Source organism: uncultured Eubacterium sp., from assembly GCF_937958975.1.
In the GTDB taxonomy this organism is placed as follows: Bacteria; Bacillota; Clostridia; order Lachnospirales; family Lachnospiraceae; genus Eubacterium_G.
The window spans coordinates 1-57,671 of sequence record NZ_CALGRE010000055.1 but is presented as its reverse complement, the minus strand read 5'-3'; the positions used below and the strand labels follow the sequence as shown (position 1 = coordinate 57,671).

The 57,671-nt window shown below is 36.4% G+C and carries 46 protein-coding genes (1 of these 46 running past the window's edge); 10 read left to right on the top strand and 36 right to left on the bottom strand.

Translation table 11 applies throughout. From position 1 onward, the window contains the following. The 12 genes from Q5O86_RS10415 to Q5O86_RS10360 form a co-directional block, all read right to left on the bottom strand. Positions 1-1,516, bottom strand: partial view of an ATP-dependent Clp protease ATP-binding subunit gene (locus Q5O86_RS10415; protein ID WP_302627083.1) — the 5' portion only. The gene continues 959 nt to the left of window position 1, outside the view; only the first 1,516 of its 2,475 coding nucleotides appear in the window; the start codon lies at positions 1,514-1,516; its stop codon lies off the left edge, out of view. 130 nt (positions 1,517-1,646) lie between these two features. Further along, complete coding sequence (locus Q5O86_RS10410; RefSeq protein WP_302627082.1) at positions 1,647-3,203, bottom strand: hypothetical protein; 1,557 nt, start codon at positions 3,201-3,203, stop codon at positions 1,647-1,649. Positions 3,204-3,282: 79 nt separating this feature from the next. Then, positions 3,283-4,554 (bottom strand): phosphoribosylamine--glycine ligase, encoded by a 1,272-nt coding sequence (purD, locus tag Q5O86_RS10405; RefSeq protein ID WP_302627081.1) that lies wholly within the window; start codon positions 4,552-4,554, stop codon positions 3,283-3,285. A 28-nt stretch (positions 4,555-4,582) separates the two neighbouring features. After that, the gene (gene purN, locus Q5O86_RS10400) at positions 4,583-5,176 is read right to left on the bottom strand and encodes a phosphoribosylglycinamide formyltransferase (RefSeq protein ID WP_302627080.1); all 594 of its coding nucleotides are present in this window, start codon (positions 5,174-5,176) and stop codon (positions 4,583-4,585) included. Positions 5,177-5,194: 18 nt separating this feature from the next. Then, the gene (gene purM, locus Q5O86_RS10395; protein WP_302627079.1) at positions 5,195-6,220 is read right to left on the bottom strand and encodes a phosphoribosylformylglycinamidine cyclo-ligase; all 1,026 of its coding nucleotides are present in this window, start codon (positions 6,218-6,220) and stop codon (positions 5,195-5,197) included. A 50-nt stretch (positions 6,221-6,270) separates the two neighbouring features. Next, positions 6,271-6,771, bottom strand: coding sequence for a 5-(carboxyamino)imidazole ribonucleotide mutase (gene purE / locus Q5O86_RS10390; protein WP_302627078.1), 501 nt, complete (start codon positions 6,769-6,771; stop codon positions 6,271-6,273). Positions 6,772-6,937: 166 nt separating this feature from the next. Further along, on the bottom strand, positions 6,938-8,941 hold the full coding sequence (locus tag Q5O86_RS10385) for an aminopeptidase (protein WP_302627077.1): 2,004 nt from the start codon (positions 8,939-8,941) through the stop codon (positions 6,938-6,940). 14 nt (positions 8,942-8,955) lie between these two features. After that, entirely contained in the window at positions 8,956-9,303 is a 348-nt protein-coding gene (locus Q5O86_RS10380; RefSeq protein WP_302627076.1) for a hypothetical protein, read from the bottom strand. Positions 9,304-9,339: 36 nt separating this feature from the next. After that, entirely contained in the window at positions 9,340-9,795 is a 456-nt protein-coding gene (locus Q5O86_RS10375) for a VanZ family protein (RefSeq protein WP_302627075.1), read from the bottom strand. A gap of 14 nt (positions 9,796-9,809) precedes the next feature. After that, the gene (gene pyrE, locus Q5O86_RS10370) at positions 9,810-10,487 is read right to left on the bottom strand and encodes an orotate phosphoribosyltransferase (RefSeq protein WP_302627074.1); all 678 of its coding nucleotides are present in this window, start codon (positions 10,485-10,487) and stop codon (positions 9,810-9,812) included. Positions 10,488-10,629: 142 nt separating this feature from the next. Then, positions 10,630-14,295 (bottom strand): discoidin domain-containing protein, encoded by a 3,666-nt coding sequence (locus Q5O86_RS10365; protein ID WP_302627073.1) that lies wholly within the window; start codon positions 14,293-14,295, stop codon positions 10,630-10,632. Positions 14,296-14,544: 249 nt separating this feature from the next. Continuing rightward, positions 14,545-14,832 (bottom strand): hypothetical protein, encoded by a 288-nt coding sequence (locus tag Q5O86_RS10360; RefSeq protein WP_302627072.1) that lies wholly within the window; start codon positions 14,830-14,832, stop codon positions 14,545-14,547. 244 nt (positions 14,833-15,076) lie between these two features. On the opposite strand from Q5O86_RS10360, the gene Q5O86_RS10355 reads away from it, so the two are divergent. Next, entirely contained in the window at positions 15,077-15,283 is a 207-nt protein-coding gene (locus Q5O86_RS10355; protein ID WP_368074773.1) for a helix-turn-helix domain-containing protein, read from the top strand. Between the two features lie 69 nt (positions 15,284-15,352). Next, entirely contained in the window at positions 15,353-15,553 is a 201-nt protein-coding gene (locus tag Q5O86_RS10350; RefSeq protein ID WP_368074772.1) for a helix-turn-helix domain-containing protein, read from the top strand. 157 nt (positions 15,554-15,710) lie between these two features. On the opposite strand, the gene Q5O86_RS10345 is transcribed toward Q5O86_RS10350, so the two are convergent. The 6 genes from Q5O86_RS10345 to Q5O86_RS10320 all read right to left on the bottom strand — a co-directional run bounded on the left by Q5O86_RS10345 (position 15,711) and on the right by Q5O86_RS10320 (position 22,575). Continuing rightward, entirely contained in the window at positions 15,711-16,661 is a 951-nt protein-coding gene (locus tag Q5O86_RS10345; RefSeq protein WP_302627071.1) for a glycosyltransferase family 2 protein, read from the bottom strand. A gap of 23 nt (positions 16,662-16,684) precedes the next feature. Beyond that, positions 16,685-17,587 (bottom strand): dihydroorotate dehydrogenase, encoded by a 903-nt coding sequence (locus tag Q5O86_RS10340; RefSeq protein ID WP_302627070.1) that lies wholly within the window; start codon positions 17,585-17,587, stop codon positions 16,685-16,687. After that, positions 17,587-18,354: a dihydroorotate dehydrogenase electron transfer subunit gene (locus Q5O86_RS10335; RefSeq protein WP_302627069.1), complete on the bottom strand. Its 768-nt coding sequence runs from the start codon at positions 18,352-18,354 to the stop codon at positions 17,587-17,589. The genes Q5O86_RS10340 and Q5O86_RS10335 overlap by 1 nt, the downstream gene beginning before the upstream one ends. 53 nt (positions 18,355-18,407) lie before the next feature. Continuing rightward, the gene (gene pyrF / locus Q5O86_RS10330; protein WP_302627068.1) at positions 18,408-19,325 is read right to left on the bottom strand and encodes an orotidine-5'-phosphate decarboxylase; all 918 of its coding nucleotides are present in this window, start codon (positions 19,323-19,325) and stop codon (positions 18,408-18,410) included. A 32-nt stretch (positions 19,326-19,357) separates the two neighbouring features. After that, positions 19,358-20,632, bottom strand: a complete 1,275-nt coding sequence (locus Q5O86_RS10325) for a dihydroorotase (protein ID WP_302627067.1) — start codon at positions 20,630-20,632, stop codon at positions 19,358-19,360. Between the two features lie 113 nt (positions 20,633-20,745). Next, positions 20,746-22,575 (bottom strand): DUF2079 domain-containing protein, encoded by a 1,830-nt coding sequence (locus Q5O86_RS10320; RefSeq protein ID WP_302627066.1) that lies wholly within the window; start codon positions 22,573-22,575, stop codon positions 20,746-20,748. A gap of 211 nt (positions 22,576-22,786) precedes the next feature. Between Q5O86_RS10320 and Q5O86_RS10315 the strand changes: the two genes are divergently transcribed. Beyond that, positions 22,787-23,665 carry a DegV family protein gene (locus Q5O86_RS10315; RefSeq protein ID WP_302627065.1) on the top strand — a complete coding sequence of 293 codons (879 nt, stop codon included), beginning with the start codon at positions 22,787-22,789 and terminating at the stop codon, positions 23,663-23,665. Between the two features lie 202 nt (positions 23,666-23,867). Here the strand turns inward: Q5O86_RS10315 and Q5O86_RS10310 are convergent, their stop codons facing one another. The 4 genes from Q5O86_RS10310 to Q5O86_RS10295 form a co-directional block, all read right to left on the bottom strand. After that, entirely contained in the window at positions 23,868-24,473 is a 606-nt protein-coding gene (locus Q5O86_RS10310) for an HdeD family acid-resistance protein (protein WP_302627064.1), read from the bottom strand. A gap of 57 nt (positions 24,474-24,530) precedes the next feature. After that, positions 24,531-28,286 (bottom strand): phosphoribosylformylglycinamidine synthase, encoded by a 3,756-nt coding sequence (locus tag Q5O86_RS10305; RefSeq protein WP_302627063.1) that lies wholly within the window; start codon positions 28,284-28,286, stop codon positions 24,531-24,533. A 127-nt stretch (positions 28,287-28,413) separates the two neighbouring features. Next, on the bottom strand, positions 28,414-29,175 hold the full coding sequence (locus tag Q5O86_RS10300) for a TIGR03915 family putative DNA repair protein (protein WP_302627062.1): 762 nt from the start codon (positions 29,173-29,175) through the stop codon (positions 28,414-28,416). Continuing rightward, positions 29,168-30,499, bottom strand: coding sequence for a putative DNA modification/repair radical SAM protein (locus tag Q5O86_RS10295; RefSeq protein ID WP_302627061.1), 1,332 nt, complete (start codon positions 30,497-30,499; stop codon positions 29,168-29,170). Before Q5O86_RS10295 ends, Q5O86_RS10300 begins: the two co-directional genes overlap by 8 nt. 254 nt (positions 30,500-30,753) lie before the next feature. Between Q5O86_RS10295 and Q5O86_RS10290 the strand changes: the two genes are divergently transcribed. Continuing rightward, a complete protein-coding gene (locus Q5O86_RS10290; protein ID WP_302627060.1) occupies positions 30,754-31,560 on the top strand; it encodes a zinc dependent phospholipase C family protein in 807 nt (268 codons plus the stop codon). 87 nt (positions 31,561-31,647) lie between these two features. Here the strand turns inward: Q5O86_RS10290 and Q5O86_RS10285 are convergent, their stop codons facing one another. The 14 genes from Q5O86_RS10285 to gatC all read right to left on the bottom strand — a co-directional run bounded on the left by Q5O86_RS10285 (position 31,648) and on the right by gatC (position 48,946). Further along, positions 31,648-32,769, bottom strand: coding sequence for a glycoside hydrolase family 25 protein (locus tag Q5O86_RS10285; protein ID WP_302627059.1), 1,122 nt, complete (start codon positions 32,767-32,769; stop codon positions 31,648-31,650). Positions 32,770-32,858: 89 nt separating this feature from the next. Next, positions 32,859-34,049 (bottom strand): bifunctional phosphopantothenoylcysteine decarboxylase/phosphopantothenate--cysteine ligase CoaBC, encoded by a 1,191-nt coding sequence (coaBC, locus tag Q5O86_RS10280; protein ID WP_302627086.1) that lies wholly within the window; start codon positions 34,047-34,049, stop codon positions 32,859-32,861. Between the two features lie 66 nt (positions 34,050-34,115). Then, positions 34,116-34,523: an aspartate 1-decarboxylase gene (gene panD / locus Q5O86_RS10275; RefSeq protein ID WP_302627058.1), complete on the bottom strand. Its 408-nt coding sequence runs from the start codon at positions 34,521-34,523 to the stop codon at positions 34,116-34,118. A 355-nt stretch (positions 34,524-34,878) separates the two neighbouring features. Then, a complete protein-coding gene (gene panC / locus Q5O86_RS10270) occupies positions 34,879-35,721 on the bottom strand; it encodes a pantoate--beta-alanine ligase (protein ID WP_302627057.1) in 843 nt (280 codons plus the stop codon). 12 nt (positions 35,722-35,733) lie between these two features. Then, positions 35,734-36,561, bottom strand: coding sequence for a 3-methyl-2-oxobutanoate hydroxymethyltransferase (panB, locus tag Q5O86_RS10265; protein WP_302627056.1), 828 nt, complete (start codon positions 36,559-36,561; stop codon positions 35,734-35,736). Next, a complete protein-coding gene (locus tag Q5O86_RS10260; protein WP_302627055.1) occupies positions 36,558-37,397 on the bottom strand; it encodes a Rossmann-like and DUF2520 domain-containing protein in 840 nt (279 codons plus the stop codon). The genes panB and Q5O86_RS10260 overlap by 4 nt, the downstream gene beginning before the upstream one ends. 504 nt (positions 37,398-37,901) lie before the next feature. Continuing rightward, positions 37,902-39,071, bottom strand: a complete 1,170-nt coding sequence (locus Q5O86_RS10255; RefSeq protein ID WP_302627054.1) for an FKBP-type peptidyl-prolyl cis-trans isomerase — start codon at positions 39,069-39,071, stop codon at positions 37,902-37,904. Positions 39,072-39,269: 198 nt separating this feature from the next. Then, a complete protein-coding gene (locus tag Q5O86_RS10250) occupies positions 39,270-40,154 on the bottom strand; it encodes a phosphoribosylaminoimidazolesuccinocarboxamide synthase (protein WP_302627085.1) in 885 nt (294 codons plus the stop codon). 279 nt (positions 40,155-40,433) lie between these two features. Next, positions 40,434-41,864 (bottom strand): adenylosuccinate lyase, encoded by a 1,431-nt coding sequence (purB, locus tag Q5O86_RS10245; RefSeq protein WP_302627053.1) that lies wholly within the window; start codon positions 41,862-41,864, stop codon positions 40,434-40,436. A gap of 51 nt (positions 41,865-41,915) precedes the next feature. Continuing rightward, on the bottom strand, positions 41,916-43,358 hold the full coding sequence (gene purF / locus Q5O86_RS10240) for an amidophosphoribosyltransferase (protein WP_302627052.1): 1,443 nt from the start codon (positions 43,356-43,358) through the stop codon (positions 41,916-41,918). Positions 43,359-43,572: 214 nt separating this feature from the next. Then, on the bottom strand, positions 43,573-45,534 hold the full coding sequence (locus Q5O86_RS10235; protein WP_302627051.1) for a leucine-rich repeat domain-containing protein: 1,962 nt from the start codon (positions 45,532-45,534) through the stop codon (positions 43,573-43,575). Between the two features lie 136 nt (positions 45,535-45,670). After that, complete coding sequence (gene gatB, locus Q5O86_RS10230; protein ID WP_302627050.1) at positions 45,671-47,101, bottom strand: Asp-tRNA(Asn)/Glu-tRNA(Gln) amidotransferase subunit GatB; 1,431 nt, start codon at positions 47,099-47,101, stop codon at positions 45,671-45,673. Between the two features lie 11 nt (positions 47,102-47,112). Further along, a complete protein-coding gene (gatA, locus tag Q5O86_RS10225) occupies positions 47,113-48,585 on the bottom strand; it encodes an Asp-tRNA(Asn)/Glu-tRNA(Gln) amidotransferase subunit GatA (protein WP_302627049.1) in 1,473 nt (490 codons plus the stop codon). A gap of 67 nt (positions 48,586-48,652) precedes the next feature. Beyond that, a complete protein-coding gene (gene gatC / locus Q5O86_RS10220) occupies positions 48,653-48,946 on the bottom strand; it encodes an Asp-tRNA(Asn)/Glu-tRNA(Gln) amidotransferase subunit GatC (RefSeq protein ID WP_302627048.1) in 294 nt (97 codons plus the stop codon). Positions 48,947-49,216: 270 nt separating this feature from the next. Between gatC and Q5O86_RS10215 the strand changes: the two genes are divergently transcribed. The 6 genes from Q5O86_RS10215 to Q5O86_RS10190 all read left to right on the top strand — a co-directional run. After that, positions 49,217-50,407 (top strand): nucleotide sugar dehydrogenase, encoded by a 1,191-nt coding sequence (locus Q5O86_RS10215; RefSeq protein WP_368074774.1) that lies wholly within the window; start codon positions 49,217-49,219, stop codon positions 50,405-50,407. A gap of 17 nt (positions 50,408-50,424) precedes the next feature. Beyond that, positions 50,425-52,338: a hypothetical protein gene (locus Q5O86_RS10210; protein WP_302627046.1), complete on the top strand. Its 1,914-nt coding sequence runs from the start codon at positions 50,425-50,427 to the stop codon at positions 52,336-52,338. Between the two features lie 10 nt (positions 52,339-52,348). After that, entirely contained in the window at positions 52,349-53,314 is a 966-nt protein-coding gene (locus tag Q5O86_RS10205; RefSeq protein WP_302627045.1) for a glycosyltransferase family 2 protein, read from the top strand. Then, a complete protein-coding gene (locus Q5O86_RS10200; RefSeq protein WP_302627044.1) occupies positions 53,315-55,633 on the top strand; it encodes a polysaccharide pyruvyl transferase family protein in 2,319 nt (772 codons plus the stop codon). Between the two features lie 11 nt (positions 55,634-55,644). Beyond that, positions 55,645-56,592 carry a lysylphosphatidylglycerol synthase domain-containing protein gene (locus Q5O86_RS10195; protein WP_302627043.1) on the top strand — a complete coding sequence of 316 codons (948 nt, stop codon included), beginning with the start codon at positions 55,645-55,647 and terminating at the stop codon, positions 56,590-56,592. A gap of 136 nt (positions 56,593-56,728) precedes the next feature. Further along, on the top strand, positions 56,729-57,671 hold a 943-nt coding region (locus tag Q5O86_RS10190; RefSeq protein WP_302627042.1), incomplete at its 3' end, for a sugar MFS transporter.

Here is a 57,671-nt window from a genome sequence, read left to right as displayed (position 1 = left end):
TTTCTAATTTTGTCACTGGGATTCCGGTCCACATTGCCACAACATCCTCGATAGAACTCTCGGTAATCGAAGGCCGATATGAACCCTCTGTTCCTTCCCACTTTGCTACTGCTCTATTTAATTTTGCCTGTGCCTTATCCAGCTCCTTTTTTATATTTGCAGCCATTTTAAAATCAGAATGCCTGATACACATCTCCAATTCTAAATTCAATTCAGCTACATCAATTTCCTTATCTTTCACTGACTTTGGTTTTGGAATATCTCTAATCCTGATTTTAGAACATGCCTCATCAATCAAATCAATCGCCTTGTCCGGCAAATTTCTGTCATTAATATATCTGGTAGATAATTTCACAGCGGCTTCTATCGCTTCATCTGTAATTTGAACCTGATGAAATTCTTCGTATGCTCCCCGCAGCCCCTTTAAAATTTCAATCGTCTGTTCCTGTGTGGGTTCTTCGACTGTTACCGGTTGAAACCTTCTCTCCAAGGCAGCATCTTTTTCAAAATATTTTCTATATTCAGAAATTGTCGTAGCGCCGATTACCTGCAGTCTTCCTTTTGTCAGAGACGGTTTTAAAATGTTAGATGCATCCATAGAGCCTTCTGCGCCGCCTGCACCGACAATAGTATGAATCTCATCGATAAACAGAATAACATTTCCGGAATTTTCTACCTCTTCAATAATCTTTTTCAGCCTTTCCTCAAATTCTCCTCTATATTTAGAGCCTGCTACGGCTCCTGATAAATCCAAACTTATAACTCTCTTTCCTGCCATTGTCTTTGGAACTCTGCCCTCTACAATACGCTGTGCAATTGCCTCCACTACGGCAGTCTTTCCCACACCCGGCTCTCCGATAAGACACGGATTGTTTTTAGTTCTTCTGCTTAATATCTGAACAATTCTCTGTATTTCATTTTCTCTACCGACTACAGTATCTAATTTTCCGGACTTTGCTTCTTTTGTTAAGTCTCTTCCATATCTCTCTAATGTTGGCGTCCCACCAGATGGATTACTCCTGCCTTTTTTTTCCTGTTTTAAATATTTTTTGACCTCACTGACATCTCTATTCGTAAGTCGCAATATATCTGCACACACTTTTTTCATGCTAATACCAAAGCTTGATAAAATACAATATGCCTCGCAATCCGAATCCGCAATGATTGCCAGCAAAATATGCTCTGTCCCGATTTGTGGCAGCCCCTGCTCCGCAGCTTCTGATGCTGCGCGGCCAAGAAGTATATGTGCCCTGGATGACGGTAAAATATTTTGTTTTCCTCTGCCCTTTGTTGATGTTCTCGCTTTTATGCCCATATCTTCCTCAATGGCAGAAACAATATCTGCATAAACCAGATTATAATTATATAAAATATTAGCAGCAACTCCATCTGTAACTTTGGAAAGTCCCGCTAATATGTGTTCTGTACCAATATAATTCATTCCCAAATCAATTGCCAAATCTTTCGCATATCCAATTGCTGCAATTGTCTGTTTCGTAAATTTATTGCTCTCCATTCCAATTCCTCCATTTTGCCTGCTAGGTATAAAGTATAACCATTAATTGTGTCTATTATTTAAACTGTTTTTTAAGAAAGGAGTAATTCTAAAGAAGGGTTATCCCCTAGAATTACTCCTTTGTTATTAATTATGAATCAATATCAATAAACTCAAAATCATCATCCTCATCATTTTCATCAGAAAGCATGGATTTCAATGTTTCTTTTATATCTTCTTCCATTTCTTTGTGAGCCTCAATTGTATCATTTTCTATCTGCTCTTTCTTAGAAATTTCAGGTTCGTCATCTGATATATCGATAAAAATTTCATCTTCGTCAGCATTCTCACCACCATAGAAACCTTCGTCAGACTGTAAGTCTGAGCCCAATGTAGGTTCATCTCCGTAAGTCCTGTCTATCTTATTTCGACCAAAAAATCTTGGTTTGCCAACTGTTTTCTCCTCGTCTAAGGCAATTTCTTCTAAATTATCTGTCTCAAGATTCACTTCTGTTGGTTCTTCATCTTCTTCTGCAATATCTTCATCTACAGTTTCCTCAATCTCATCATCATCGGAAATATATTTATCTTTTTTATCAGAACTTTCTTTCTTAATCCTTTTTTCTTTCTTGTTCAACCCTATATTGATACATACAAAAATCAGGATAATAATGACTATAACCAGGCCACATAATATTTTTAAAAGAAAATTATATTTATCTACTAATTTATTGTAATCCTTTTCAAGATTATCATACGCTTTTGCCGCTGCTTCTGACTGTTTATTTGCATCGTTTGATACTAAATATCTCTGAAAGCATTTCTCGTTATCATCATAGCAGTAAAGATTTGTATCACCATTCCAGTTCATAGCATATACAAGATACATCCCCGCTTCTTCATCTAAAACCCATGCTCTTACTTCTGTATCTATAATGGTAACTTTCTTCTTATCATAATTTTTAAGAATCCCATCTTCTGTCTCAGGCACAACAATGGTATACATTCTACTCTTAACTTTGATGTTATTCATTGCATAAAAATTATCTTTATCTGCATTGTAAATATAGAAACCTTCTGTCTCGTCATCATAGAGATAAAAAGCTGTCAACTCTTTTACTTCACCCTTGATACAAGTATATTTCTTACCGTCAATTTTGTCAGATGATTTTACAAATCCATCAGGAATAGCACTCTTTGGGAAAGACGAAGATATCTTCATTTCCTTTTTCCCAACTTTTATTACTTTATCCTTTTCATTCTTATTCGTTTTTGTGTCATCTGGTTTATCCGAATCATTCTGAGGTGCAACATATGTTGCTTCTTCTTCCGCTGTGAGCTTTGTCGTATTCAGCGTATATTTCTGTACTGCACCACTCGCTGATGTAACTGATACTTCTGTCAGGTTTTTTCCCGTATCCATTCTTGTATTTGCCCACTCTTTTTCAACAACAGCCTTTGACGAGCTGTCCGCCGGCACCGCCTCAATTTCAATTTTTACTGCATTTGACATAACCGTTAAATTATATGTGTAGGTTGTAGCACTAAAATTCATTGGAACTTCCGTTTTTTTACCTGCTGCATCCACTGCATATACTTTCAGAGAGGACAAATCTGTTGTCGTATCCGCACTGACTGATATTGTCATTCCAATTACAAGTACCAATAACATAAAAACTGTTATGAACAGATTCCTAATTTTTTTCATATCTTTACCATCCTTATATCAAAAGATTCTTGTGTATCTCTAATAATTTATTCTATAATTGTTTTTCAATACCACTTTTTTAAGCTTCGTCTATTGCTTTTCCGATATCATTACGCATATATTTGTTATCAAAATCAATCCATTTTGTTGCATCATATGCATTCGCTCTCGCCTCTTTTAAATCTGCTCCCTTTGCAGTAACGCCGAGAACACGTCCTCCATTTGTCACTATCTTTCCATCAGATATCTTTGTCCCTGCATGGAATACATAATAACTATCCTTCCCGTCAAACTGCTCCAGACCTTTAATTTCAAATCCTTTTTCATAAGAAACGGGATATCCGTCACTTGCCAAAACAACACACACTGCTGCATTATCCTCAAACTGTAAATCAATCTGCTCCAGGGTTCCGTCAATACATGCCTCAAACACATCAATAATGTCATTTTTCATTCTCGGTAAAACAACCTGAGCTTCCGGGTCGCCAAATCTGGCATTATACTCTAACACCTTCGGCCCTTCCTCTGTAAGCATTAAACCAAAGAAAATAATTCCCTTAAATTCTCTTCCCTCAGCCGCCATTGCATCTACAGTAGCCTGATAAATGTATTTTTTACAAAATGTATCCACTTCCTCAGTGTAAAACGGACTTGGTGAAAAGGTTCCCATACCACCTGTATTGAGTCCCTTATCTCCGTCTTTTGCTCTCTTATGGTCCTGTGCAGATGTCATAATCTTAATTGTTTTTCCGTCCACATAAGAAAGCACAGAAACCTCACGTCCTGTCATAAATTCTTCAATTACAATAGTATTTCCGGCGCTGCCAAATTTCTTATCCAGCATCAACTCCCTAACACCATCCATTGCTTCCTCTCTGGTCTGACAAATCAAAACACCTTTTCCGAGTGCAAGCCCATCTGCCTTAAGAACAATTGGATATTTGGAAGTTTCAAGATATTCCATCGCGGCTTCCGGAGAATCAAAATTCTCATATCCTGCCGTAGGAATATTATATTTTTTCATTAAGTCTTTTGAAAATGCCTTTGAACCCTCGAGAATTGCCGCATTTTTTCTCGGTCCGAACACTCTGAGTCCTGCATTTTCAAACTCATCCACAATACCACCTACGAGCGGGTCATCCATTCCCACCACCGTAAGGTCAATTTCCTTTTCCTTTGCAAATTCCACTAACTTTGCAAATTCCATCGCACCGATATCCACACATTCCGCAATCTGCCCGATTCCTGCATTTCCCGGTGCACAATATATTTTATCCACTTTACTGCTCTTTGCTACAGCAGCGGCAATAGCATGTTCTCTTCCACCGCTTCCAACGATTAAAACTTTCATTTTTACCTCTTTCCTAAATGTGTCAAACTTACAACTTGTCATTTGCTATGGCATCAATGGCTTGTGGAAGTATTTTCCACTCTGCCTGCTCCATAACACGTTTCTGTAGTATCTCCGGTGTATCTCCCGGAAGAACATCTACAGCCTTCTGATATATAATAGGACCTGTGTCCGTTCCTTCATCCACAAAATGTACGGTTGCTCCTGTCACCTTAACCCCTCTCTCCAGCGCCTTCTCATGCACATGAAGTCCATAAAACCCGTTTCCACAAAAAGAAGGAATCAGTGAAGGATGAATGTTAATAATTTTATTTCTATATTTTGCAATCAATTCTGCCGGAAGTACAACGAGAAATCCTGCAAGAACAATCAAATCTAACTGATACGCATCTATCGTCTCAATAAGAGCTTTATTAAATTCATCTCTCGTATCATAATCTTTGATACAAACACTTTCTGCTTTAATGTTATTTTCTTTTGCTCTGGTAAGTGCATAAGCATCTTTTTTATTGCTGATGACAACCTCTAAAGATACATTTGTTATTTCCCCGCTCTTGACCGCATCAATAATAGCCTGAAGGTTTGTCCCACCTCCGGAAACTAGAACTCCAACTCTAATCATTTTTACCTCATTCGAAAACTAAACCAATTCAACTGACTTTTCTCCGGCTTCCACTTCTCCAACAACGAAACATTTTTCGCCTGCCGACTCAATAGCTGCCATTGTAGCCTCTACATCACTTTCATCCACCGCCAACAACATTCCAATACCCATATTGTAAGTATTGTACATCATCTCTTCTGCGATATCACCCTGCTTTGCAAGAAGTCTGAAAATAGCCGGAACCTCGTAAGAATCCTTTTTAACCACAGCCTTAACTCCATCCGGTAACATTCTAGGAATATTTTCGTAAAATCCACCGCCTGTAATATGACTGCATCCATGAATTGTCACACCGTTTTCCCTAATGGCTTTTAACGCCTTAACATAGATAACTGTCGGTGCAAGCAGCGCTTCTCCAAGAGTTGTTCCGAGTTCATCATAATATGTATTCAACGACTCCTCTGTCATATCAAACACTTTTCTTACAAGTGAAAATCCATTACTGTGTACACCGGAGGATGCAATACCAATTAATTTATCTCCCGGCTTAATATTTTCTCCTGTAATCAAATCTTTTTTATCTACCACACCGACTGCAAAACCGGCCAAATCATAGTCATCTTCCGGCATAAGTCCCGGATGTTCTGCTGTCTCTCCGCCAATTAATGCACATCCCGACTGCTTACATCCCTCTGCCACACCTTTTACAATCTGCGCAATCTTTTCCGGGAAATTCTTTCCACAGGCAATATAATCCAGGAAAAATAATGGTTCTCCACCGCCGCAGACAATATCGTTGACACACATTGCCACACAGTCAATACCTATCGTATCATGCTTATCTAAAACAAAAGCAAGCTTAATTTTTGTACCTACCCCGTCTGTTCCGGAAACCAAAATCGGTTCTTCCATATTTTTAAATGCACTCATATCAAATGCACCGGCAAAACCTCCGATACCTCCTAAAACCTCGGGTCTCACTGTCTCCTTGATAGAACCTTTAATCAATTCAACTGATTTGTATCCTGCCTCGATATCAACGCCTGCTTTCTTATAATCCATTATAAAATTCCTCCTGTTTTTTAATATATATCAATATCTTTTGCTGTTGTTTAATAGTTCTTATAACCGACTTCTTTCAGCTTTGCATCCTTTGCTTCCACTTCTGATTTCATCGTTTCCGCATATTCTTTTATTTTATCTAAAAGAGCATCATCAGATGTAGCAAGTATCTGTGCAGCTAAAATTCCTGCATTCATTCCTCCGTTAATAGCAACAGTAGCTACAGGTACACCTGATGGCATCTGTACGATGGAATACAATGAATCTACTCCGCCTAAATCTGACGTTTTCATTGGAATACCAATCACCGGCATCTTAAATAATGCTGCACACATTCCCGGTAAATGAGCCGCTTTTCCCGCTCCTGCAATTATAACCTTAATTCCCCGGTCTTCAGCACTTTTTGCCCAATCAAAGAAAATATCCGGTTCTCTATGAGCCGAAATAATCGTCATCTCATAATCAATACCAAACTTGTCTAAAATCTCTGCTGCTTTACTCATGACAGGCATATCTGAATCACTGCCCATTACAATACCTACTTTTGCCATTTTGCTCTCCTTTTTCCATTTTTATACAAATATGTTTTTAAACCATGTCGATTGCCATCTCCATGGTTTTTCTCGTCATATACCGATTCGTACAGGCACAATCGGCATTTTCTTCGTTATTGTACCATAAACATTATGAATAATGAAGAATGAAAATAAATTTATATTATTTTTTTAATGCTTCATTTAGCATCTCTGTCCCCTTTAGCACAAATCTTCCATCCTGAATAATAACGAACTCCTCCCCGTTCTTCGTGACGGCAGTTATCTCCCCGATTTCATCATACGGAATTGTTATATCTGTATGACATCCAAAATATGCTTTTTTCACATCTGTTTTTCGCAATGCGGAAATTTCATTTTCTCTTGCCACAATTTCTTTTCCATCTGGATTATATGTCTTAACATCCTCCTCATGACTGTAACAGGTATCCCCTACCGCAAAATGAGGACCCATTTTTTCTACAATTAAAATAGGTAATTTATAAACTACATCAAACTTATTCGCTATCGCATACGCTGTTGTGTTTGTCCCAATAGCAAACTCACCAATCGGAAGTGTCTCGTGATTGAACATTACATTTTCTTTAATATATTTTTTATTTTCTTCCTCTGTATCAAAATTTTTACAACTATAATCTTTTATTTTTCCATCTTCAAATGTAATTTCTAAATCTTTATATTTTAATTCTCCAAGATAAACCTCGCTCACATGAAGCAACCCATTGGTTCCTGAAAGCTTTGGAGACGTAAACACTTCACCCAGCGGTATATTTACATCTGCCAGACAATTCTCAAAATTTGTTTCCTTCTCAGGCTCATCTAATTCATGCATCTGTACATTGATATAAGTCTTGTTTTCACCTTTTCCTGTCACTCTCACATATTCTGCCTTATCCAATGTATCGATTAATGCCTGCTGAACCTCTGCATATTTTTTCTCATCTAAAGTATTGATTTCTACTGTCGCCTCAAACATTTCCTCAAATTTATCACCAAACTCCGGAATCGGAAATGCAATAATTGTAAAGCTTCTCTCATCTCCTTTGATGTATTCCTGTATAATCTGCTGATATTCCAGTGAAAAATGAACCTGAAGCCTCTGTTGTTCTTCAGTGAAGCTATATGCCTCTTTTTTGTTCTCCGGTTCAAAAGGTGTCTCACCAAACACTTCAATCACTGCCGGGCCTGCCATCATTGCAGCCATTTCTTTTCTTGTCTCAAAAGCCTGTCTCGATACTTCTAACTTTCTTTTTACAAATGCCTTATCTAAAAATAATGCATCATCAAACTTATGGTCAAACCAATATTGTTTATTGCACATCGTACTGTTATAGCCCCTCGGATAAATCACCGGTTTTAATCCCATTTCTCCAAAATTTCGAATTGCAGCTTTTACAATTCGCTCGAACCCGATGTTATATCTTATATCTACGGTACTCTTAATCGACAAATCCTTTCCCGTATTAATAAAACCATTTCTATAACCCTCTGTATAGACCTTTGCAAGCCGGTCAATCTTGTTTTGCTCTAAAGAGTTAAGATATATTGCCATTTCAATTTCATTACTTCCGATATATTCACCATAACGATATAAATATCGCAAATCTTCTAAATCACTTTTAGTCACAATATCAACTGCAAAACTATTTTCAGGGTTTAACATCGCATCAACAGAAATCTCCGTAAAAATCTCTGTATTATCTTTTATAAAGGAATACATCGTTTCTTTTACATTTTCAAATATGATTTCGTCAATATTTTCAAAATAGTTATATATTTCAATAAATAGCTCAAACCATAGTGTTGCAGCTTCTAACTGTCCTCTATACAAATTCCCAATTACCGCTCTAATTTTTGTATACAAAAAGCATAGAATCTGCCCATATTCCTCACCCAGACATTCCACGGCATACCGGGGATTTGCAAAACTTTTCCCGTAATTTTCTTTATAAATATCACAATAAAGACTGTAATTTATTTTTTCTAAACGGTGTCTATCTAAATTAATCATTTCACCGCTGTTTATCATGTTGTAAACGCCATCAAGCATAATGATAAAGCTTGCTGTCTTCTGAAAAAATTCATTATACGGCTTTACAATATCATCATTCTTTATTTCTTTTATTCTGTTTATCGCAATGTTATAGCGCTCCTCAACAATATTCATTCTAATACCTCTGCTTATATATAAATTAAATACATACCAAGAATCGCAATCCAGATTACTGCATTGGCAATTGTTCCAATGTATGTGTATCTCATAAACTTGTTTTCTTCTCTAAAACTGTTAATTCCTATCACAAATCCTGCAATGGAAGTTGCAAACGCAAACAACATTAATATTCCCACATATATTCCCGCCTTTCCTTTCATTGCAACGGAAATGGAGACAGATAACACAATAACCAAAAAACTTTCCAATGCAATTAACGAGGAAGACTTTCCTCCCCTGGTATATTTGCTTAAAGGAATTTTTTTTGCCTTTTTATCTTCTTTTTCTTCTAATCTAATCTTCTTATTTTTTTTCACTTATATTTACCTTCAATAATTTATATTGCCACTCTGCTATATATGTTTCCGCACTTTTGTAAGTTTCATTGACACATAACCTAAAAATCCACCCAATGTGTTTAAAAATATATCATCCACATCAAACGCTCCAACTTTAGAAATTAACTGTGCCGTTTCTATTCCTGTACTAAAAAGCATAGCAAAAAATGTCACACTTACAACATTTTTTAATACCCTTTTTCTTGAAATAGTTGGCAGCAAAAATCCAAAAGGCATAAAGCAGACTACATTTCCAAGTAAATTAACAATTGTAATATGCCATCCATAAGTATATCTCATGTTCCAAAATCTATTAATCTCTTTAAAAAGAGTAAGATTATATCTATATTCATCACTGACCCTTGTCCTATCCAGTGTCTCAGAAAAGAACATAAAATACAATGCCAATATCATATAGAGTACAAAAAATATTCTGCCAAAAACTCTGACTTTTATTTCTGTCTTCGCCACTTTGATTCTCCTGACTATTTCGCACCGTACTGCTCATAATACTTATCAATCGCTGACTTTATCTCATCGTCTATTACAACCTTGCCATTACATTCTTTATTATAAAGGTGTTCTACTACCTCCGCCATAGACACAATTGCATTCGCTTTAAATCCGTACTTTTCCTGTATTTCTAAAAGTGCACTCTTGTCACTGTCACGTCCCTTCTCCATCCTATTCAAAGAAACCATTAAGCCAAGTATCTCTACATCCCCCTGTGCCTTAATAATAGGAAATGTCTCCTCGATAGACTTACCGGACGTTGTTACATCCTCTATAATAACAACCTTGTCCCCATCCTTTATAGGACTTCCAAGAAGTATCCCGGCATCTCCATGGTCCTTTGCTTCCTTTCTATTAGAACAATATTTAATTTCTTTTCCATATAGCTCTGAAAAAGCTATACATGTAGCGACTCCGATAGGAATCCCTTTGTATGCCGGTCCAAATAATATATCAAAATCTTCCCCATAATGGTCGTGGATAGCCTTGGCATAATACTGTCCCAGTTTATGAAGCTGAGTTCCTGTCACATACAGACCTGCATTCATAAAAAATGGAGACTTCCTTCCGCTTTTTAAAGTAAATTCTCCAAATTTCAATACATCACTTTCTACCATAAATTCTATAAATTCCTGCTTATAATTTTCCATTCTTATCCATCTCCTTTATAGTCATTAAATAACTATTTTATATTATCACGAAAAGATAACTTGCACAATCTGTTTCATACATCTATTTCACAAAAGGCCGAATCCAAAGTTCCCCTCAGATTCGACCTTTATCACTTATTTTTTATTTTACAATAATGCTGCTCCAATTAAACTGTCTTTCTTCATAGTCACTATTTACAGGTCTTAATATTTTCTGATACAAACAATCAAATGTATGTTTATTCTTCACAAATTGATTCTGATAAAGAAAATCTGCCACATCATATATTGTAAATGCTTTCACCTTGCTATATACAATACTTCCATCTTTTAATTTGGCATATGCACGGACATAATATTGTGTGGTATACGCATTTACAGAAACATTACCACTTCCTGTTCCATTTCCACAATCCATAGTAAGTACATAATAGGATGCCGTGTCAGAATCTCCCATAACCGTTGGTGATTTTCCATTTTCTGTTGCCGTATGCTGCCGCACATACGGATTATCAGAATCATAAACTACATCCTTTTTTGTTATTGGATTATCACCATACACCAGTCCATACACCAGTCCGACCTGTGTAGCTGTTTGTCCATCAATTTGAGGTTCTGCCTGATATACAGTTCTAAATCCCATGTTTCCATCTATATTATTTAAAGCAGAAGTCATCTGATAGCCTGTAATAGCAATATCATTACTGATAGAAACAATTTCTTCTTTTCCATAGGCTTCAAATTCCCAAATAGAAAATCCCCATTCCTCATTAGATGTTCTAGATGCATCAATTCTTATATAAGATGCACATATCGGTTCATCAAAGTTATAACTCCAATCGAGTACATTATTATCTGACACAATTTTTACTGTTTTCCAATTCACTCCATTATTTGAAACTTTAATTACAAAATCCTTGGCATATGATTCTTCAAATGCAATTTTTATGGATTTCAAAAAATATTCATTTCCTAAATCCACCTGGAACCAATGTTCCTTTGACCACGCAGAATCTCCCCATCTTGTAGATATATCTCCATCAACCGCCTTTCCTGCTTCATCACTTTTGCTTCCGGCAGTCGCTCTTTTATCTAATGCCACATTCTCATATTCTTCCTGTCCATAGACTCCCAATTCCCAGATAGAAAATCCCCACTCCTCATTGGATGTTTTGGATGCATCAATCCTTATGTAGGAGGCATATACCGGCTCATCAAAAATATAATTCCAATCTAACGTTTCATTGTTAGTTACTGTTCTAATCGTTCTCCATTTTCTTCCATCTTCAGAAATCTTAACCTCAAAATCTTTCGCATATGAAACCTCATATGAAATTGACAATGCTTTTAAAGCATATCTTTTTCCCAAATCTACCTGGAACCAATGCTCATTTGACCACTCAGAATCTCCCCATCTTGTGGATAAATTTCCATCTACAGCCTTTCCTGCTTCACTGCTTCTACTTCCGGCAGTGGCATTTTTATTTAATGCCACATTCGTATATACATGAACTTTAGCTGTTACTTTAATATCCGTTCCATATATTTTCCCCTCCACAGTGAAACTCTTTTTATCTCCGTCATACTGTGTCTCCTTTACATCCGGCCAAACAACCAGTGCATACTGTTCTACTCCCTGACAACTTACTTTCGTCATCTTTGGAAGTTGTGGTTTTACTCCCTTTAATGTATAAACATCTACATCTGTTTTCTTTGTCTTGACCAAATCATCTCCGCCTATAGCAACAAAATCACCTAAATCAATACGCATCCCATTCATCATATATGTATAATCTATAACTGCAGACGCATTAAATGAAGATGGTTCTACTCCTTCTAAATGGGTACTGTCTCCCGATACTCTCAAACACTCAGCAAAATCCACATTTTTAATAGCGTTCGCCAATACTGCATTGATATAATCTTTCCATTTTCCTGACAATTCAGGATACTCTAACTCTTTTTCTAACAAACCATATGCAGTATGACAACCGTCACCATATTTATAAAACTTGAAGCCCAATAACGGCTCCTCTTCATGTCCGTCGGTAAATGCCAGATAACTATGTACTAACTTATCTGTCAAATCCTTTGGAAATTCAGCAAGCAATGCTTCATAAACATAATTCAGTGCTTCATCACTCGTTGCATTATGACTGGAACCAGGCCAGCTATAGCTGTTTGTTCCATTATCGTTTAAGAAACAGAAAGCTTTAATTCTGTTGTTTCTAGAATCCGGCTGACTGGTATCGTACTCTGCAAAAAACCATTTTCTTGCATTTTCGCCCATGGCTGCTTTCATTCTCTCATAATTTGCAACATCATTATATTTTCCTAATTTTTCTGCAATCTTAATTGCATAATCCACATCACTGTACCACTGGGTCACAAAGGAAATATCTTTTTCGTTTTTAAAATTTTCATTTCCGTAAATCCATCTTGGGTTATCAGCTCTCCATACTAAATATTTATAAATATATGCATATAAAGAATTCAGTTCACTGTTTAATTCTTCTTCCCGTTCTGGAAATTCTTTAATCATATTTCTATAACACAACCATGTTGTATGAGCCTTCTGTGACGGGAGACATTCACCATCCAAAATTCCATTATCATCAATACTATATATAAATCCTTTCATTGCATCCCATGCAATTTCCGGTTCTACATAGGATAACTCCTGAATATTAAACAAAGATTCCCATGAACAGCTATTTGGTGCGGAAGCAGAACCACTACCCCATGTAGATGCTTTTCCCAACGTAACCTGATAATAGTTATATCCCTTTTCCGGCGTAGGTTCTACGATGTTCTGATACTGAAAAGCCCACGCTGCATAGAACGATTTTCTATGTTTCTCTGCTGATATTGTCCCATTTGTTCTATTTCCCGAAAAGCCAAAATTCTCAGGTACCGGAACCTTTCCAAGCTTTTCATCCCAGAATTTTTTTGTATTCAGAAGTAATTTATTAATATTTGTTCCCTGTCCAACTGTTTTGTCCGCTAATTCCTGTGTACTCTCTTTACTGTTATCTTTAACGTTCTTTGGTAACATTGTCAACGAAAATGCTAATTTTGCATGTTCACTGTCAAATGTGGTCTCAACATACCAATCATCCCCATTAATAACCGGTGTGTACTGTCCTACAACCTCTCCCTGTTCATTCAGTTTTAAGAACTTCAATACCATCCAATCATGATTTTCATCAATAACTAAATCATTTCCCACTCGAGAGATTCCTGTTCTTCTCGCTGACATCTTCATCTTTGCATCTTTTGCTTCTGTCACATCTATCAAACGAATGTATGTATTCTTATCTGCAAAGAATTCGTCCATATATACTTTTCCTTTGGAATAGGTTGCCTCTGCTGTCAACTTATATGGATACCAGGCTACTTTTAAGGAACCCTCATTGAAATCTCCTGCCACTCCATCCTTTGGTCCCATCTGAATCTTATGCACATTGTTTTTTTTCTGAATACCATTTACCAGTACAACCATATTCAGATTCATTCCACCATCATATTTGGCAGTTTCCGTAGCTCTTGCCTGGTAATTCATTTCCATACGGCTTTCCGGATAACTGATCCATCTCCACTGGTCACTATCACTATTTCTTAAAGTGTCACAGTCAAAATCTTTATCTCCCTGTACCTTTACACTTCCTACCATCGTATCATCATTGCTCTGCTGTGTTAAAATTTTTTCAGTCTCCACAGCATAACCATAATTTACTTGTCCCAACAATAATGCCACCACAGCTGCAAAACTTACAAATTTCTTTATAAACTTATTTTTTCCGCTCATTAAACTTTTCCTCCTTTTTTGTTTATGTTATCGATACCATTAATGTGTAAAAAAAATTAACACATAAAAAACTATATATGTATAATATCACAATTTATCTTCTTTTAAAAGTTTTATATCTCATATTCCACTGCCTTTTTACAAAAAATAAAATCCCTATCAAGAGTTCTTTATACATGAACTCTCGCAGGGATTTTTATTCTCCATATACTATGAAGATGAAAAAACTTTTTAATACATTTCTAACAATTATTCTCTGGTAAGATTAAACATTTTCAATATCTCATACGCATCCAGCATACCAGCCATATAAGCATTTACTGTAGAATCATATTTTCTTTCATTCTCTCTTGCAATTAATGTCTCCACTACATTTCTCTGTTCTTCAGTAAGGTTAAGTTCTTTAAATAACCGTGTAGCTTCTTTTACTTCTTCAGTTCTCTTCTGATATTCAATATCATTCTTCAATAATTCATCTAATGTACGATTTTTCATACTATCCGCCGCTAATTTTAACAATTCTTTTATCTCACTCATTTTTATCTCCTAAGTATTTTACTAAATATTACAGAAATATCTTTGCTTTAGCACTATTTCTTTTAGTAATCTACCTATATTCCCCTTTCTATTATGTAATCTAAACTTATGTATATAGTATTATACTCGGATATTCGTACATTTTCAATATCCGAGTATAATTTTAAAATTATTTTAGTAACAGTTTCGTCAAACAGGAATTTATACTATTTCTTGTTTATACGTTAAACGAAAGGGGAAATATATGATAAGCTACGCACCACTATATAAAACTATGTCCGAAAAAAGAATAACTTCCTATGTTTTGTTTAAAAAGGGCTTTTCAAAGGCAACTTATTATTCCATACGTCAAGGAAATAGCATTAGTACGAATACAATCAACCAGCTTTGCAGAATATTAAATTGTTCTGTCTCCGAAATTATGGAATACATCGACGATAACAATGAATAAAATATGCACGATTTTTCGTACATTTTCATTATCCGAGTATACTCATATAATTATTACATGAGGTGAATTATGATTAGCTATGAACCACTTTTTCAAACTATGAAACAAAGAAAGATTAGTTCTTACGAACTTTCTAAGCGAGGGTTTCCTCGCTCGACATATTATGCCATAAAACACGGTAAAAGCGTTACCGTCAATACATTAAATCAACTATGCACAATTCTTCATTGTGATGTAGCAGATATTATAATTTATAGGGAAGATTCTTGACACTTTGTACAGCAGACAAATCCTGCAATGCTGTCTAAAACTATAATATTTTTTACATAATCCGGCAATATGTCCTGAAACAACAACTGAATAATTTTAAAATAGGAGACTGCGAAAAAATTCGTAGTCTCCCATATCTATTTAACATTTATTAATGCTAACCTATCTTTTTTACCTGCTCACTATTGGTTTCACCAATAATATAATGCGGTCTACCCTTAACTTCCATATATGTCTTTGCCAGATACTGACCAATAATTCCCATACAAAACAGTTGAATCCCGCCAATAAAAGTAATAATACATGCCAATGACGGCCATCCGGAAACAGGGTCACCCCAAATCCACTTCCTCAACATAATAAAAATAATTGCTATAAAAGATATAAACGTAAACAATAAACCTACCAATGATGCAATCTGTAATGGCGCCTGTGAAAAGTTAACAATTCCATCAATAGAATATTTTAATAGTCCCCAAAAGCTCCACTTCGTCTCTCCGGCTACCCTCTCCACATTTTCGAAAGGAAGCCATTTTGTTCGAAATCCAATCCAGCCAAAAATCCCCTTTGAAAACCGATTCTGCTCTCCGATTCTTATAATAGCCTCTACCATATTTCTGGTCATCAGTCTAAAATCCCTCGCACCGTCTACAATATCGGCATCCGATATACGATTAATTAATTTATAGAATTTTCTGGCAAAAAATGAACGAATTTTAGGCTCGCCCTGCCTCGTCACCCTTCTTGTAGCGACACTGTCATACTCTCCGCTTTCGAGATACGACATCATCTCCGGTAAAAGCGATGGCGGGTCCTGCATATCTGCGTCCATAACAGCCACATAATCACCTGCTGCATTGCAAAATCCCGCATACATAGCCGCCTCTTTTCCAAAATTTCTTGAGAGAGATAAAAATATGACACGAGAATCCTCTTTTGCATAACTTTTTAAAAGGTCAAGCGTCTTATCCTTTGAACCGTCATTGACGAACAAAAATTCAAACTCATACTTTGACATTATCTCAGTAACACGATTTAATTCTTTATATAGGTACCCCAAAGCTTCTTCTTCATTATAACATGGGATAATTAATGAAATTTTACTCATTTAACTCACCTAACTCTGTTTAATTATTTTACAATTCCGACCAGACTGTTAACATCATTAACCGCATGTCTTCTCATGTAATCTTCTATTCCCTCTATAACCTCTATTGTTGTGTTGGGGTTATTAAAATTTGCCGTACCGATAGATACTGCCGTGGCACCCGCCAATATAAACTCTATCGCATCTTTGGCATTTGTAATTCCTCCCATACCGATAACCGGTACCTTCACAGTGTTCGCCACCTGATATACCATTCGGACTGCCACCGGTTTTATTGCAGGACCGGAAAGTCCTCCTGTTTTATTTGCCAGAACAAATTTCTGCCTCTCCACATCTATCTGCATACCTGTCAGTGTATTAATCAGTGAGAGTGCATCTGCTCCACCTGCCTCTGCCGCTCTTGCCATCTCTGTAATATCCGTAACGTTCGGACTGAGTTTCATAATCACCGGCTGCTTTGCCACTTTCTTTACTTCTCTTGTTATATTTTCCACTGATTTCGGGTCTTGTCCAAAAGCGATTCCACCATGTTTTACATTTGGACACGAAATATTAATTTCTAACATATCTACATCTTCATGTCCCAATTTTTCAACCACATCTATATAGTCCTGCGTAGTTCTACCGCATACATTTACAATAATATTTGTGTCATAATCCTGCAAATATGGAATATCTCTTTTTGCAAACAAATCATATCCGGGATTTTGAAGCCCTACTGCATTCAACATTCCACCGTAAGTCTCTGCGATTCGAGGTGTCGGATTCCCCTCCCAGGGAACATTTGCCACACCCTTAGTAACAACAGCCCCTAATCTATTCAAATCAACAAACTCTCCATATTCCGCACCGGACCCAAATGTTCCGGAGGCAACCATCACCGGATTTTTAAACTCCACACCCGCAATATTAACCTTTGTATTCATTACAGTTCAACCTCCTCTGCCATAAATACCGGACCATCTTTGCAAATCCGCTTATTGTTCACATTTGTATGATGGTCCTTTTCCTTTGATTTGCAAACACATGCCAGACATGCCCCAATCCCACATGCCATTCTCTCCTCTAAAGAGAGCTGACATTCAATATTATTCTTTATTGCATACTCCTTAATTGCTCTTAGCATAGGAGTTGGTCCACATGCATAAATAACAGTACCCTCTATATTCTGTTCCCTGATAGCATCTATTACAGTTCCTTTCGTTCCCACACTGCCATCCTCTGTAGCAATATAAAGGTTTCCGCTGTTTTGTAATTCTTCTGTCAAAAAGAGTTCATCACGATATCCCGCTATAATCTGTACCTCTGCTTTGTCTTTAAGCGCCTCTGCCAGACCAACCATAGGTGGAATGCCAATACCTCCACCGATTAATATTGCCTTTTTATTTTCTCTCTGCATAAATCCATTGCCTAAAGGTCCAATCAATTCAATCGAATCTCCTGCCCTATATGCAGACATTTCTTCCGTTCCACCGCCTACAACACGATAAACAATTCTAATCGTTCCATCTTCCCTATTTATCTGGCAAATACTAATAGGCCTTGGCAATAATTTTGTCTTATCCTTACAATAAATTGAAACAAACTGCCCTGCAACTGCCTCATTTGCTGCCTCTGTTTTTATTATCATACTATATACGCCTGTGCCAATGCATTTCTGGCTCACTACTGTCGCCACTTCCTTTTGTCTCATAAAATTCATTCCTTTACATTTATCTCTTTTCATTCCTGATACACAATTCTTCACTAAAAAATTGAGTTAATATCTTCTATCATATCAATGACCGCCTGGCGGGATGCATCTGCATAATTAAGTTCCCCAAACTTAGCATACTGCTCCTGTTTATATGCACAAATAATGCCTCTGGAAGAATTTACGATAGCTCCAAGTCCATCCTCATTGAAATAAGGTTTTAACCCTTCTGCCGTACCACCCTGGGCACCATAGCCCGGTACTAATATATAACTCTTTGGCATAACTTTTCTGAGAACTTTCCCCATTTCCGGATATGTAGCCCCCACGACAGCGCCAATATAACTATAGTTTTCTCCCATATGCTCTTCTCCCCATTTTGCAACCTGTTCACCTACCCACTCATACAATGGTCTTCCGTCAATTAATCTGTCCTGAAATTCCCCGCTGGATGGATTGGATGTCTTTACCAAAATAAATAATCCCTTATTTTCTTCTTTACACACATCGATAAACGGTTTGATTCCATCGGTTCCCAAATATGGATTTACTGTGGCAAAGTCTTCATCAAACAATGAATAAGTTTTACTTCCGACCTGAACTTTTCCAAGATGTCCTGTGGCATAAGCTGATGATGTTGAGCCAATATCTCCACGCTTCACATCACCAATAACTACGAGGTCTTTTTCTTTTGCATAATCTACTGTCTTCTGGAAAGCCATAAGTCCCGGAACACCAAACTGCTCATACATCGCAATCTGTGGTTTTACAGCCGGAATCAAATCATATGTAGTGTCAATAATTCCTTTATTATACTGCCATATTGCCTCTGCCGCTCCCTCTAATGTCTCTCCATATTCCTTAAATGTATTTTTTACAATATATTCCGGTATATAACTCATCATCGGGTCTAATCCCACGACTACAGGTGCATTTGTTTTCTTAATCTTTTCCACTAATTTGTTAATCATATTTTTTTCCTCTCTTTTCAATAGTATTTATTTTATTTCTGATATACAATATCTCCATTCATAATGGTATACTCCACTTCGCCAAATACTTTATAACCATTAAATGGTGTATTCTTTCCTTTGGAAACAAACTCCTCCACATCAATCACATATTCCTTATCCGGATTGATAATTGTCACATCCGCAACTGCTCCCTCGTCCAATGTTCCTTTATCGATTCCAAGAACCCTTGCCGGATTAAAACTCATTTTGGCTGCCATCTGAAGCGGTGTAATATATCCTTTTTTTACTAAATTTGTGATTGTAAGTGCCACAGATGTTTCAAGTCCTACAATGCCAAACGGTGCATGTTCCAAATCTTTTGCCTTTTCTTCTGCGCTGTGCGGTGCATGGTCTGTAGAAATCACATCCATAATATCTTCACTTAATCCCCTGATTAAAGCTTCCATATCTTCTCTAGCTCTCAATGGAGGATTCATTTTGAAGTTTCCATCATTTCCTGTGATATCATCTGTGCACATAGAAAAATGATGCGGACACACCTCTGCGGTCACTTTAACTCCTTCAGATTTTGCCTGTCTGACCATTTCCACACTATCCTTTGTAGAACAATGACAGAGATGTAATGTGGCTCCTGTCTCTCTTGCCAGCAAAATATCTCTCAAAGCAATCACGTCCTCCACCGCATTACTGATACCTTTTACGCCCAGCTGCTCTGACTTTTCGCCTAGATTGATAACACCACCCTCGACAAGATTGATATCCTCACAGTGTGCCATCACCGCAATGCCTGCCTTTGCAGCATTTTTCATCGCCTGTCTGTAAACTCCTGAGTCCATAACAGACTTTCCATCTTCACTAATGGCACAGATTCCCGCTATCTTTAACTCATCCACATCGGTAATTTCTTTTCCCTGCATGAATTTTGTTACTGCCCCCACCGGAAGAACATTTGTAAGACCTATGCCTCTTGACTTTTCAATAATATATCTTACGGTATCTGCGTTATCAACTACCGGTTTTGTATTCGGCATACAGCACACCGTTGTAAATCCCCCTTTTGCTGCCGCCCTGCTTCCTGTTTCAATATCTTCTTTATATGTTAATCCCGGGTCCCTGAAATGCACATGTAAATCAATTAGTCCGGGCATTATATAACATCCCCGGGCATCAATAACCTTGTCTGCACATGCCTCCATATCTAAACCCTTTTTCTTTATCACTCCATCTTCGATTAACACATCCATAACTTTATCTAAATTCTCTGACGGATTTAATACTCTTCCATTTTTTATCAATATCGACACAAATGTTTCCTCATCTTTTCTATATATTTGCCTATAAAACGGCATAAAAATCCATCTAAAAGTATATCAAAAAAACACATCTCTTTCAACAATGGAAAGAGATGTGATATTTTTTAATCTACTCTATGATAAATGCTGATGATTCCTTCAACATTATATACCTGCTCATATTTTCCGGATGACAGTATATTGACAAACTTTTCTTTTTCATGTTCATATCTTTCATCTACTGCGAGATAATCTGTATATACATCCCCATTCAAATGGTTCTGATCATACATTATCAGATTTTTTGATAAATGAGGAACAAAAAATCCTGATGCACAGACAGAAGCGTCTTCAGGAATCATATCAAGCGCCTTATCCAACTGCTCTATCGTGGCTTTATCACTCTTATATTTTGAAACATAGTGCGGCGCCTTCTGATAAATACTTCCCATAAACATAATACTTGCACATATAACAGAAATTGTTGCAACTGTTTTCGCCTTCTTTATTTCCATGCCCGAAACATTCATTATAATGGCATACATAAAAAGCGCAATCACACTAAAATCATACTGAAAAGTAATATCATGCATATAGAGATATGTAGGCAACAAATTAATTATAATAAACGGAAGTAACAAAATATATCTGGAGTATTTTTTTCCTACACTAAATAGTACCGCTGCCATTGGCACTACCATAGACAAAATATATCCAATTTTATCCATTCCATTCTCTGTTGTATTTCTTACTATCTGACTGAAAAGATATCCCGGATTTGCCAGCATTGTTTCAAATACCTGGATTAATCCACCCTCTTCGGTAAAATACAAATTTTTAAATCGATACTCCTGAATCCCCATTCCAAAACTGTTAACAATAGCTGTAGCAATCATAAAATATATTCCTGATGCCAATATTAATAACAATCCCCGTTTTTTGTCCTTTCTGGAAAACAGATAAAAAAGTCCTAATATAAATACATACACCGGCGCATCTTCTTTTACCATAAATGTTAATAATGCAAAAACGGCTATCCATATATTTTTCTTTTTTTCCACTGCCCATGCCAACATTAACAGGAAAAATGTGATAAAACAATTTTCGTGGATATCATACAAAGTTCCACCTGCTGTTGCAGGATATAAAACATACAACAATGACAACGCCACCGCCATCCAGTTAGATAACTTATAATGTCTGCACAATAAAACAATAGGTATTACCGGAAGTGCCACCATAAATGCCTGTATTAATTGCACTGTTACTGCACCGGAAAAAATAAAATATATCGGTAATGCAATATAAAATATAGGTGAAAAATGTACTGCAAAATGAGAAAGCAGATAATTCCTTTCAACCGTTGTACTAATGATTCCTTTTTGTTTCATATACTCATACATCTGTGCAAAAATACCAAAATCAAATGTTGAATTGCTATAAGTCAAATATCTATATACAGTCACAATTCCGACAAAAGCGAATATAACGATTCCAATTACAGCTATAATAATATTGGTTGTTCTTTTACTTATTTTTACCTCTTGAAACAAATCAAAAATATCTTCTTTTACATAAATAAATGCCAACACTGTAATCAGACATAAAATCACTTGAAAACACACATTTCCAATCTGGTTATAATATTCCGCTGTTGTCCACTCGACTTTAAATCCTTCACAAGCACACAACAATGTAAATACATATACCAAAACAAACATTGCAATTCTTGCCACATTGGCCTTGTGTACATATACCATAGTTAGCAATGCCATTCCAATCACAAAAAGACACAGCACAACGATTATATTTGTCGCTCCACCAAAACTTACATTACTGACATGCTTATATGCCCCTCTGATAATAGAACATAATGCCCAGCTGCCTATTGCACTGACAACAAACCCTTCAACAATTTCTTTTTGATATTTTAATAATGATTTTATTTTATCCACTTCACAATCCTCTTTCTGAATTTGTATTATTTATATTGTAACACATAATAATATTGGGGTCAAAACGTGTGTTTATTTTATATATGTGGATATAATTATATATGTAAAATCTGTATTTATTTTTTATTTTGCTAAAATAATATTGATTATTAACATATATGTGCTATACTTATGTAGTATTGAATACTATATGAAGGAGTTTTTAAAGTCTATGTACAAAATTATCAGCGATAGTGCTTGTGATTTATCACAAAATTATACTCAAGAACATGATATTACAATTGTGCCTCTTTCTGTTTCTTTTGACGGAGAAAATTATTATAGAGATGGAATAGATATTACCAGAAATGAATGTTATGAAAAAATGGTAACCAACCCTTCTGTATATCCTAAAACCTCACTTCCTAGTGTGGATAGCTATTATACTACATTCAAACAATTTACCGACCAGGGGTTACCTGTCGTTTGTTTTACGATAACCCTTATTTTTAGCGGTTCCTATAATTCCGCAATGAATGCCAAGGGATTAATTGAAGAAGAAAACCCAAATGCCCGAATTATAGTCATTGACTCGAAACAAAATACTGTTACACAGGCACTCATTATCGACCAGATGGTTAGAATGAGAGATGCCGGCATTTCATTAGATGAATCTCTTATAAAACTTGAAAAACTGATGGATAGTGCAAGAATATTTTTTACCGTGGGTTCCCTTGACTATCTACAGATGGGAGGACGTATTGGGAAGGTAGCCTCTGCTGCCAGCAAAATAGATGTTAAACCCGTTATTATTATGAAAGATGGAGACATTAGTCTTGGCGGAATCGGCAGAAACAGAAATAAACTAAAGAGCAAGGTTCTATCAGCCGCCCAAAAATATCTAAATGAAAATGGAAAAGAAAACTTTATTGTATCGGTGGGATATGGATATGATAAATCTGAGGGAGTTCATTTTATGAACGAAGTCGAAGAAACCCTCGATATTCAATTAAATTCCGAAACTAACGTTGCTATCGGTATTGTATCTGCTGTTCATACCGGACCATATCCTATAGGACTTGGCGTAATTAGAAAATTTGAAACATTATAAAACTGAAAAAATAGGGTATCGAAAGGTCTAAAACCTTTCGACACCCTATTTTTTTCTTCAGTCCCCCGCTCTCTTGGGGTTAAGAGAGATTAATTTATATAAAAAAGAAAACGACACTTTCGAGGACATGCATTGCATATTTATATTTTACAGTGTCTCTATTCTTTTTTATAACAAGTTGACCGTCAACTATTTTTAAATTCTAATTTTTATCTTTCCCTGCTCTATATGTGAGCTGTTCTACCGTCCATTCCTTAATCTTTCCTGATATCGCTAAAGTAGTAATTAAATCGATAAAACCTGTAACTGCAAAAATAATGCCTGTACATTGAATAAAGAAATCACCTGCTGTTTTCGAACCATTATCATTTTTATTCATTGGCATCATTAAAACTGATACTCCCAGTAAAATACATATAATCGCAAATGTCAATAGTGGAATCCAATTACTTCCCATTTTTTTTAAATCTATTGCATTTTCTATTTTCATAAGCCCACTGACTATAATAATAATTGCAACCACATAGGTAACAATAGATAAAATCAAATTCATACAGGAAAGAACAACCACACCTCCTGCAATCAGTGCAACCCCGGCCACAAGTTCATATCTATAAAAATCCTGAATTGCATTTTTTCGTCGATACTCAAGAATACAACGCACTCCCATAACAAACAAGATAGTAGCCAGAACAGCACAAACCGTGGTCATTATTTTACTAGGATATAACCACATAAGTATCCCCATGACAATACTCATCAGAGAAAATAATATCATTTCCCATTTTAAACTTTTTAAGTAACTCATCTTTATCTCCATTCAAACTACTTTTACAAACTGCTGCCGAAGCAGCAGTCATATGAATTATTTAAAATATTTTATACCGGATTCAAATACCTTAAGGTCCTGTTCACCATAAATATTCATGGCAACAGAATTACCTTTTCTCTCTATATGAGCCATCTTACCAAAGCATCTTCCATCCGGACTTGTAATACCCTCAATCGCATAGTATGAACCATTCACATTCCACTCTTCATCCATAGTAGGTTGTCCCTGCTCATTGACATACTGCGTTGCAACCTGACCGTTTGCAAAAAGTTCTTTAATACAGCTTTCCGGTGCAACAAAGCGTCCCTCACCGTGAGATGCCGGATTCACATACACACCACCAAGCTCTGCCTCCTGCAGCCAAGGTGATTTGTTTGAAACAACTTTCGTATAAACCATTTTAGATACATGGCGGTTAATTGTATTATAAGTAAGTGTCGGTGCATCGGCATCCTGACCTGTGATTTTTCCATTTGGAACAAGTCCTAACTTAATCAATGCCTGGAAGCCGTTACAAATACCAAGGGCAAGTCCATCCCTTTCATTCAACAATTTATGCACTGCTTCTTCTATTTTTGCATTTCTAAATGCTGTGGCAAAGAACTTTGCTGAACCATCCGGTTCATCACCTGCACTAAATCCACCTGGGAACATAATAATCTGCGACTGTGAAATAGCATCTTCAAAAATCTTAACCGAATCTCTGATATCCTCCGGTGTAAGATTTTTAAACACTTTAGTAATAACATTAGCTCCGGCTTTTTCAAATGCCTTTGCAGTATCATATTCACAGTTTGTTCCCGGAAATACAGGAATAAATACCGTAGGTTTCGCTATCTTATTCTTACATACATAAATGCTTCCCTTATCATAAATCGGTGTATCTATAGAGGATGTATCTTTATGGCTTCTGGTTGGGAATACTTTTTCCAATGGCTTTTCCCAAGTTTTTAATGCTTCTTCCATAGGAATTACATCATATCCATACTCGAATACCGCTTTATCGTTCGTCTCACCGATAAGAACATAACTTGCCGTAATATCGTCCAACTTATCTGCCGGTACTTCAGCAACAATATCCCCAAACGAAGGCGTAAACAATTCTGCTCCCGGTATTCTTCCACTAATACTTACACCAATATTATTACCAAATGCCATCTTGCTGACCGCCGGTATTACACCCTTGCTATCCAAAGCATATGCTGAAATAATAACCCCTTTTTGAATCATGTCATGAATGTGGTCATATAATTTCATTACTTCATCATATACCGGTTTCTCATATTGGTCTCTTACAATTTCAAATTTAACAATTTTATTTCCTGCGGCTTTAAATTCCGGAGTAATAATGTCCTGCTCTTTTGCGACATCTACTGCAAAGGAAACAAGTGTCGGCGGAACATCAATATCATTGAACGTTCCTGACATACTGTCCTTACCACCAATAGAAGGCAGACCAAATCCCATCTGCGCATCATAGGAGCCAAGAAGTGCAGCAAATGGCTGACTCCAACGACGTGGGTCTTCTGTCATTCTTCTAAAATATTCCTGGAAAGTCATGCGAATCTTTTTATAATCACCACCGCTGGCAACTACTTTTGCAATAGAATCTACGACTGCATAAATTGCTCCGTGATATGGACTCCAGCTTGACAAATATGGGTCAAAACCATAACTCATAATCGTCACAGTATCACATTTTCCGGTTAATACCGGAAGTTTTGCAACCATCGTCTGTGTCTCTGTCTTCTGATATTTTCCACCATGTGGCATAAACACAGAACCCGCACCGATAGAACCATCAAATTTTTCCACCAGCCCTTTCTGTGAACACACATTCAAATCTGAAAGAGTTTCTAACCATTTATCCTTTACATTATTCACAACAGGTTTATGGAAGAAATTCTTATCACTATCCGGCATATCAACTTCAACAGCTGTTTCCTGATGTGCTCCATTTGTATCAAGAAACGCTCTTGAAAGGTTTACAATTTCTTTTCCTCTCCACTCTAAAACAAGTCTTGGTTCCTCTGTTACCTCTGCAACAACAGTGGCCTCCAAGTTTTCCTCGTTGGCATATTTTAAGAATTGCTCTACATCATTCTTATCAACAACTACAGCCATTCTCTCCTGTGACTCGGAAATAGCAATCTCTGTACCATCAAGACCTGCATATTTTTTAGGAACCTTATCCAAATTAATATGGAGTCCATCTGCCAACTCTCCTATTGCTACTGATACGCCACCTGCACCAAAGTCATTACATTTCTTAATAATATGGCTGACTTCTTCTCTTCTAAATAATCTCTGTAACTTACGCTCTGTCGGAGCATTACCTTTCTGAACTTCTGCACCACAGGTTTCAATAGATTCTTCTGTATGAATTTTGGAGGAACCTGTAGCACCACCACATCCATCACGTCCTGTTCTTCCACCAAGAAGCACAATAATATCTCCCGGGTCAGAAGTAAGTCTCTGTACTGCTCTTCTTGGAGCCGCACCCATAACAGCGCCTATTTCCATTCTCTTTGCCACATAATCAGGATGATATATCTCTTTTACCAATCCTGTAGCAAGTCCAATCTGGTTTCCATATGAACTATAACCGTCTGCCGCACCCTGTACCAGCTTTTTCTGTGGAAGCTTGCCACTCAACGTTTCGCTCATTGGTTTTGTAGGGTCTGCTGCACCGGTAACACGCATAGCCTGATATACATAAGTACGTCCTGACAATGGGTCTCTGATAGCGCCGCCAAGGCATGTAGCAGCTCCACCAAAAGGTTCAATTTCTGTAGGATGATTATGTGTTTCATTTTTGAAGTTTACTAACCACTCCTCTATCTGTCCATCCACTTCTACCGGAACAACAATGCTGCATGCGTTAATTTCATCTGACTTTTCCTGGTCGTCCAGCTTGCCTTCTTTTTTCAATTTCCTCATTGCAATTAAAGCCAAATCCATAAGACAGACAAATTTGTCTTTTCTATCACCAAAAACATCTTTTCTTGTTTCTAAATAACTCTCATATGTTTTTTCTATCGGCTCATTATAATATCCATCATCAAACTTAACATCCGTAAGCTCTGTATTAAACGTTGTATGACGACAATGATCAGACCAATAAGTATCTAATACTCTTATTTCTGTCATGGATGGATTTCTTTCTTCTTCATTCTTAAAATAATTCTGTATATGAAGAAAATCCTTAAATGTCATAGCTAATCCGAGGGAATCATAAAGTTCTTTTAATGGCGCTTCATCCATGTCTTTAAAACCATCAAACACAATCACGTCTGCCGGTTCGTCAAACTCTGTAACTAATGTTTCAGGTTTTTCTAATCCCGTCTCTCTTGAGTCTACAGGATTAATACAATAACTTTTAACCTGCTCAAACTGTTCCTCTGTAATATCACCAACTAAAACATAGGTAGTAGCAGTCTTGATAACAGGCTCTTCATCTTCATTTAAAAACTTAACACATTGTACTGCCGAATCTGCTCTCTGGTCAAACTGTCCCGGTAAATATTCTACGCTGAACACTTTTGATGTGTCCGCGTCGTATGGGAATGTTTCCTCGTATACATCATCAACAGGCGGCTCTGAAAAAACAGAATTCAATGCTGTCTTATATGTGTCTTCCGATAGATTTTCAACATCATATCTTACAAGCACTCTTACTTCTTTTAGTGCATCCATCTTCAGATATCCTTTAATGTCCTCTGTAAGTTCTTTTGCAGTAACAGCAAATGGCTGTTTCTTTTCTACATACACTCGCTTAACTTTACTCATCGATTCCTCCTAGAATAGTACAATAATCTTGTGTTATTATTTTTTTGTCATAAATCCGTTCTATGGCAAAACTACTTCGATAGTATAACACTAAAGCAATGAAAAGTGAAGAATGAACATGAAAAGTTTATCCTTCTTTCATTTCTGTCATATGCTTCCTATACCACTGTGGCATATGTGTCTGCTGGCATCTCGGATTATATCTGGCTTCAATCCCTATTGTGTCAAAAAATACTTTCCATAATTCCCGATATTCATCATTTTTCTGTAAATCTTCTGTCAATGCCACAATATCCTGTCCCTCCACTAACACGGAATCCATATTATGCTTATGAACCGCAGCTTTTTTCCTTCTGATATCATATATAATCCAATCTTCCTCCGGAAATCTGCTCTCAAAGTGCTGTGCGAGAAAAGGAGTTACATCACACTTCGGTTCAATTTTTCCCAATAAAACTCCACCTTTTAATTCATCAAATCGAATAAACTCCTTGAATAAGTGCGCCTCATTTGCTACCTTTCTGCTCAATTCCAGCAAACGCATTACATAAGGGTTTCCCAGCATTTTGGTAACTCTGGCTCCAATCCTATATCCCAATTTTAAAAATTCAAATACTGTATCTGCTCTATCTTCATCAAAATGCATACATGCACGATAAACCATAGTATACGCCTCTACAGAAATTTTTATCCTTATAGATGTTGCTACTTTTACAGCCTTGTCCAAATTTGTCTTAATAGGAACAAACTCCGAAAAAAATGTAGGTGTATAATTTTTTCCCGGATGTATGTTTACTTTATTTCCTCTATTCATTAAGACCCACCCGTCATATATTGCTGTCATAATACCATCAAAGGTGTCATCACATACTAATGTGATATCAGCCACTTTTACTCACCTCCAAATCCATTAAAGTCATCTGTTTATAAGTAGTATCTTTTTCAATATCAAACATCTGCCTCCTGTCAGAATCAGCGAGACATCTCGCAATAAAATCCTGTTCCATACGAATGGGGAACATTGTCTTACCATTACATGTTATAAAATATGCCGCTCTCTTCAGGACAACCCCCATCTTTTTTAAACTCTGAAAATCCAGGGGACCATATCTTCTAGCCGAAACGATTCTACGCGCTGATTTTACTCCGAGTCCCGGAACTCTCAAAAGTGTATAATAATCTGCTTTCATGATTTCGACGGGAAACCTTTCCAAATGATTTACCGCCCAATCGCATTTGGGGTCTAATACCACATTAAAATTCGGTCTTTTTTCATTTAGCAGTTCCTTTACTGCAAATCCATAGTATCGCAACAGCCAATCCGCCTGATATAACCTATGTTCACGAAGTAAAGGATTTGGCCCCATCGGAGCCGGGGCATCTATATTATGATTGACATCCACGAAAGCTGAATAAAATACTCTTTTCATTTTATATTCTTTGTACATATATTCAGTCACTGACATCAACTGGTAATCGGTCTCAGGCGTAGCGCCTATAATCATCTGTGTGCTCTGACCGGCCGGAACAAATTTTGACTTTTTTTCTGTTCCCTGCCTTGTAATCAGACTGTAGCCATCACCTTTCGCTGCAAGTAGATTTCCGGTTCCCGCCTGTATCTGCCTCATAGGAGCCAAGATGTTTTTCTGGCTCTTATTCGGTGCAAGTTTCTTTAGACCCTCCCTTGTTGGAAGTTCTAAATTTGTGCTCATTCTATCTACCAGAAAACCTATTTTTTCAATAATCGCAGGCGATGTCCCCGGAATAGCCTTTACATGAATATAACCGTAAAACTGATGCTCATTCCGCAATTTCCATACAGTCTCGTAAATCAAACTCATAGTAAAATCAGGATTCTTTAAAATGCCCGAACTTAAAAATAATCCTTCTATATAATTTCTCCTATAAAACTGAATTGTTAATTTGCACACCTCATCCGGTGTAAAGGACGCACGGGGAACATCATTTGATTTCCTGTTAATACAATACTTACAATCATATATGCATTCATTTGTATATAAAATTTTAAGCAATGAAACACAGCGCCCATCCGATGAAAAACTGTGGCAGATTCCACAGGCATGGGTATCTCCCATTCCCTTTCCACCATTACTCCTGTCAACACCGCTGCTGGTACATGCCACATCATATTTTGCTGCATCTGTAAGAATTTTTAGTTTTTCTGCAATACTCATATTCTGCTGTATCTCCATGACTGTACCTCCTTGTTAATTCGAACATTTGTTCTATATATGTTAGTATAGCTTGTTATCTAAAATAAATCAAGCATTCTAGAAATAAATTATTTATAATTTGATAACTAAAATTTAATTTTGCATAATGTAATAATATAAATACAATTTATTTTTAATTTACTCAGTGTTACACTAAAGTAAAACATTCTTTAAATATTATTAATATTTTTTGTATACTTTATTATTAAAAGAATCTTAAAAGGGGGATTTTCATGCCATCGTTATACGCTCATAATAAATTTGGAAAATTAGTGATTTCTAAATTACCAAAAGACATAAAAAAAACAATAAAAAAATATCCTGACTCTTTTAGAATCGGATTACAGGGACCTGATTTTTTATTTTTTTATAAAGCCGTTTATAAAAACAGCATAAACCAAAAAGGCGTGTACTATCATCACCACGATATTTATCCGTTTATGGAACATGCAGTTAATGTTATCAAAGAGTATAGCATAAACAGCCCTCAATACAGTTATATTTTAGGTTTTATCTGTCATTTTGTATTAGACAATGCATGCCATCCATATGTAAATAAATTCATGGAAATAACAGGATGTGGCCATGTTGAAATTGAGGGAGATTTGGACCAGCTTATTTTGTCTTCTGAAGACTTTCAACCGGAATGTTACCCAATGCATCTGCTCATTCCGGCTACAAAAAAAACCGCTAAAAGTATTCAGCCATTTTATTCTGATATGACAACAGAAACGATATACTCCTGCTTAAAATGGATGAAATTTATTAAAAAATTCTTTGTTTCCCCCGGAGTTTTGAAGCGCTCTGCCATTGATTTGATTCTTCATATGACACTGCATTATAGACGACTAAATGGTCATATTATCATGCCTGCAGCAAACAAAAAATGTAGACAACAGACCAAATTTCTATATAAAACATTAAAAAATTCTGTTCCGGAAGCAGTTGATTTCATTCAAAATTTTAGCGACACTGTGAATGGTAATTCTGTGTTAACAAACAAATTCCATAAAGATTTTAATGGAACAAAATATAACTAAAAAGTGCCAAATTCGACTGAATCCCTCCCCAATCATAAGCTGTTCTTAATTTTGGGATTATTCATACCGAATTTGGCACTTTTTTAATTATTTGATTATAACCTTTTTTACTTTACTCCACTTTTTAGAATAAACTTTTTTCTTGCCGTTTAATTTATACGCTTTTACCCTAAAATAATAGGTTTTCTTTTTTGTAAGTTTTTTAATTGTCAGTTTTGTCTTTGTAGTTAGTTTTGTTTTTGTATACTTCTTTTTAAAAGAGCTTTTTGTTGAATATTGTATCTGATATCCTTTGGCTCCTTTAACTTTCTTAATGCTGATTTTTGCACTCTTCTTTGCTCTCTTTAATTTTGATATAGAAGCCCTGGCAGGCGATGTTACTTTTGTAGGAAGCGGTGTGGCAACTGTTGTAGGCTGCTGTACCACCAATCTTTTGGCATTATAATTTCTATCTCTGACTTCGCCAAACCAAAAATTTATATCTACATTACCATAAATACCATCCACTTTTCCTGTCTCCGTACACTGCCACATCTGATAGACACCCGGATATGTAGTACCAATATTATTATATTGAGCTATCCATTTAAAATAATTTTGATTGTTCGCCACCGAACTATCAATATAATTCATCCACCAATTGAGATTCGCATAAACTCCACACTCATATCCGGTATTGCGTATGACGGTAGCAAATGTATTAATAATATTTGCAAGCTGTGCTTTCGAAAGCTTTGCCTGTACAGAATCTTCAACATCTAAATAAATCGGGAAGTTTAATGTATGTCCTTCCACAAGCCGCAACACATGTGCCGCTTCACTCTTTGCCTGAGCTACTGTCTCCGCATACGAATATATGTACACACCATATGGAATATTATTTTTTTCACACCCCTCTACATTCTTTTTCCAATATGCGTCATCCTGACTGATATAATTATCACCATATCCGCATCTTATGATTGCATAATCCACATCAGAAGCTGCTACTTTTGCCCAGTTTATTTCGCCGTTCCACTTACTGACATCTATACCTTTCATGGTAGCGCCTTCTAAAACTGCCCCATTTCCGTTTATAAACTGCCCCTGCTCATTTTTTGACCAAGGTACGGATGAAGCGGCAGAAACAGCGGGGCTATTTATCGTTCCAAATATTAAAACCACTACAATCATGCAAATAAACACTTTATTATATATCTGTCTTTTCATCCTACTGTCCTTTCTCCTTACTTTATCAATGCAATAACTATACCATAACATATTGATGGTACTATGACAACTTTATAAACCCAAACGTATCATGCCAATATTTTCATAATATTATCACAAATCTCAAACGCCACTTCCTCTTTTGATTTTATCGACAATTCCTTTTCATTATCCTTTGTGATAATGGTTACAACATTCGTATCTGTTCCAAATCCCGCTCCATTAACCTTTAAATTATTCGCACAAATCATATCCAGTTTTTTCTTTTCCAGCTTTGCTCTGGAGTTTTCCAGCATATTTTCCGTTTCCATTGAAAAGCCGCATAAAAACTGTTTTGTCTTTCTACCTGACATTGTCCCTAAAATATCGTCTGTACGCTCCAATTCAATAACAGCAGCATCATCTTTTTTCTTTATTTTTTCGTCTGCAATTGTTTTTGGTCTGTAATCTGCCACTGCCGCACTCATTATTACAATATCCTGCTCATCAAACACCTTATCTACAGCATCAAACATCTCTTTTGCGCTTTCTACTTGAATAACATTCACAAAATCCGGTTTGTCAATATATGTTTTTCCTGTAATAAGCGTAACGTCAGCTCCCCTGAGCATTGCTACCTTTGCCAGTGCGTAACCCATTTTTCCGGTGGAATGATTACTTATAAATCTTACAGGGTCTATTTTTTCCATTGTAGGACCTGCTGTAACCAATACTTTCTTGCCAGTCATATCTTTTTCTAAAGCAATTTCCTTTAAAATATAACTTTCAAGAACCGACGGTTCCGGCATTTTTCCTGCACCTGTATCACCACAGGCAAGATATCCGCTTGCAGGCTCAATAATCTCATAACCAAATAATTTTAACTTTGCAATATTATCCTGAACAATAGGATTCTCAAACATATTTGTATTCATTGCAGGTGAAATAATCTTATGGCACTTCGCTGCCATAATTGTTGTTGTCAACATATCATCCGCAATACCGTTCGCTATTTTCCCTATTACATTGGCGCTTGCAGGCGCTACCATAAAAATATCTGCCTGCTTTGCCAAGGATACATGTTCTACCTGAAACTCAAAATTTCTATCAAACGTATCCACTAAACATTTATTGCCTGTAAGAGATTCAAATGTAATTGGATGAATAAAATTCGTTGCATTTTTTGTCATAATCACATGCACATTTGCACCTTTTTTTACAAGCATACTGGCTAAATTTGCAATTTTATAAGCTGCAATGCTGCCTGTCACACCAAGAACCACCGTTTTGTCTTCTAATATCCTGTTCATAATAACTCCATGTTTTTAAAATATAAGACACAAAATAATTATACTTTACAAATGTATCTATTTTGTTTCATCTCTCATCAAATCAAAAAGCTTTCCATGTTTTTCATAATTGGTAAGCCTTGTTATTTTGTTTTCATCATCTACAAAAACTACTTTTGGTCTATTTTCTTTTATCTCTTCCGGTGTCATCTGTGCATAACTCATTATGATAATTTTGTCTCCTAAGCTTACCATATGAGCTGCCGCACCATTGAGACAAATCATTCCCGAATTTTTCTCTCCGGCAATTACATAAGTTTCAAATCTGTTTCCATTATTTACATCCGCTATTTGTACCTTTTCATATTCATAGATACCCGCTGCTTCCATCAATGCCTCATCAATGGTAATACTCCCTACATAATCCAATTCTGACTGCACAACTGTTGCTCTATGAATCTTGCTTTTTAACATATTAATCTGCATTTTCGCCTCCTAAATACTGCATTTTTTCTTCTTAAGCCCATGGCTTTCCTTAAGCCATTACTTTCCTTAAGCCATGCTAAGCTCAAAAACTTCGTTTTTTCGCTTAACGGGCTCCGCCCTATGCTTAATTTCGCATTATTTCACTATTAAGCCATGCTAAGCTCAAAAACTTCGTTTTTTTCGCTTAACGGGCTCCGCCCTATGCTTAATTTCGCATTATTTCACTATTAAGCCATGCTAAGCTCAAAAACTTCGTTTTTTTCGCTTAACGGGCTCCGCCCTATAATATCAAAATTGAATATATCCTTTTGTGAACAAGTTCACAACGGATTATTCAATTTTGATATTGCATGGCTTAAGCCAAAATAACATTGTCGATAAGTCTTGTTTTTCCAATGTATACTGCCATTGCTATGAGCATTGGCGCTTTTATTTCTTTTTGTTGCTGCATTGTAAGACCATTGACTGCCTTTACATAATCTATCTTTGCAAGCGGTTCTTTTTCAATATTTTTTTTCATTTTTGAGACGAGAACATCTGCATCCTTTTCACCCTCTGCTATTAGTTTCTTGGCAAGTTCGATTGTCCGGCTTAAAATAAGAGCCGCTTTTCTTTCTTCCTCTGATAGATATGTGTTTCTCGAACTCTTTGCCAATCCGTCCTCTTCTCTGACAATTGGACATCCAATCACTTCTATATCCATGTTTAAATCCTGAACCATATGTTTAATGATGGCTAGCTGCTGTGCATCTTTTTCACCAAAATACGCACGGTCCGGCTGCACAATATTAAATAACTTATTTACAACGGTACAAACTCCTCTAAAATGAACCGGGCGGCTCAGACCACATAATTCTTCTGTAAGTACAGACATATCTACATATGAGCTGAAATCATCATGATACATTTCTGAAGGCTCCGGATGAAAAATTAAATCAGCTCCCAAACTCTCACAAAATCTACTGTCTTTTTCTAAATCCCTCGGATAGCTCTCTAAATCTTCTGTTGGTCCAAACTGCATTGGATTAACAAAGATACTTACAACAACTTTATCATTGTTTTTTCTTGCTGCCGTAATTAAGCTTCCATGTCCCTCGTGTAAATAGCCCATTGTTGGTACAAAACCAATCTTGTCACCATTTCTTTTCCACTCTTTTATATGCTCTCTAACTTCTTTTATCGTTGATACTACTTCCATCTTATCTCTCCCTTAATATAACTTTTCAATGACATCATCATCTATTTTATATGTGTGTTCTTCGCCCGGAAAACTTCCATTCTGAATTGCATCCATATAATCTTTAAATGCATTTTTCATAATTTCTCCAACACCAGCAAATTGCTTTACAAATTTTGGTACATAATCTGTAAACATTCCAAGCATATCCTGATAAACCAATACCTGACCATCACATCCATTTCCTGCCCCAATACCAATGGTAGGGATATCTAACATCTCTGTAATCTTTGCTGCAAGTTTTCCCGGCACACCCTCAAGCACAACCATTGTAGCTCCCGCCGCCTGAATTGCCTTAGCATCTTCAATTAATTTTTTTGCCGCTGCCTCCGTTTTTCCCTGAACCTTAAATCCACCAAAAGCATTGATTGACTGTGGTGTGAGTCCAATATGAGCACATACCGGAATAGATGCTTTGACAATCGCTTCAATCTGCGGTGCGACTTCCACACCACCTTCTAATTTAACCATATTTGCATGTCCTTCTTTCATAAGGCGTCCTGCGTTTACTACCGCATCATACACAGATGTCTGATAGGACATAAACGGCATGTCACATACTAAAAATGTATTCTTAAGTCCCCTCGACACTGCCGCACTATGATGTATCATATCCTCCATTGTTACCTGAATCGTATCCTCATATCCCAATATTGTGTTTCCTAAAGAATCACCTACCAAAATAGTATTTACCCCAACCTCTTCCATCAGCTTTGCGGTGGAATAATCGTAGCATGTAAGCATTGAGATTTTACTCCCCTCTCTCTTTTGCTGTAACAATGTATTTACTGTATTCTTCATTTTAAAATCTCCTCTATTTTTCTATAATCTCTATCCTCGTTTTTATCTTTTGCAATATCAAGTACTTTCTGCGAAACTGCTTTATATATTTGTTTTGCATTACCATCCAATATAGATATATGCTTTTCTATTGTCTGTATATCATTTCTCTCTATGGGACCGGTCAAGGCTTCTTTCACTCCATCTTTTATAATATGACCGATATTTCCCTGAATGATTGGTACAAGAGCGTTATGTGCATCTTCTCCCAAAAAACCACACTCAGAAAGCAACTGTTCACTAAGTCCTATCAGACCAACAACTAAATTGCTGGCTATTGCTGCGGCGGCATGGTATTTGACTTTGTTTTCAGAGGTAATCACACACACCGTATTGCCCATTTCTTCTAATATTTGTCTGATTACATTCATTTTTTCAGACGAACCCTCTATTGTAAAATAACTATTGGAAAGCTCTTTGTAAGAATTATACTTATCACTTACTGCAAAGAGCGGGTGGATAGAATAACCAAAACCTCCCAGTTCTGATATATCCGAAAAGACTTTTGATGATAAAGCACCACTACAATGGCACAGAATTTTTCCACTAATATCTATTTTCTTTAAAACATTCCAGACATGTTGAATCATCCCATCCGGAACTGTCAAAAATAAGACATCACTATCTTCTACCAAATGTTCTATATTATTATAACTTGTAGATTTGGTAAATCTTGATGCTTCCACAGCATCCTCGTAAAACTCGCTGAAATAACCTGTCACTATATGACCGTTTACAGCAAAATATTTTCCCAGGGAAAAACCAACCTTCCCTGCTCCTATAAATCCAAATTTCATGGGCATCCCTCCTCTTATTACACAGGTCTGGGACAATGAGTCTCATTCTTAGACGATATGAGCTACAACTCCATTGTTTATAGTGAAAAAATCAATTTGCCGGTATAGTTTCTGTAATATTTCGAATACTATCCGCGACTAATTTAACACAATCATTAACTTTATGCAATAAAAATAGATAGATTTTAGTTAAAATGTTTTTTGCATGCCTACTCTTTTTTACTTACATACGACGTCCATGCACAATTGTTTCACAATCATGCATGGCGCGGACATTCGCAGAATGACCGCGCTAAAATAGAAAAGAGATAAAAGCGTTTTGTGCATGCCTACTCTTTTTTACTTACATGCGACGTCCATGCACAATTGTTTCACAATCGTGCATGGCGCGGACATTCGCAGAATGACCGCGTTAAAATAGAAAAGAGATAAAAGCGTTTTGTGCATGCACAACGCTTTTATCTCTTTTCTATTTTACGTCGCTTTGACTCATTGTCTCCGCGTCTATTTTGCTTTTGTTTCTTTTGCTGTTGTTTCTGCAGCAGTTGTTGCTTCTGTTGTTTCCGGTGCAGTTGTAGGTGCTGAACCTTCTTTTACTTCAACATTATCGGCAACAACATCCATGATTTCCTGCATAGCTATCACATACTTTAAGCTGTCGGAACCATAGCTTGCTCCATAATATGAATCATACTGCTTTTCTAAATCTTCTAATTTTACAGATGACTTCTTAGCCAATTCTTCTGCTTTTTCTTTATAGATTTTGTCAAAATCTACACCTTCTTTTGAAAGAATCGCAAATGGAATCATCTTTGCTTTCATTGCTTTCTTTACGCCGTCATCCCAATCTTTGTCTGACATGCTGCATGCTTCTTTGTAAGATTTCAAATCTACATTATAACTTGACTGAATAAATGTCTCAAATAATGATTCATATTCTTTGATGGAATCATCACTATAGTCCTTTACCTCACATGACTCAACATACGGTTCCCAAACACCCTGCATGATTTTGCTGTTTCTTAACTGCTTTTTAAGGAACTCTTTATATTCTGCTACTGTTGATAATTTTTCAGTGCTGTAATTTTCTTTTACGAAATCGTCTGTCAACTCCGGTGTAACTGTTTTCTGAAGTTCATTAATTGTATATGTGAACCAAACAGCTTTTCCTGATAAATCAATGTCTTTATTATTAATTTTTGTTGTTTTGCCATAATCATCCGGGAATTTTAATTTTTTTGTAAATTTGTCTCCCACTTTATGTCCCTTTAATGCATCTACAAATCCATCAATCATTGTACTGCCGTTTACTGTTCCTGCAGCTATATCTGCTGTCTGATTTGTAGCTGAACCATTCTCAAAAACTACTTTCTTACCATCTACTTCAATCTTTCCTTCGAAGTCAAATACAACGCTTGAATCCTTTTGTACTTTTCCTTTTTTGCTGGATTCTGTTGTAGCATGACTGGATAAGTCTGAATCAATAGATGACTGTACCTCTTCATCAGTAACAGCTATATCATCTTTGTAAGCTGTCAATCCCTTATATTCTGCTAATGCAATTGTTCCGTAGTCTGTCTTAACTTCATTCTTACCTGTCTTAGAAGTTCCACATCCTATCAAACCGAATGCCATAGTTGCTGAAAGAGCAACTGCTAAAATCTTTTTATACATTTTGTTTTTTACTCCTCTTCTCTTTTTCTGTGTCTAAGCATTATGCAATCCATATAGCATAAAATCAGTTGTACACTTAAACCACGCATACAACTGATTCTACCACAATTATTAAATTATTGAAAGTGTTTATTTATAATAACCATATTTTGAAATTGTTTTTCACAAAATAGACACAATGTAACAAAAAACAATTTCCTATTTCAATTTTTTACCTGTGAGTTTTTCATATCCTTCTAAATAAATGGCAATTGTTTTATCTTCCACTTCTTTTGGAAGTTTCCAGTCATGTTCATTTGCTTTTAACCAATCCCTGGCAAACTGTTTGTCAAAAGATGGCTGCCCATGTCCCGGTTCATATACATCTGCCGGCCAGAAACGGGAACTATCCGGTGTAAGCATCTCATCACCAATCACGATATTTCCATTTTCGTCGAGACCAAACTCAAACTTTGTATCAGCAATAATAATCCCCTTTTCTAATGCATAGTCTGCACATTTCTTATATAGGGCAATTGTATAATCTCTAAGTTTCGAAGCATATTCCTCACCTTTTCCCGGGAACTGCTTTTCCAAAACCTCTATACTCTTTTCATATGAAATATTTTCATCATGGTCACCAATCTCTGCCTTTGTTGATGGTGTATAAATCGGTTCAGGAAGTTTATCAGATTCCTGTAGACCCTCCGGAAGTTTGATTCCGCAAACTGTACCATTTTCCTGATAACTTGCCCATCCGCTTCCTGTGATATAACCACGGACAATACATTCGATAGGCAGCATGTCAAGTTTCTTGCACATCATGCTGTTTCCATCAAATTTAGGCTGTCTAAAAAACTCCGGCATATCATTTACATCTACAGAAATCATATGATTTGGAAGAATGTCCTCTGTCATGTCAAACCAGAACTTTGACATCTGTGTGAGAACTGTACCTTTTTTTTCTATAACGTTTTTCAATATAACATCAAAACAACTGATTCTATCTGTTGCAACCATAATAAGACTGTCGCCATTATCATAAATTTCTCTAACTTTTCCTTCTTTTATCGGTTTCATTCTTTCCTCTCTTTCTTCGGACAATCCACAGCTCGATTTCGCTCCGCTTCTTCTCGCTGTGTTTGCTCCGCTTCTTTTCTTCCATTTTTCCCTCGGACAATCCACAGCTCGATTTCGCTTCGCTCTTCTCGCTGTGTTTGCTCCGCTTCTTTTCTTCCATTTTTCCCTCGGACAATCCACAGCTCGATTTCGCTTCGCTCTTCTCGCTGTGTTTGCTCCGCAAATAATAAAAAATAAAAAGACACTCCAGTGTGCAAGCACTCTGTGGTGCCTTTTTATTTTTTATTGCTTGTCCGAGCTATGTTACACGTTTATATCTGCTGTCATTCCAAGTAGGTCTTTGTTTGCTTCTAAAATAGGATTGATTTCTTCTGTCAGGAACTCTTCCACCTGTTCTGGTGAACGTCCCACATATTTACTTGGGTCCATTGTCTTTTGGAGGTCTTCTAAAGACATATTAAATGCTTCATCCCCTGCAATCAATTCCAGTAAATTATTATCTAAACCTTTCTGTTTTACATTAGCTCCTGCCTGCATGGAAAGCTCACGGATTTTCTCATGTAATTCCTGTCTGTCACCACCGGCTTTAACTGCATCCATCATTATATTTTCTGTTGCCATGAAAGGAAGCTCGCTCATAAGTCTCTTTTCAATTACCTTATCATAAACGACCAATCCATCTACTACATTCAAGTACAAATCTAAAATGCCATCAATCGCAAGAAATGACTCAGGCACACTCAATCTCTTATTTGCAGAATCATCTAACGTTCTCTCGAACCACTGTGTAGCCGATGTAATTGCCGGATTTAATGCTGTTACCATAACATAATTTGCAAGAGATGCAATTCTTTCACTGCGCATTGGGTTTCTCTTATAAGCCATTGCAGAGGAACCTATCTGATTCTTCTCAAACGGTTCTTCTATCTCCTTCAAATGCTGCAACAATCTGATATCATTTGAAAATTTATGTGCACTAGCTGCAATTCCTGCTAAAATATTGAGAACTCTTGTATCCATCTTTCTGGAATATGTCTGACCGGAAACCGGAAAACATTTTTCAAATCCCATTTTCTTTGCAATTTTATTTTCTAATTCTTTAATTTTTTCATGGTCACCTTCAAACAGCTCCAAAAAGCTTGCCTGTGTACCTGTTGTACCCTTGCTGCCCAAAAGCATCATATTATCCAATATATAATCAAGGTCATCTAAATCTAACTTTAACTCCATCAGCCATAACGTAGCCCTTTTACCTACTGTCGTAGGCTGTGCCGGCTGAAAATGCGTAAATGCCAGTGTAGGCTGTGCCTTATACTTTTCAGCAAACTTTGCCAACTCATTTATTACATTAACTAATTTCTTACGAACTAACTTCAACGCCTCTGTCATTACTATGATATCTGTGTTATCACCTACATAGCATGATGTCGCACCAAGATGAATAATTCCTTTTGCCTTAGGACACTGTACACCATAGGCATATACATGGGACATCACATCATGACGTACTAATTTTTCTCTTTCTTTTGCCACATCATAATTAATGTCATCAGCATTTGCTTTCAATTCATCAATCTGTTCCTGTGTAATGCCCAGTCCTAATTCCATTTCTGACTCAGCAAGCGCAATCCATAACTTTCTCCAAGTTTTAAATTTCATATCCGGCGAGAAAATGTACTGCATTTCCTTACTCGCATATCTCTCTGACAACGGACTGTTATATCTGTCGTTCATAAAAACCTCCCAAATTTTTTAATATTTATAATACTCAATCCTTCGGATTGGTTATCTCTGATATTCACCTCTAATATCCTCTGTCGGTGGCTCTAAAGGATATTCACCATTAAAGCAGCCTTTACAGATAGCCTGTCCACCCGACAATTCAATCAATCTGTCAACTTTCAAATATGCCAGGCTGTCACAGCCAATAATATTTCTGATATCTTCTATTGTTCTGTTATGTGCTATCAGCTGCTCTTTGCACGGAATATCCGTTCCAAAATAACACTCGCTGATAAACGGTGGAGAACTGATTCTCATATGCACTTCTGTAGCGCCCGCATCTCTCACCATCTGAACAATTCTATCACTTGTAGTTCCTCTGACAATTGAATCATCTATCATAATTACTCTTTTGCCCTTAACCACTTCTTTTAACACATTCAGCTTCACACGCACACTGGACTCTCTGCTTTTCTGCTGCGGTTTAATAAATGTACGTCCCACATAACTATTCTTAACAAATGCAGTTCCATAAGGAATACCTGACTGCATTGCGTATCCCATAGCCGCTGCATTTCCCGATTCCGGAACACCGACTACAATATCCGCTTCTACCGGACTGTCCATAGCCAAAAACTTCCCTGCCATAATTCTAGAGTCATAAACACTGACACCATCAAAATATGAGTCCGGTCGTGAAAAATAAATATATTCAAAAATACATCTTGCCTGTTCATCCTTTTTCAAGCACATAGATTTATCTGAACGGATTCCCTTTTCGTCTATTGTCACAACTTCGCCCGGCTCCACGTCCCTGACAAACTCCGCGCCAATCGTATCTAAAGCGCATGTCTCTGACGTGATAATGTATGCATTATCTCTCTTGCCAATACAGAGAGGCTTAAAACCATATGGGTCTCTGGCTCCGATTAATTTTCTCGGACTGGAAACAACCAATGCATATGCCCCTTTTATTTTTTTCATTGCATTAATAACTGCCTGTTCGGCAGTCTTTGCATGAATCCGCTCCCTGGCTATATGGTAAGCAATCACCTCTGAGTCAATCGTCGTCTGGAAAATTGCTCCTGTATACGCCAATTCCTCACGAAGCTCATTGGCATTAATCAGATTACCATTGTGCGCCAGCATTAAAGTTCCCTTAACATAATTTAGAACTAAAGGCTGTGCGTTACTCGGAATACTATCTCCTGCCGTAGAATAACGGCAATGTCCCACACCAATATTTCCTTTTAATTTCAAAAGATTTTCCTGATGAAATACCTCATGAACCAGTCCCATTCCCTTTAACAAATCTACTTTTCTGGGACCATTGGTGTCTGATACAGCAATGCCACAGCTCTCCTGGCCTCTGTGCTGCAATGCAAACAAACCATAATAAATCGTTGAAGCTACATCATTTCCATCTAAATCATACATACCAAATACACCGCACTCCTCGTGAGGTTTGTCCGGCTCCCAACTCATACTAACATCTTTTTGATTCATTTTTTTCAGTCTCCTAATTTTTCAAAAATAAAAAAGAGAAAAATGAAAATATAAATATAACTTTTTTCACTCTCCTCCTTCATTCCTGTTTTACTTGATACATGGCTGTCTCTCCTACGACATACCACGCGTTCATTATAAAACTAAGAAAAGAGAAAATCAACACGGATTTTCTCTTTTAAACCTTTTATTTATTTTAAAAATAAATTTGCTCTTATTCGGAACATACCATCCACTTTCCGTAAACCTTTTTTCCGTTTACTATTTTGTATGGTCGTATTTTTGCGTACACTTTCTTTTTACTCTTCTTCATCTGTATCACCGCCGAAGTTTTACTACTATTATATGTTCCTTTTTTAACATTCTTTCTAAACTTTTTATCCGAAGCAACTGTCACAATATATCCACTGATATCTTTTACTTTCATCCATCTTACAGTTACCTTTTTAGTTTTTCCTTTATTATTCACTCTCAGAATTGCAATTTTAGTCTTCGCTTCCTTGATTCCGGCCTTATATTCAAGAACTACTCCTTTTCCCTCAAAAGCTGCCTTATGATAGCCTTTCGTTTTTCCTTCTATCACAATATCATGGGTTCCTTTTGCATATTTTCCCTCATGTGAGAGCCATGAATCAAAAGCCATCTCCCCTATCTTACTAACATTTGCAGGTATGATTATTTTGCTCCATTTTACTCCGGCAAAAGCGCATTCTTCAATCGTAGTAAGATTTTCTCCAAATTTAAACTCACCTAATTCTAATTTATTACAATCAGCAAATGCCATCTTTCCAATCACCTTTACCGTGGAAGGAATATAAATACTCTTTAAATTTGAACATCCATAAGCTACCCTGTCAGGAATTTCTGTCATTCCCTCTGAAAATTTTAAGTCTTTTATTCCTGAATAACCAAATGCACCGTCACCAATGCTTTTTACATTTGATATATCCAGCGCTTCAATATATGTTCCACTAAATGCTTCCTCACCGATTTTCGTAACATTTTTAGGTAAATCGATTAACATAAGATAACTATTATAAAATGCATAATCATCAATAACAGTCACTGTGTCAGGTAAAATTACCCTATTTAAATCATACCTGTATTGAAAAGCGCTTTTTCCAATTACCTTCACTCCATCAGGAACAGTTATCTGCTTTTTATTTCCTAAATAACTTATCAAATATCCATCATTTGTAATATACATCTCTTCCTGTTCTCTAATTTGATTTGGCAACTGATTCATTATTTTATTCAAAATTAAATATTTATAATCATCAAAAATGTTTACAAAGTTAGAAAGACTCTCTCCATCTAATTTGTCTGTTTGAATTTCAACATCTAAAGAATTAAAAATTGGCTGACTACATTTACTTTTATATCTGTCATTATCTATTTTTTCCAGAGACTTCGGAAAGATAATTTTTTCTATTTGATAACAGCCTCCGTAATTATCCCCTTCTCCATCCTCTGTAGAATATTGAATAGCGCTGGTATTAAAAATTTTACATCCCTCAATGACATTTACTACTTTTCTGACTGAAGGTACTCTGACCAATTCTGTTTTATCCTTAGAGTATATTAATCCATCAACACTCGTAAATTTTGAATCACTCTTACTTACAATAAAATTATTTGCATTTACATATGATACAGTTTCGATATCGAGAGGGGATGTAAACTCCACTGTGTCAACATTCGTTCCACAAATAAGATATAAATCCTCTTCGTTACCGTATCCTATATTCTTAATCTTTCCGGGCATTTTAATCTTTTTTAGTTTATTACATTTCCAAAAAGTCTCTATACCAATCTCCGTTACAGAATTTGGAATTGTCACACTCTTAAGTTTTGTATATGCAAAGGAATACATGCCAATTGTTTTTATCGTATTTGGAATAGACACTGTCTTTAAATTTTTGCATTTGTAAAATGCATCGTTACTAATCGATGTGACACCTTTTTTGATAACAACTTTTTTAATCTTCTTATTATTTTTAAATGTCATACTTTCCGGCATCCTGCCTTTTCCTTTAATAGTCAAAACACCTTTTTTTAATGTATAACTCACGGTGACTTTCTTTTTTGTTGCAGCATTGATATTTCCTGCGGGTACCATTGAAAATATCATCGCGCACACCAACATAACCGAAACGCTCTTTAACAATTTTTTCATAATTAACCTCCAAACTTTTTATAACTATTAAACGCAAGAGCTGGTATTTTTATCGCAACGATTCTATAAAAATTACTATTACAGGAAAAAATATAGAGCCAACACCACATAAAACATGGTCTGGCTCTATTTATCTCTATAGCAATTCTTTTAACAATTTATTTACCACACCCGGATTTGCTTTCCCTTGTGTAGCTTTCATTGTCTGCCCAACTAAAGCTCCAATCGCTTTTCCCTTTCCGGAACGTACATCTTCTACAGCCTTAGGATTTTCTTCAATCACTTTCCTGACAATCTCTCGCAAAGCATCCTCATCATTATCCTGTTTCATTCCGTGTTCTTCTACATAGACCTCAGGGTCTATGTCAGACTTGAACATTTCTTCAAATACTTCTTTTGCAGCTCCTCTGTTGATAACGCTTCCTTCTATCAATTTAATTAATTTAGAAAGATTTGCTGCTGAAAATTTTATCTGGTCAGGGTCAATACTTTCTTCTTTGCAAAGTCTCATCGTCTCACCCATAATCCAGTTACTTACCTCTTTTGGCTTATTGCCCAGAGCAACCGTCTCCTCAAACAAATCAGCCAATGGTTTATATAATGTAATAATATCCGCATCATATTCCGGAAGCTCAAACTCAGAAATATATCTCGCCATCTTTTCATCACGAAACTCCGGCTCTCTTGATTTTACTTCCTTCAACCATTCCTCACTAATAATTACCGGTACAAGGTCCGGGTCTGGAAAATATCTATAATCCTGTGCATCCTCCTTAGAACGCATTGCATAAGAATACTCTTTTGCGTCATCCCAGCGTCTGGTTTCCTGTATTACTTTTTCACCCGATTCAATTAAATCAATCTGTCTCTCTGTCTCATTTTCAATTGCTCTTGCAATCGCCTTAAATGAATTCAGATTTTTCATTTCTGTTCTGGTACCAAACTCCGTGGCTCCCGCCTCTCTTACTGACAAGTTCACATCGGCTCTCATGGAACCTTCGTTTAACTTGCAGTCAGATGCTCCAAGATACTGGATAATCAGTCTTAATTTTTCCAGATAAGCCACAACCTCGTCGGCGCTTCTCATATCTGGTTCTGATACAATTTCAATAAGCGGCACACCTGACCGATTCAAATCCACAAGAGAACAATCATTCCAATCATCATGAATCAACTTTCCGGCATCCTCTTCCATATGAATCTCATGGATTCTTACCTGCTTTGTCTCTCCATTGTCCCCTTTAATCTCTACATAGCCATTGGTACAGATTGGTTTATAAAGCTGTGAAATCTGATAATTTTGTGGATTATCCGGATAAAAATAATTCTTTCTGTCAAACTTTCCATTTCTTGTGATATCACAGTTTGTGGCAAGCCCTACAGCCATAGCATATTCGACAACCTGTTTATTTAAAACCGGAAGTGAACCCGGCATACCCGTACAAACCGGACATGTATGTGTATTTGGTGCTCCACCAAACTCTGTTGAACAGGAGCAGAATATCTTAGTCTTTGTTGCCAACTCTACATGGACTTCCAGTCCAATTACTGTTTCGTACGCTTTCATTTTGCTCCCTCCTAATCTCTGCTTTTAGCAACAGTACATCTCTCATAATCTCTGGATTGTTCAAATGCATATGCCGCTCTGATAATATTATTTTCTTTAAAACAATCACCAATTATCTGCATTCCTATAGGAAGCCCCTTGCTGTCTTTTCCACATGGAACAGAAATTCCCGGAAGTCCTGCAAGATTTACTGAGATTGTATATATATCTCCAAGATACATCTTAATTGGGTCTGACAGACTATCCCCCAGCTTTGGCGCCGTTGTCGGTGCCGCCGGTCCGATAATAATATCATATTTTGCAAATGCATCATCGAATGCCTTCTTTATTAAAGCCTTTGTTCTCAATGCTTTTAAATAATATGCATCATAATACCCCGAACTCAAAACAAAAGAACCGAGCATAATTCTTCTCTTAACTTCCTCGCCAAAACCTTCGGAACGTGTCTTCTTGTACATATTGTGAAGTCCCTGGTAATCCTCTGTTCTATAACCATATTTCACGCCCTCAAATCTTGCAAGATTTGAACTTGCCTCCGCTGCTGCTATAACATAATATGCAGGAATAGCATACTCTACAAGACTCAAATCAAATTCTTCTACAATAGCGCCTTTGTCTTTTAAAACATTTACAGCATTTAAAATAGCTTCCTTTACTTCTGTGTCCAGACCTTCCCCAAAATAATCTTTTGGAATACCAATTTTCATTCCCTCTACATCATCCACTAATGCTGAAGTAAATTTATAATCATCCCTTTTTACAGAAGTAGAATCCTTTGTGTCATAGCCGGCAATCGTTTCTAAAATCGTAGCACAGTCTGTCACATCCTTCGCAATCGGCCCAATCTGGTCCAGAGATGAACCATATGCAATCAAACCGTAACGGGAAATCGTGCCATATGTCGGCTTAATCCCTGTAACACCACAAAACGAACTCGGCTGTCTGATAGAGCCGCCTGTGTCTGAGCCAAGGGCATAAGAACACTCCTCTGCTGCCACAGCCGCACAGGAACCACCTGATGAACCGCCGGGTACATGTTCTGTATTCCAAGGATTTTTTGTCTCACCATAATAAGAAGTCTCTGTTGTACTTCCCATCGCAAACTCATCCATATTCGTTTTTCCTATAATAATGGCACCTGCTTTTTCTAAGTTCCGTACCGCCTCGGATGTATAGGTTGGATAAAAGTTTGACAATATTTTTGAACTACATGTTGTAAGAACTTCCTTTGTACACATATTATCTTTTATTGCCACAGGAACACCTGCTAACGGAGAAGTCAATTCTCCGGCATCTATCTCAGCCTGTATCTTCTCTGCCTGAGCCAATACCTTTTCTTTTTCTAAAACAGTTACAAAACTGTTAATATCTTTTTCCACTGCTTCTATTTGGGCAAAAGCATCGAGAACTGCATCTTTCACTTTTACTTCGCCGCTCTGAATCTTCTTTCCCAGTTCCACAGCTGTTAAACGCATTAGATTCATCTCAAATTTCCTTTCTAAATCTACGAAAATAAATATTTTCGATATTTATTCAACATATCTAATTTTATTAGTCAAATGTTTTTGGCACTACGAATGCTCCCTCTCTTTCTTCCGGAGCGTTTTTTAATATGTTTTCTCTATCGTCCCCATTTGTCACAATATCCTCCCGGAAAACATTGTTTACCGGAAAAACATGGCTCATAGGTTCTACTTCGCTTGTATCTAACTCATTTAGTTTATCAATATAATCAAGCATTTTTCCCATATCCTGTTTTGCTTTTTCTTTTTCTTCGTCAGACAATTCTAATTTTGCAAGAATCCCAACATATTCAATTGTTTCATCCGAAATAACGTTAGCCATAATGACCTCCTTCTATAATTAAGTCTGTTTTAGACATAATCTCACACTTAATCTATATCTTACAAAATATCCCATTAAAAATCAATTCATTCAGAAATTTCTTTTATTTTTTTCATCACATTTATATCAAATTTGTTTCGTTGACATTTTTCGTGCCTAGTATTATATTAATTCTATCTATGCATTTATAAATATTACATTTTTTTTAATATTTTGGAAAAAAAAACAAATACTTCTATTAGAAGCATTAGGAGGCAGAATATGAACCAAATAAAAATTGCCGTTGCCGGCACAGGCTATGTTGGATTATCTAACGCAATTTTATTATCATTAAACAACGAAGTCGTAGCATTTGATATTAATAAGGAAAAGATTGATTTAATCAACAATAAAATCTCACCGTTAACAGATGATTATATTATTGATTATTTAAAAAATAAAGAATTAAATCTCAAGGGTACAACAGATTATAAAGAGGCATTTTCAAATGCTGATTTTATTATCATCTCTACACCTACCAATTATGATACGGAAACCAATCACTTTGATACTTCTTCTATCGAATGTGTGATTGAACAAATTATTGATTTGGGTGTAGATGCGACTATTATTATAAAATCTACAATTCCTGTAGGTTATACCAAAAAAATCCGTGATAAGTATAATCTGAAAAATATACTTTTCTCACCTGAATTTTTGCGTGAAGGAAAAGCTTTATATGATAATCTCTACCCTTCCCGTATTGTCGTGGGAACAGACTTCTCGGACGAATATCTCGTAGAAAGAGCAAACACTTTCATTTCTCTATTAAAAGAGGGGGCTATCAAAGAAGATATTACCTCGCTTGTAATTGAATATACTGAAGCTGAGGCTGTCAAGTTATTTTCTAATACTTACTTGGCACTCCGCGTTTCCTATTTTAATGAATTAGACACTTATTGCCAGGAAAACGGTTTAAACTCCGAACAGATTATTACCGGTGTGTGCCTGGACCCGAGAATCGGAAATCATTATAACAATCCTTCTCTCGGATATGGCGGTTACTGCCTGCCAAAAGATACGAAACAGTTATTAGCAAACTATACGGATAAACATGTACCAAACGATATTATCGAAGCTATCGTTAACAGCAATATTACAAGAAAAAATTATATTGTCAACAAAGTAGCTTCATTTAATCCTCAGGTCGTTGGTGTTTACAGACTTACAATGAAAGCCAATTCTGATAACTTCAGAGAATCTGCCGTTTGGGATATTATGAAGAAATTATCTGATAAAGGTATAAAGATTGTAATATTTGAGCCTATTATTAAAGAAGACCATTACAATAACATTCCTGTTATTAATGATATGAAAGAATTTAAAAATACCTGTGACGTTATTATTGCAAACAGGTACAATGCTGACTTAGAAGATGTCATGGATAAAGTATATACAACTGACATCTATTTCCGCGACTAATTTCTTTGAGGTGTAATATGTTGAAAAATTTATGTAAGCCTAGTGATACGAAAATCAAGTTATTACTTTATATTATTTTTGCTGCAATTTCTGTTTATTATGGTATCCACCTGTCAATTCCACTTGTACTTGACGAGGTGGGTACAGTTGCGAATACGGCATTTCTAGCCGGTGACGATTGGAGTCTTTGTGTTCAGAGTATGGGCGGTTTTTATTATAAATATGGTGTATCCGCTCTATATTTGCCTATATATCTGATTTTTAGAAACAATCCTTTTATGATGTATAAAACTATTATGGCGCTTCACATGCTGATTATTAGTTTTATTCCTGTAATTGCTTATCATATTTGTAGAAAGCACTTAAAAATTGAATCATGGAAAAAGGCACTCCTTCTGGCAGTCGCTTCCGGCGGAATATCATCTTTGTGGCTCTATTCTCTCTATGCAAGAAGTGATATGATGCTTATTTTTCTTCCCTGGTTAATTGTTTTAATTTTATTAGAATTATCAACATGTACCAAAACTGAAAATAAAATAAAACGAAATGTTTTATCTCTCATATTGGCAATTGTTTCTGTATACGCTTACATGTCTCACTCTCGAGGTATCGTATTGATTATTGCCACATTTATGACACTTCTTTTTATGTCCATCGTATATAGAAAGCATATAGCTAATTATATTGTTTATTTACCGACAACACTAGTTATGCTTGTGATAGACAAAATGCTTTCCTCCTATATTAAGAGTGGTGTTTATGGAGAGTATGGAACCCGTCATGCCAGCATGGAAAGCTTTGATTTTGATGCTTTCATGAAAATATTCACCCCACAAGGTTTTATTATTGAATTAAAATTATGTATTGGATGGCTTTTCAACCTATTTGCCTCCTCAATGGGATTAGTGATTATTGGAACATTTGCCACCGTGATAATCATCTTTGTAAATATAAAAAAACGTCAGGGAACAGACCAGGAAAATATCTTTGCTGTTTTTTCACTGCTCTGCCTCCTTGGAACTTTTGCAATGGGTGCGCTCTTCTTTTTCCCACATATATACGATTTAATGATTGGTGTGGAACTCAACAGAGCTGACCGTATGATTTATGGACGATATACTGTGGGCGCTGTTGCCCCGATATGCCTCATGGCATTATATGCTCTTGTATATAAAAATAATTTAATTATAAAATGGAAGTCAAAAATACTTGCGCTGGTAACATACGTTGCTGTTTTTGCATTATTTATCACTAAAGTAAGCCCAAGCCTTACGAATGTGCCAAAGACCAATGCCAGATACTTTTTATCGCTGACAGGATTTTTGAAAATTATAAAGGGAAAAACAAATGCTGCTTTTCCTGATTTAACCGATGCGCTTTTTAAAGCCGGTATTGCCGCTTTGATTGCTTTCGTTATCATTTTAGTTTTAACCAGTATAAAGAAAAAAGAAATCATTTACTCTGCGTGCATATTAACTTTTACACTATCTGTAATTAACTTTAATCATGTATTTGGTTATGTGCGAAACGGAAGAGATGATGTTGCCGTAAAAAAATCAAAAAATGTAATTAATTACTTTAATGGTCTTAAAGGACTTGATGAAATATCAGAACAATACCATACTGTATTTTTTGCCCGAAATGCATATTTACTCAAATCATATCAGTTCGGACTTCCCGGCTTTGATGTCAGCAGTTATAAATATATCAAGGACAGCAAAAATGATAGTTTCTTTGTGATTTGTAAGAAAACCCTGATAAATGAAGCCATTGAAGAATGCTCTAAAATATATGGAAACGACAATTATTTTACATTAGATGACTTTAATTATGAAAAAGCGAAGCGTGACGTTATCATCATTAAAGGAGATGATTTAGCCAACTCACTGCGGGAAAAAGGCTACAGCCTTCAAATATACAATAATAAATAAGGAGAGAGAAATGAAGCTTATAATTCAGGTGCCTTGCTATAACGAGGCTGAAACATTGGAAATCGCTTTAAATGATTTGCCAAAACATATTGACGGAATAGACGAAATCGAATACTTGATTATCAATGACGGAAGTGCTGACAATACTGTGGAGGTTGCCAGAAACTGGGGAGTTCATTATGTTGTTAATTTCAAACAGAATAAGGGACTTGCCAAAGGTTTTATGGCCGGTCTTGATGCATGTCTCAGAAATGGTGCAGACATCATTGTAAATACCGATGCTGACAATCAGTATTGTGGCGAGGATATTGAGAAACTTGTCCGTCCTATCTTGGATGAAAAAGCGGATATTGTTATTGGTGAAAGACCAATTGATGATACGGAACATTTTTCACCTTTAAAGAAAAAATTACAACATCTTGGAAGTTGGACTGTAAGAGTTGCTTCCAAATCAGATATTCCGGATGCTCCAAGTGGATTTAGGGCATATAGCCGTGAAGCCGCCATGAGACTAAACGTAGTCAACGAATATACTTATACTCTGGAAACGATTGTTCAGGCAGGAAGAACTAAGATGGCTATGGCTTCTGTTCCGATTCGGACAAATCCTGAGCTTAGAAAATCGAGACTGTTCAGCAGTATGTTCGGATATGTAAAACGTTCCATGGTGACAATCATTCGTTCGTTTATGATGTATAAACCATTAAAGTTCTTTGGTATAATTGGTGGTATTTTATTCCTGCTTGGATTTGGTATCGGAATACGATTTTTAGTCTACATGTTTATGGGCAGCGGAAGCGGACATATACAATCACTTATTTTAGCAAGCACATTTATACTCATGGGAGTACAGACATTTATTATTGCACTCCAGGCTGACAATATTGCCGCTAATCGTAAAATTCTGGAAGACGTACAATATCATGTCAGAAAATTAGATTACGATTCTGAAAAGAAAAAACAGGAGCAGGAATAAATGAGAGATGTTTTTATTGGAATTACCGCAGCATCATACAGTGGTAATAAAGGAGCGGCTGCTATGCTTCAAAGCTCAATCAAACAGCTGCACAATATTTATGGTGACAGACTGAATATCAATCTTATGTCTGTTTATCCCGGAGAAGATAAAAAACAGTTACCTTTTGATTTTATAAATATTACAAGCACAAAACCGGAACAGCTATTATTTATTGCTTTTCCTCTTGCAGTGCTATACAAACTTTTTAAGTGGTGTCCACCAATTAAAAAGTTAATTGCCAAAAACAAAATTATTAAAACTTATCTAAATACTGACCTGGTAGTTGACGAAGCCGGCATCTCTTTTGTGGACAGCCGTGGATTCGTAATGAATACTTACGCATTTGTATGTGCGGCTGTTCCTCTGCTTGTGGGAACTCCGGTTGTCAAATACTCCCAGGCTCTCGGAACATTTAAAAACCCATATAACAGGTTTCTTGCAAAATGGATTCTTCCAAAACTGAAACTTATTTGTGCCAGAGGTCAGGGAACATATGATAATCTTATGGGCATTGGTATAAAAGACAATGTAAAGCTCTGTGCTGACGGCGCTTTTTCTATGGAAGACAGTGAGTATTGGAATGCAGAAATCAACAAAATCTGCGGGGAAGACAGTTTCTATAATGAGAATGTAGTTGGTCTTTCCATTAGCTCTGTTGTAGAAAAAAAATGTGCCAAGATGGGAATTGCATACAAGGATACTATGGTTTCTTTCGTAAATTATCTTAACGAGAGCGGTTATCATGTTATCTTGATAGCAAATGCCGCTAGAATTAACAGTGAGAAATCAAGAAATAACGACCTTTTGGTTGGTGATGCTATCTACAATGATATTGCCGATAAAACCAAAGTGCGCTGGTATCATAAAGAAATGGATGCCGAAGAAATTAGAGCGTATATCGGTAAATGCCGATATCTTGTCGCTTCAAGATTTCATGCGATGATTGGTTCTCTTGAGCAGAAAGTTCCGGTTTTACTGATTGGTTGGAGTCATAAATATCAGGAAGTCCTTGATATGTTTGAACTAGGTCAGTATGCAATTGACTTTTCAAAACTAGAACTCTCTGAATTAAAAGAAAGTTTCCGGAATTTTATTTCAAATGAAAAAGATATCCGTGCAAAATTAGATAAAAACCTTGATAAAGTCCTGGAAAGTTCTAAAAATAACATTAAATATATCAGTGAAATTATTGATGAAATCATTGAAAAACCATATAAGAAATCTAAACTTTTGGATTTGAAAAACCCGGACAAATACATTGGCTCTCATATAGGCTGCAAAAAAGGCTACGCAACTGACGAAGCTATTCGGGCAAACGCTGCCTCGGGAGGTATGGTTACTGCCCTTCTATGTAATATGTTAAAAAACAGAGAAATTGACGGTGCGTGGGTAACAAAAACAGCTTTTGAAAATGGTGAGCTTACTTATAAAACATACGTCGCAACTACAAAGGAAGAGATATGTGATGCTTCTTCGAGTGTCTACATGAACATTCCTTTACTCAAACATATTGATGTTATTAAAAACTTTGACGGAAAAGTTGCTGTCGTAATGACACCATGTATGCTTCGCGGATTAGACGCTATTTTTTCCAGAGATGAAGAATTAAAGAATAAAGTTGTTTTAAAACTTGGTTTATATTGTAGCGGAAATCACTCTCCAAAGGCGACTACTCTTTCTATGGAGAAATCCGGTATTACAGGCGAAAATGCAAAAAGACTGTACTATAGACGAGGTCATTGGCGCGGTACATCCAGCGTGATTTATGATGATGACAGTGCAAAAGAATTTTCTTACTCCAAAACAATCTGTGCATACAAAAATGCATATTTCTTTGAAAAAGACAGTTGTATGTCCTGTCAGGACCATTATGCTGCATGCAGCGACATTAGTTTTGGTGATATCTGGTTAAAAGAAATGAAGGGAAATCCTATTAAACACACAAGCTGTGTTATCCGCTCACAAAAAGCTTATGATATGATAAATCAGGCAATCTCAGATGGAGATATTATGGCAACACATATCAGTGACAGGGATATGGTTAGAAGTCAGAAGCGTGCTCTCGTATTTAAATTTAATCTGGCAAGTGCTAAGTCTAAACACACAAAGATTAAAATGGATACGAGTGATAAATGCAAATGGAATCACAAATTAGCGCTGAAACTGGCAGAACACAACAAAAAATTCTCGGAAGAACACTATGACAAGCTGGCAAAAATACCAACAAAAATAATTTATTATTATATGTGCTTTATCCGCGTATTGTTAAGTTTTTAGGAGTATAACCAATGAAATCTATAAAAATAAATAAACAGTCTGCAATGAAAATATGTAAAGCTATCTTTCTTATTCTTGTTGCAATATTTCTTGCAAAATACTTTATAGATAATATAGATGATATCAGAAGTCTTGATTTCAAAATGGATTGGAAAATATTTGTTCTATCCATGCTATTTTATTTTATTTATAAGATAACACTTGCATCTTTATGGCATTATATTACTTACAAGAATAATGCTTCTATCAAATTTAAGGATGCCATTATTTGTTATCTCTATTCCATACTTGGAAAATATATTCCCGGAAAGGTTTTCATGCTCGCAGCAAGGATTCCCGCATATGAAAAGCAGGGCGTAAAAATGCGTAAAGTTACTGTATGTTTTCTCTTGGAAAATGTATGTACACTTTTAGGTGCAGCCTTTTTATTCCTTTTATCGCTTTTCTTCTTTCCGAATGATTTATTAAACAAATATCAGTTTATGACAATTATACTGATTATCGTTTTCTTTATCTGCATTAATCCTAAAATTATCAACTGGGGATTACGCATTGTCGGCAAAGTTATGAAGAAAGATGATATGGAAATCCCAATGAATTATCTCGATATGATAAAAATTGTAGTGATGTTTATTGGAAACTGGCTTATTGTCGGAATCGGATTTTATATGCTTGTAGCGTCTATTTATCCCGTTCCTATCTCACAGGCATTGTATTGCGGTGGAATTTACGGTCTGGCTGCAATCATTGGTATACTGGCAATTTTTACTCCATCAGGACTTGGGGTCAGAGAAGGTATTATTGCTGTGGGACTTGCATTAATTATGCCAAATGAATATGTGGTAATTGTCTCTATTATCTCCCGGCTCTGGGCTACTATTGCAGAATTGATTCTAATCTTTTTTGCTTTTATCATTAATAAAATAATGGTTCTTCGGGAAAAGAAATTGAGTCATTAAAATAAAATTTTTTTAAATACAATGCTTCTGATTGATTTCAGGAGCATTTTTTATATTATCCATCTGAAATTATATTGTATCAAACTACATTTGACGGTATTATTGGGATGAAGAAAAAACACAGGAGGACAATAAAATGTTTCAATTATTGTTAATTATCATTTATCTTGCTTTTATCAGCCTGGGACTTCCAGACTCTCTACTGGGGTCAGCATGGCCGGCAATGTATCAGGAGTTCTCCGTTCCCGTTTCCTATGCGGGCGGTATTTCCATAATTATCGCTATCGGAACAATTATCTCCAGCCTGCAAAGTGACAGACTGACAAAAAAATTTGGTACAGGAAAAGTTACGGCTGTCAGTGTGCTAATGACTGCTGTTGCACTACTTGGATTTTCAATCAGCCACTCCTATGCCATTTTATGCTTGTGGGCTATTCCTTATGGACTTGGAGCCGGAAGTGTAGATGCTTCTTTGAATAACTATGTCGCACTCCACTATGCGAGCAGGCATATGAGCTGGCTTCACTGTATGTGGGGCATTGGTGCTTCCCTTGGCCCATATATCATGGGATATGCATTGACCGGTGGGCAGAGCTGGAATATGGGCTATCGTTATATCGCTATGATTCAAATTACATTAACCTTTATATTGATTATTAGTCTTCCGTTATGGAAAAAACAAGGAACAGGTGTTGCAAATCAGGCAGATGAAACCTCCCAAAACAAACCACTTTCATTACGCCAGATTATTAAACTTACGGGAGCAAAGGAGATAATGATAACATTTTTCTGCTATTGTGCTCTCGAACAGACCACCGGATTGTGGGCCAGCAGCTTCCTTGTACTCCACCGGGGCTTATCTGCAGAAACCGCTGCAGGATTTGCAAGTCTATTTTTTATTGGAATCACTGTAGGCAGGGCTTTCAGCGGATTTTTGACAATGAAATTAAGTGATATCCAAATGATTCGGCTTGGCCAGGGACTTATCCTATTGGGTATTATATTTTTAATTTTACCGTTTGGAAACATAAGCGCATTACTCGGACTGATATTTATTGGTTTGGGATGTGCTCCAATCT

Coding starts and splice junctions, on each gene's coding strand:
- Q5O86_RS10295 (WP_302627061.1), bottom strand. CDS start 30,499: ATGGAGATACAGCAGAATATGAGTATTGCAGAAAAACTAAAAATTCTT.
- Q5O86_RS10355 (WP_368074773.1), top strand. CDS start 15,077: ATGATAAGCTACGCACCACTATATAAAACTATGTCCGAAAAAAGAATA.
- Q5O86_RS10195 (WP_302627043.1), top strand. CDS start 55,645: ATGAAATCTATAAAAATAAATAAACAGTCTGCAATGAAAATATGTAAA.
- Q5O86_RS10345 (WP_302627071.1), bottom strand. CDS start 16,661: ATGAGTAAAATTTCATTAATTATCCCATGTTATAATGAAGAAGAAGCT.
- purD (WP_302627081.1), bottom strand. CDS start 4,554: ATGAAAGTTTTAATCGTTGGAAGCGGTGGAAGAGAACATGCTATTGCC.
- gatB (WP_302627050.1), bottom strand. CDS start 47,101: ATGAAAGCGTACGAAACAGTAATTGGACTGGAAGTCCATGTAGAGTTG.
- purB (WP_302627053.1), bottom strand. CDS start 41,864: ATGAACGACAGATATAACAGTCCGTTGTCAGAGAGATATGCGAGTAAG.
- Q5O86_RS10315 (WP_302627065.1), top strand. CDS start 22,787: ATGTACAAAATTATCAGCGATAGTGCTTGTGATTTATCACAAAATTAT.
- Q5O86_RS10260 (WP_302627055.1), bottom strand. CDS start 37,397: ATGAAATTTGGATTTATAGGAGCAGGGAAGGTTGGTTTTTCCCTGGGA.
- Q5O86_RS10290 (WP_302627060.1), top strand. CDS start 30,754: ATGCCATCGTTATACGCTCATAATAAATTTGGAAAATTAGTGATTTCT.
- panD (WP_302627058.1), bottom strand. CDS start 34,523: ATGCAGATTAATATGTTAAAAAGCAAGATTCATAGAGCAACAGTTGTG.
- purE (WP_302627078.1), bottom strand. CDS start 6,771: ATGGCAAAAGTAGGTATTGTAATGGGCAGTGATTCAGATATGCCTGTC.
- pyrF (WP_302627068.1), bottom strand. CDS start 19,325: ATGATTAACAAATTAGTGGAAAAGATTAAGAAAACAAATGCACCTGTA.
- purF (WP_302627052.1), bottom strand. CDS start 43,358: ATGAATCAAAAAGATGTTAGTATGAGTTGGGAGCCGGACAAACCTCAC.
- Q5O86_RS10360 (WP_302627072.1), bottom strand. CDS start 14,832: ATGAGTGAGATAAAAGAATTGTTAAAATTAGCGGCGGATAGTATGAAA.
- Q5O86_RS10210 (WP_302627046.1), top strand. CDS start 50,425: ATGTTGAAAAATTTATGTAAGCCTAGTGATACGAAAATCAAGTTATTA.
- Q5O86_RS10385 (WP_302627077.1), bottom strand. CDS start 8,941: ATGAATATTGTTGAGGAGCGCTATAACATTGCGATAAACAGAATAAAA.
- Q5O86_RS10285 (WP_302627059.1), bottom strand. CDS start 32,769: ATGAAAAGACAGATATATAATAAAGTGTTTATTTGCATGATTGTAGTG.
- Q5O86_RS10350 (WP_368074772.1), top strand. CDS start 15,353: ATGATTAGCTATGAACCACTTTTTCAAACTATGAAACAAAGAAAGATT.
- Q5O86_RS10410 (WP_302627082.1), bottom strand. CDS start 3,203: ATGAAAAAAATTAGGAATCTGTTCATAACAGTTTTTATGTTATTGGTA.
- Q5O86_RS10235 (WP_302627051.1), bottom strand. CDS start 45,534: ATGAAAAAATTGTTAAAGAGCGTTTCGGTTATGTTGGTGTGCGCGATG.
- Q5O86_RS10335 (WP_302627069.1), bottom strand. CDS start 18,354: ATGAGACAAAAGGAAGTGGCGACAGTAGTGAGCCAGAAATGCATTGGC.
- Q5O86_RS10305 (WP_302627063.1), bottom strand. CDS start 28,286: ATGAGTAAAGTTAAGCGAGTGTATGTAGAAAAGAAACAGCCATTTGCT.
- Q5O86_RS10310 (WP_302627064.1), bottom strand. CDS start 24,473: ATGAGTTACTTAAAAAGTTTAAAATGGGAAATGATATTATTTTCTCTG.
- pyrE (WP_302627074.1), bottom strand. CDS start 10,487: ATGGAAAATTATAAGCAGGAATTTATAGAATTTATGGTAGAAAGTGAT.
- gatA (WP_302627049.1), bottom strand. CDS start 48,585: ATGAATCTAATGCGTTTAACAGCTGTGGAACTGGGAAAGAAGATTCAG.
- panB (WP_302627056.1), bottom strand. CDS start 36,561: ATGAAGAATACAGTAAATACATTGTTACAGCAAAAGAGAGAGGGGAGT.
- purM (WP_302627079.1), bottom strand. CDS start 6,220: ATGGATTATAAGAAAGCAGGCGTTGATATCGAGGCAGGATACAAATCA.
- gatC (WP_302627048.1), bottom strand. CDS start 48,946: ATGGCTAACGTTATTTCGGATGAAACAATTGAATATGTTGGGATTCTT.
- purN (WP_302627080.1), bottom strand. CDS start 5,176: ATGATTAGAGTTGGAGTTCTAGTTTCCGGAGGTGGGACAAACCTTCAG.
- Q5O86_RS10340 (WP_302627070.1), bottom strand. CDS start 17,587: ATGAATACAAAGGTTAATATTGCGGGTGTGGAGTTTAAAAATCCGGTG.
- Q5O86_RS10365 (WP_302627073.1), bottom strand. CDS start 14,295: ATGAGCGGAAAAAATAAGTTTATAAAGAAATTTGTAAGTTTTGCAGCT.
- Q5O86_RS10255 (WP_302627054.1), bottom strand. CDS start 39,071: ATGTATAAAAAGATTTTAGCAGTTGCTCTTTCAGCAACTATGGCATTC.
- panC (WP_302627057.1), bottom strand. CDS start 35,721: ATGGAAGTAGTATCAACGATAAAAGAAGTTAGAGAGCATATAAAAGAG.
- Q5O86_RS10200 (WP_302627044.1), top strand. CDS start 53,315: ATGAGAGATGTTTTTATTGGAATTACCGCAGCATCATACAGTGGTAAT.
- Q5O86_RS10205 (WP_302627045.1), top strand. CDS start 52,349: ATGAAGCTTATAATTCAGGTGCCTTGCTATAACGAGGCTGAAACATTG.